Origin of the sequence: Acinetobacter sp. NIPH 284 (assembly GCF_000369425.1) — a bacterium.
Classification (GTDB): Bacteria; Pseudomonadota; Gammaproteobacteria; order Pseudomonadales; family Moraxellaceae; genus Acinetobacter.
Window position 1 is genome coordinate 548,038 of sequence record NZ_KB850011.1, and the last position, 57,671, is coordinate 605,708.

The 57,671-nt window shown below is 38.3% G+C and carries 50 protein-coding genes, 1 tRNA gene, 5 pseudogenes and 1 other annotated feature; of the genes and pseudogenes, 21 read left to right on the top strand and 35 right to left on the bottom strand.

Going from position 1 to position 57,671, the window contains the following annotated elements; translation table 11 throughout:
- A pseudogene (locus tag F908_RS15580) lies at window positions 1–305 on the bottom strand (IS4 family transposase); the annotation flags it as partial.
- Window positions 306–529: 224 nt separating this feature from the next.
- Complete coding sequence (locus tag F908_RS08610; protein WP_005160483.1) at window positions 530–1,513, bottom strand: potassium channel family protein; 984 nt, start codon at window positions 1,511–1,513, stop codon at window positions 530–532.
- A gap of 80 nt (window positions 1,514–1,593) precedes the next feature.
- Between F908_RS08610 and F908_RS15950 the strand changes: the two are divergent.
- Window positions 1,594–1,701, top strand: a pseudogene (locus F908_RS15950) (2-oxoglutarate/malate translocator); the annotation flags it as partial.
- Between the two features lie 47 nt (window positions 1,702–1,748).
- On the opposite strand, the gene F908_RS08615 reads toward F908_RS15950, so the two are convergent.
- The 7 genes from F908_RS08615 to F908_RS08645 all read right to left on the bottom strand — a co-directional run bounded on the left by F908_RS08615 (window position 1,749) and on the right by F908_RS08645 (window position 14,213).
- Window positions 1,749–2,249, bottom strand: coding sequence for a hypothetical protein (locus F908_RS08615; protein ID WP_005160485.1), 501 nt, complete (start codon window positions 2,247–2,249; stop codon window positions 1,749–1,751).
- 10 nt (window positions 2,250–2,259) lie between these two features.
- On the bottom strand, window positions 2,260–2,841 hold the full coding sequence (locus F908_RS08620; protein ID WP_005160487.1) for a hypothetical protein: 582 nt from the start codon (window positions 2,839–2,841) through the stop codon (window positions 2,260–2,262).
- Between the two features lie 116 nt (window positions 2,842–2,957).
- On the bottom strand, window positions 2,958–5,597 hold the full coding sequence (locus F908_RS08625) for a bifunctional aconitate hydratase 2/2-methylisocitrate dehydratase (protein ID WP_005160489.1): 2,640 nt from the start codon (window positions 5,595–5,597) through the stop codon (window positions 2,958–2,960).
- A 258-nt stretch (window positions 5,598–5,855) separates the two neighbouring features.
- Entirely contained in the window at window positions 5,856–6,215 is a 360-nt protein-coding gene (locus F908_RS08630; protein WP_005160491.1) for a hypothetical protein, read from the bottom strand.
- A gap of 103 nt (window positions 6,216–6,318) precedes the next feature.
- On the bottom strand, window positions 6,319–6,801 hold the full coding sequence (locus F908_RS08635) for a DUF4124 domain-containing protein (RefSeq protein ID WP_005160501.1): 483 nt from the start codon (window positions 6,799–6,801) through the stop codon (window positions 6,319–6,321).
- Between the two features lie 131 nt (window positions 6,802–6,932).
- The gene (locus F908_RS08640; protein WP_005160504.1) at window positions 6,933–11,438 is read right to left on the bottom strand and encodes a translocation/assembly module TamB domain-containing protein; all 4,506 of its coding nucleotides are present in this window, start codon (window positions 11,436–11,438) and stop codon (window positions 6,933–6,935) included.
- A 48-nt stretch (window positions 11,439–11,486) separates the two neighbouring features.
- Window positions 11,487–14,213: an autotransporter assembly complex protein TamA gene (locus tag F908_RS08645; protein ID WP_005160507.1), complete on the bottom strand. Its 2,727-nt coding sequence runs from the start codon at window positions 14,211–14,213 to the stop codon at window positions 11,487–11,489.
- Between the two features lie 162 nt (window positions 14,214–14,375).
- Between F908_RS08645 and F908_RS08650 the strand changes: the two genes are divergently transcribed.
- Both F908_RS08650 and coq7 read left to right on the top strand, forming a co-directional pair.
- Entirely contained in the window at window positions 14,376–15,695 is a 1,320-nt protein-coding gene (locus F908_RS08650) for an MFS transporter (protein WP_005160511.1), read from the top strand.
- 3 nt (window positions 15,696–15,698) lie between these two features.
- Entirely contained in the window at window positions 15,699–16,334 is a 636-nt protein-coding gene (gene coq7, locus F908_RS08655) for a 2-polyprenyl-3-methyl-6-methoxy-1,4-benzoquinone monooxygenase (RefSeq protein WP_005160514.1), read from the top strand.
- A gap of 78 nt (window positions 16,335–16,412) precedes the next feature.
- Here coq7 and F908_RS08660 read toward each other — a convergent pair whose 3' ends face one another.
- The 6 genes and pseudogenes from F908_RS08660 to F908_RS15585 all read right to left on the bottom strand — a co-directional run.
- Complete coding sequence (locus F908_RS08660; protein WP_005160517.1) at window positions 16,413–16,964, bottom strand: DUF2799 domain-containing protein; 552 nt, start codon at window positions 16,962–16,964, stop codon at window positions 16,413–16,415.
- A 26-nt stretch (window positions 16,965–16,990) separates the two neighbouring features.
- Window positions 16,991–17,425 carry a 2-amino-4-hydroxy-6-hydroxymethyldihydropteridine diphosphokinase gene (locus tag F908_RS08665; protein WP_005160519.1) on the bottom strand — a complete coding sequence of 145 codons (435 nt, stop codon included), beginning with the start codon at window positions 17,423–17,425 and terminating at the stop codon, window positions 16,991–16,993.
- Window positions 17,382–17,762: a dihydroneopterin aldolase gene (gene folB / locus F908_RS08670; protein WP_005160521.1), complete on the bottom strand. Its 381-nt coding sequence runs from the start codon at window positions 17,760–17,762 to the stop codon at window positions 17,382–17,384. Before folB ends, F908_RS08665 begins: the two co-directional genes overlap by 44 nt.
- A gap of 26 nt (window positions 17,763–17,788) precedes the next feature.
- Entirely contained in the window at window positions 17,789–19,087 is a 1,299-nt protein-coding gene (locus F908_RS08675) for an ABC1 kinase family protein (protein WP_005160523.1), read from the bottom strand.
- Window positions 19,088–19,144: 57 nt separating this feature from the next.
- A complete protein-coding gene (locus F908_RS08680; protein WP_005160524.1) occupies window positions 19,145–19,951 on the bottom strand; it encodes a HesA/MoeB/ThiF family protein in 807 nt (268 codons plus the stop codon).
- A gap of 143 nt (window positions 19,952–20,094) precedes the next feature.
- A pseudogene (locus F908_RS15585) lies at window positions 20,095–20,873 on the bottom strand (IS3 family transposase); the annotation flags it as partial.
- Window positions 20,638–20,751, bottom strand: a sequence feature (AL1L pseudoknot). It overlaps the preceding pseudogene by 114 nt.
- A 62-nt stretch (window positions 20,874–20,935) precedes the next feature.
- Here F908_RS15585 and F908_RS16510 point away from each other — a divergent pair.
- Window positions 20,936–21,120: pseudogene (locus F908_RS16510) on the top strand (IS3 family transposase); the annotation flags it as partial.
- 95 nt (window positions 21,121–21,215) lie between these two features.
- Window positions 21,216–21,647 carry a PPC domain-containing protein gene (locus F908_RS08695; protein WP_005160528.1) on the top strand — a complete coding sequence of 144 codons (432 nt, stop codon included), beginning with the start codon at window positions 21,216–21,218 and terminating at the stop codon, window positions 21,645–21,647.
- Between the two features lie 419 nt (window positions 21,648–22,066).
- On the opposite strand, the gene F908_RS08700 is transcribed toward F908_RS08695, so the two are convergent.
- Window positions 22,067–22,705, bottom strand: coding sequence for a glutathione S-transferase family protein (locus F908_RS08700; protein WP_005160538.1), 639 nt, complete (start codon window positions 22,703–22,705; stop codon window positions 22,067–22,069).
- Window positions 22,706–22,720: 15 nt separating this feature from the next.
- On the bottom strand, window positions 22,721–23,740 hold the full coding sequence (locus F908_RS08705; protein ID WP_005160543.1) for an NADP-dependent oxidoreductase: 1,020 nt from the start codon (window positions 23,738–23,740) through the stop codon (window positions 22,721–22,723).
- 143 nt (window positions 23,741–23,883) lie between these two features.
- Between F908_RS08705 and F908_RS08710 the strand changes: the two genes are divergently transcribed.
- Window positions 23,884–24,492, top strand: coding sequence for a TetR/AcrR family transcriptional regulator (locus tag F908_RS08710; RefSeq protein ID WP_005160552.1), 609 nt, complete (start codon window positions 23,884–23,886; stop codon window positions 24,490–24,492).
- A gap of 225 nt (window positions 24,493–24,717) precedes the next feature.
- Here F908_RS08710 and F908_RS08715 read toward each other — a convergent pair whose 3' ends face one another.
- The 7 genes from F908_RS08715 to F908_RS08745 form a co-directional block, all read right to left on the bottom strand.
- Window positions 24,718–25,395: a type 1 glutamine amidotransferase domain-containing protein gene (locus tag F908_RS08715; protein WP_004761253.1), complete on the bottom strand. Its 678-nt coding sequence runs from the start codon at window positions 25,393–25,395 to the stop codon at window positions 24,718–24,720.
- A gap of 85 nt (window positions 25,396–25,480) precedes the next feature.
- A complete protein-coding gene (locus tag F908_RS08720) occupies window positions 25,481–26,638 on the bottom strand; it encodes an iron-containing alcohol dehydrogenase (protein WP_005160555.1) in 1,158 nt (385 codons plus the stop codon).
- 596 nt (window positions 26,639–27,234) lie between these two features.
- Complete coding sequence (locus F908_RS08725; RefSeq protein ID WP_005160558.1) at window positions 27,235–27,537, bottom strand: putative quinol monooxygenase; 303 nt, start codon at window positions 27,535–27,537, stop codon at window positions 27,235–27,237.
- A 330-nt stretch (window positions 27,538–27,867) separates the two neighbouring features.
- Window positions 27,868–28,698 carry an S-formylglutathione hydrolase gene (gene fghA, locus F908_RS08730; RefSeq protein WP_005160561.1) on the bottom strand — a complete coding sequence of 277 codons (831 nt, stop codon included), beginning with the start codon at window positions 28,696–28,698 and terminating at the stop codon, window positions 27,868–27,870.
- Between the two features lie 228 nt (window positions 28,699–28,926).
- Complete coding sequence (locus F908_RS08735) at window positions 28,927–30,039, bottom strand: S-(hydroxymethyl)glutathione dehydrogenase/class III alcohol dehydrogenase (RefSeq protein ID WP_004682263.1); 1,113 nt, start codon at window positions 30,037–30,039, stop codon at window positions 28,927–28,929.
- A 21-nt stretch (window positions 30,040–30,060) separates the two neighbouring features.
- Entirely contained in the window at window positions 30,061–30,336 is a 276-nt protein-coding gene (locus F908_RS08740; protein ID WP_001133625.1) for a metal/formaldehyde-sensitive transcriptional repressor, read from the bottom strand.
- A 324-nt stretch (window positions 30,337–30,660) separates the two neighbouring features.
- The gene (locus F908_RS08745) at window positions 30,661–31,689 is read right to left on the bottom strand and encodes an IS701 family transposase (protein ID WP_081399852.1); all 1,029 of its coding nucleotides are present in this window, start codon (window positions 31,687–31,689) and stop codon (window positions 30,661–30,663) included.
- A gap of 220 nt (window positions 31,690–31,909) precedes the next feature.
- Between F908_RS08745 and F908_RS08750 the strand changes: the two genes are divergently transcribed.
- On the top strand, window positions 31,910–32,905 hold the full coding sequence (locus tag F908_RS08750) for a zinc-dependent alcohol dehydrogenase family protein (RefSeq protein ID WP_005160565.1): 996 nt from the start codon (window positions 31,910–31,912) through the stop codon (window positions 32,903–32,905).
- Window positions 32,895–33,911 (top strand): zinc-dependent alcohol dehydrogenase family protein, encoded by a 1,017-nt coding sequence (locus F908_RS08755; RefSeq protein WP_005160578.1) that lies wholly within the window; start codon window positions 32,895–32,897, stop codon window positions 33,909–33,911. Before F908_RS08750 ends, F908_RS08755 begins: the two co-directional genes overlap by 11 nt.
- 14 nt (window positions 33,912–33,925) lie before the next feature.
- Here F908_RS08755 and F908_RS08760 read toward each other — a convergent pair.
- Window positions 33,926–34,675: pseudogene (locus F908_RS08760) on the bottom strand (substrate binding domain-containing protein); the annotation flags it as partial.
- A gap of 2 nt (window positions 34,676–34,677) precedes the next feature.
- Here F908_RS08760 and F908_RS08765 point away from each other — a divergent pair.
- The gene (locus F908_RS08765) at window positions 34,678–35,514 is read left to right on the top strand and encodes a competence protein CoiA family protein (protein ID WP_005160595.1); all 837 of its coding nucleotides are present in this window, start codon (window positions 34,678–34,680) and stop codon (window positions 35,512–35,514) included.
- A 122-nt stretch (window positions 35,515–35,636) separates the two neighbouring features.
- On the opposite strand, the gene F908_RS08770 is transcribed toward F908_RS08765, so the two are convergent.
- The 3 genes from F908_RS08770 to F908_RS08780 all read right to left on the bottom strand — a co-directional run bounded on the left by F908_RS08770 (window position 35,637) and on the right by F908_RS08780 (window position 39,931).
- Window positions 35,637–36,914 (bottom strand): McrC family protein, encoded by a 1,278-nt coding sequence (locus tag F908_RS08770; RefSeq protein ID WP_005160597.1) that lies wholly within the window; start codon window positions 36,912–36,914, stop codon window positions 35,637–35,639.
- Between the two features lie 12 nt (window positions 36,915–36,926).
- Window positions 36,927–39,113, bottom strand: coding sequence for an McrB family protein (locus F908_RS16285; RefSeq protein WP_005160599.1), 2,187 nt, complete (start codon window positions 39,111–39,113; stop codon window positions 36,927–36,929).
- 741 nt (window positions 39,114–39,854) lie between these two features.
- Window positions 39,855–39,931 (bottom strand) — tRNA-Ile (locus tag F908_RS08780).
- A gap of 267 nt (window positions 39,932–40,198) precedes the next feature.
- Between F908_RS08780 and F908_RS08785 the strand changes: the two genes are divergently transcribed.
- The gene (locus tag F908_RS08785; protein WP_034602702.1) at window positions 40,199–40,756 is read left to right on the top strand and encodes a 1-acyl-sn-glycerol-3-phosphate acyltransferase; all 558 of its coding nucleotides are present in this window, start codon (window positions 40,199–40,201) and stop codon (window positions 40,754–40,756) included.
- Window positions 40,757–40,898: 142 nt separating this feature from the next.
- Window positions 40,899–41,648 carry a YebC/PmpR family DNA-binding transcriptional regulator gene (locus F908_RS08790; RefSeq protein ID WP_005160602.1) on the top strand — a complete coding sequence of 250 codons (750 nt, stop codon included), beginning with the start codon at window positions 40,899–40,901 and terminating at the stop codon, window positions 41,646–41,648.
- 43 nt (window positions 41,649–41,691) lie between these two features.
- Here F908_RS08790 and F908_RS08795 read toward each other — a convergent pair whose 3' ends face one another.
- Both F908_RS08795 and F908_RS08800 read right to left on the bottom strand, forming a co-directional pair.
- Entirely contained in the window at window positions 41,692–42,162 is a 471-nt protein-coding gene (locus tag F908_RS08795; protein ID WP_004661600.1) for an Lrp/AsnC family transcriptional regulator, read from the bottom strand.
- 456 nt (window positions 42,163–42,618) lie between these two features.
- Complete coding sequence (locus tag F908_RS08800; protein WP_005160604.1) at window positions 42,619–43,389, bottom strand: glutathione S-transferase family protein; 771 nt, start codon at window positions 43,387–43,389, stop codon at window positions 42,619–42,621.
- Window positions 43,390–43,596: 207 nt separating this feature from the next.
- On the opposite strand from F908_RS08800, the gene ychF reads away from it, so the two are divergent.
- Both ychF and F908_RS08810 read left to right on the top strand, forming a co-directional pair.
- Complete coding sequence (ychF, locus tag F908_RS08805; protein ID WP_004661588.1) at window positions 43,597–44,688, top strand: redox-regulated ATPase YchF; 1,092 nt, start codon at window positions 43,597–43,599, stop codon at window positions 44,686–44,688.
- 21 nt (window positions 44,689–44,709) lie between these two features.
- The gene (locus F908_RS08810; RefSeq protein ID WP_005160605.1) at window positions 44,710–45,555 is read left to right on the top strand and encodes a GGDEF domain-containing protein; all 846 of its coding nucleotides are present in this window, start codon (window positions 44,710–44,712) and stop codon (window positions 45,553–45,555) included.
- Here F908_RS08810 and F908_RS08815 read toward each other — a convergent pair.
- Window positions 45,548–46,453 (bottom strand): GlxA family transcriptional regulator, encoded by a 906-nt coding sequence (locus F908_RS08815; protein ID WP_005160606.1) that lies wholly within the window; start codon window positions 46,451–46,453, stop codon window positions 45,548–45,550. The two genes, F908_RS08810 and F908_RS08815, sit on opposite strands and share 8 nt — an antisense overlap.
- Window positions 46,454–46,600: 147 nt before the next feature.
- Here F908_RS08815 and F908_RS08820 point away from each other — a divergent pair, with 147 nt between their 5' ends.
- On the top strand, window positions 46,601–47,389 hold the full coding sequence (locus tag F908_RS08820; protein WP_005160607.1) for an alpha/beta fold hydrolase: 789 nt from the start codon (window positions 46,601–46,603) through the stop codon (window positions 47,387–47,389).
- 28 nt (window positions 47,390–47,417) lie between these two features.
- On the opposite strand, the gene F908_RS08825 is transcribed toward F908_RS08820, so the two are convergent.
- Window positions 47,418–47,993: a hypothetical protein gene (locus tag F908_RS08825; protein WP_005160608.1), complete on the bottom strand. Its 576-nt coding sequence runs from the start codon at window positions 47,991–47,993 to the stop codon at window positions 47,418–47,420.
- 133 nt (window positions 47,994–48,126) lie between these two features.
- On the bottom strand, window positions 48,127–48,660 hold the full coding sequence (locus F908_RS08830) for an Mpo1 family 2-hydroxy fatty acid dioxygenase (protein ID WP_005160609.1): 534 nt from the start codon (window positions 48,658–48,660) through the stop codon (window positions 48,127–48,129).
- A 106-nt stretch (window positions 48,661–48,766) separates the two neighbouring features.
- Here F908_RS08830 and F908_RS08835 point away from each other — a divergent pair, with 106 nt between their 5' ends.
- Window positions 48,767–49,471, top strand: coding sequence for a Crp/Fnr family transcriptional regulator (locus F908_RS08835; RefSeq protein WP_005160610.1), 705 nt, complete (start codon window positions 48,767–48,769; stop codon window positions 49,469–49,471).
- A gap of 211 nt (window positions 49,472–49,682) precedes the next feature.
- Window positions 49,683–49,967: a hypothetical protein gene (locus F908_RS08840; RefSeq protein ID WP_034602703.1), complete on the top strand. Its 285-nt coding sequence runs from the start codon at window positions 49,683–49,685 to the stop codon at window positions 49,965–49,967.
- 55 nt (window positions 49,968–50,022) lie between these two features.
- Here F908_RS08840 and F908_RS08845 read toward each other — a convergent pair whose 3' ends face one another.
- Window positions 50,023–50,487 carry a hypothetical protein gene (locus tag F908_RS08845; protein WP_034602705.1) on the bottom strand — a complete coding sequence of 155 codons (465 nt, stop codon included), beginning with the start codon at window positions 50,485–50,487 and terminating at the stop codon, window positions 50,023–50,025.
- A 194-nt stretch (window positions 50,488–50,681) separates the two neighbouring features.
- Here F908_RS08845 and F908_RS08850 point away from each other — a divergent pair, with 194 nt between their 5' ends.
- The 4 genes from F908_RS08850 to dapC all read left to right on the top strand — a co-directional run bounded on the left by F908_RS08850 (window position 50,682) and on the right by dapC (window position 56,295).
- Window positions 50,682–51,071, top strand: coding sequence for a tautomerase family protein (locus F908_RS08850; protein ID WP_005160613.1), 390 nt, complete (start codon window positions 50,682–50,684; stop codon window positions 51,069–51,071).
- 120 nt (window positions 51,072–51,191) lie between these two features.
- Window positions 51,192–52,409: a formate-dependent phosphoribosylglycinamide formyltransferase gene (gene purT / locus F908_RS08855; RefSeq protein ID WP_171062433.1), complete on the top strand. Its 1,218-nt coding sequence runs from the start codon at window positions 51,192–51,194 to the stop codon at window positions 52,407–52,409.
- 24 nt (window positions 52,410–52,433) lie between these two features.
- On the top strand, window positions 52,434–55,100 hold the full coding sequence (gene glnD, locus F908_RS08860; protein ID WP_005160615.1) for a [protein-PII] uridylyltransferase: 2,667 nt from the start codon (window positions 52,434–52,436) through the stop codon (window positions 55,098–55,100).
- 25 nt (window positions 55,101–55,125) lie between these two features.
- Window positions 55,126–56,295: a succinyldiaminopimelate transaminase gene (gene dapC, locus F908_RS08865; protein WP_005160617.1), complete on the top strand. Its 1,170-nt coding sequence runs from the start codon at window positions 55,126–55,128 to the stop codon at window positions 56,293–56,295.
- Between the two features lie 55 nt (window positions 56,296–56,350).
- On the opposite strand, the gene F908_RS08870 is transcribed toward dapC, so the two are convergent.
- The gene (locus F908_RS08870) at window positions 56,351–56,968 is read right to left on the bottom strand and encodes a LysE family translocator (protein ID WP_005160620.1); all 618 of its coding nucleotides are present in this window, start codon (window positions 56,966–56,968) and stop codon (window positions 56,351–56,353) included.
- A 155-nt stretch (window positions 56,969–57,123) separates the two neighbouring features.
- On the opposite strand from F908_RS08870, the gene F908_RS08875 reads away from it, so the two are divergent.
- Window positions 57,124–57,576, top strand: a complete 453-nt coding sequence (locus tag F908_RS08875; protein ID WP_004962624.1) for an Lrp/AsnC family transcriptional regulator — start codon at window positions 57,124–57,126, stop codon at window positions 57,574–57,576.
- Window positions 57,577–57,671: the final 95 nt, after the last annotated feature.

Sequence of the window (57,671 nt, forward strand, 5' to 3'; positions counted from 1 at the left end):
TCTCGTTTTCCCCATTTCCAGTTGGTTCTATCCAAAGTTAATTGGACTTTATCGAATGAAAATATATTGAAAATTAACTGAGAAATTTGACGATAATCGAAGTACTGATCTGCAAAGAAGCGTTGTATACGTCGATAAAATGATTGTGGTAAGCACTTGATGGGTAAGGCTTTAGATGCAGAAGAAAGATTACATGTCTGTTTTACAATTAATGCAAGCATAATCAGTGTAAAACATTTTACACGTGACTTGTTCCACTTTAGATATTTGTTTAAGATGAGATGTAACTCATTGAAATGTGTCATCATATTCGTCGTCAGAAAACAAGTATTATGCCATTATTTCAATGAGTTGTCTTTTTTTGTCGTGTACAAAGAAAATCAACATAAGAATAAATGCCGCACAACACAACATCAGTTTTTGACTCATATAATCTCCTCTAATTTTATTATTTTGTCTTAACATGACTCGATTCTTAAAATTGATCCTCAACTCTATTTTTCATTAAACTTGACAATAAACTTGAGGTTTATTCGGATAATTTTTCACCACAATGCGGACAGTAATGATATTTCTTTTTTTCCTGTTGTTGATCTTCAAGCAGCTTCTCCCTAACCAACTGGATGATAATTTCATGGGTCTGCTCTTTTGGTAAACCCACTTTTTTCCGAATTCGTTCAATTTCAACTTGGTCATGCAACAAGTCCAGCTCATCGGCTTGCAAGGCTTCACGAAACTCCTGTTCCAGTCTTTGATTGCGCTGGTTTAATTCATTTGCAAGACCTGAAGCCAAAATACCTGCGGGCAAAGCTGCAATACCAACACCCAGAATTGTAATGAATGCACCCAAGATACGACCCAAATTGGTTACAGGTGTTACATCACCATAACCCACTGTTGTCAATGTAACAACCGCCCACCACATTGCTTTTGGAATTGAGCTAAATGCTTCAGGCTGAGCTTTATTTTCCACCACATAAATTGCGGATGCCGTCATCACAATCATGATGACCAAAATGAAAATAACTGCTTGGAAAGAACCTTTTTCTCGTTGAATTACCCTTAATAATATCTGTAATGAAACAAAATATCGGGTCAGTTTGAGTAAGCGGAATAAACGTAGAACTCGTAAAAAACGCAAATCGATATGAACAAAGAAATTCAGATATGCAGGTAAAATCGCCATTAGGTCAATAATCGCCCCGCCACTTTTCATCCAGCGAAATCGTTGTTTCCATGCCGTTTCCTGTGGATTTTTCTCAACAATGCTCCATAGCCTTAATAAATACTCTCCACTAAAAATCAGGATTGAGATATTTTCAAACAAATCAAAATAAGGCTGATATAGCTTATACAAGTCATTTACTGACTCCAGTAGCACCGCTGCAACGTTGGCAATGATCAGGGAAATCAGTACATAGTTGACACAGGTACTTACTTTACTTTTATAGTCATCATCATGCAGATTGTTGTAAACAAACCGTCTTAGGCGTTGCCATGAAAATTGAGCCATACCATATTTATCGTTATATAAATCAGGCTAAAATGTATCATGTTGCCTGAGCGTTTGATAAGTGATTTGTATCATACTAAACCATTCTTAGCGCATGGTGGAAAGAGAACTTTGTCATGAGTGTCGTCAATATCATCATCTTTGTGGTGATTGGCGGACTGTGGTGGAAAGTGTTGGGTTATTGGTGATTAAATATAAGGAACATTACTGTACGAATAGAAATGTTCCTCTAAATTTAAATACCCAAATGTAGAACATACAAACTATTATTAGAATGAATGATCTTCTGCATAAGTTCTGCTAATATTTTAAATTGTCCTATCACGTCACTCTTTTGCATAATGATTTTTTCATAACCTGCTGTTTCTCGTAAAATACGATCAACATTTTCATTTGGGTCAATCACATCATCATATGCATGAACAAAAGTATATGCGCCTGTTAACGTTAAAACTTTTGGTGATAACTTTAAAACATTAACTAGACTAGAAAACAATTGAAATGCTTCTTTAGCCCCATCTCCATCAATCACTGTTACACCATAATAATTTAACCCAGTATGCCAAACTTTTAAACTTGGATTATAGGTAGGTATCCATTTTAAAAAATCATTAAAATAAACAATAAGATCATCATGGATTGAAACATCATAAGAAACCTTACCGACTAGCTCGCAGCAATCATCATAAGAGAATTCATTTTTATTCAATAAAACAAAATCATGTAGTAGTGGCATAAATAGAACCTCAGTTTAAATGGTAGTTTTCTCTATCAGTCAAAGCTTTCCACTCTTCATGGCTATAAAGCTTAAGATTCTTCAGTTGAGTACCTACTAATAAAAAGCGATCGTCCCATGTCAGTACTTCTCTACAGTCTTCTAAATTTTTGTTTGAAAAACAAGGAAATAAAGTCGGATTAAAATATATTAATCCAATTTCAAGTAAATGCTTAATCTCTTTAGGATTTTCAGGAATAGAGTGAAATACGGGTATATTTTCTATTAATTTGCGAGCAATTTCATGAGGTTCAGAATCTAAATCATCCAAATACCATTTTTGGTCATCACACCTCCATAAATAAGCAGTAAAACCATTTTGCTCAATCAGTAATGTCTCTGTAATTGCATTTGGTTCCTCATACCAAACAGAAAATGCTAAAGTTTTTGTCGGAATAATTGAAAATTTTGGCGGTTTTAAATAAGGATAATCCTTTAACATTAAAGAAACTAAATCTTTAATTGCTCTTTCTAGATCCTCAACCTTCTGATTTTTATGGATAATGTTAACTAGTTCAGAAATATTATCTCTTATCGTCAAAATACTTTTCATTTTATAAAAAATAAGGGCTGATTACTCAGCCCTTATTTTAGCTTTTTGCTCAAACAAAGCATAGCTTTGTTCTTGCGCTAGGGAAAAGCCTTTCGGCTTTTCTTGATCCTAGCTCATTAAGTCAATTGAGCAGCCTGAATCTTCTTGGTATCAACTTGATCAGCTTCTTTTGTATATTCACTCATCTTATCGAAGTTCAAGTATTTGTAGATGTCAGCAGAAGCGCTGTCAATTTGTGACGCGTACTGTTGATATTCTTCTGGGCTTGGTAATTTACCAAGAACAGCAGCGACAGATGCAAGCTCAGCAGAAGCCAAGTAAACGTTTGCACCTTGACCTAAACGGTTCGGGAAGTTACGCGTAGAAGTCGATACACAAGTCGTGTTCGGTGCTACGCGTGCTTGGTTACCCATACAGAGTGAACAGCCTGGCATTTCAGTACGTGCGCCTGATTTACCATAGATGTTATAGAAGCCTTCTTCCATCAACTGATGCTCATCCATACGCGTTGGTGGCGCAATCCAAAGACGAGTTGATAAAGAACCACCTGGTACTTGCTCAAGCAATTTACCTGCAGCACGGAAGTGACCGATGTTGGTCATACAAGAACCGATGAATACTTCATCAATTTTGTCGCCTTGAACTTCAGAAAGAAGTTTAGCATCATCTGGATCGTTCGGGCAGCAAAGAATTGGTTCTTTGATGTCAGCAAGATCGATTTCGTAAACTTTTAAGTATTCTGCATCAGCATCAGCTTTTAACAGGCTTGGGTTATCTAACCACTTCTGCATGTTTTCAGCACGGCGCGCTATTGTACGAGCATCGCCATAACCTTCTGCGATCATCCACTTCAACATGGTGATGTTAGAACGTAGGTATTCAGCAACTTTCTCTTCAGAAAGAGTGATTGAACAGCCCGCAGCAGAACGTTCAGCAGATGCATCAGAAAGCTCGAATGCTTGCTCAACAGTCAAGTCATTTTCCATTTCTGTTAAGTCGATCTCAAGGATACGACCAGAGAAGATGTTTTTCTTACCTTTCTTCTCTACAGTTAAGTCACCAGCTTTGATCGCATAGTAAGGAATCGCATGTACAAGGTCACGTAAAGTAATACCAGGCTGCATTTTACCTTTGAACTTAACAAGTACAGACTCAGGCATGTCAAGTGGCATAACACCAGTTGCAGCTGCGAACGCAACCAGACCAGAACCCGCTGGGAATGAAATACCGATTGGGAAACGAGTATGTGAGTCACCACCAGTACCTACTGTATCTGGAAGTAACATACGGTTTAACCAAGAGTGGATAATACCGTCACCTGGACGTAAAGATACACCACCACGGTTCATGATGAAGTCTGGTAATGTATGGTGAGTTGTTACGTCAACTGGTTTTGGATACGCAGCAGTGTGACAGAAAGACTGCATTACCAAGTCAGCTGAGAAGCCCAAGCACGCCAAGTCTTTTAACTCGTCACGAGTCATAGGACCAGTTGTATCTTGAGAACCAACAGTTGTCATCTTAGGTTCACAGTAAGTTCCTGGACGGATACCTTGACCTTCAGGAAGACCACATGCACGGCCAACCATCTTCTGAGCTTGTGTAAAGCCTTTACCAGTGTCAGCAGGTTGTACTGGAGTACGGAATAAAGTAGAAGGTGCAAGACCTAATTCTTCACGTGCTTTCGCAGTTAAACCACGACCAATGATCAAGTTAATACGACCACCAGCACGTACTTCGTCTAAAAGTACAGGCGTTTTAAGCTCAGCTTCTGCAATTTGTGCACCGTCTTTGAACGCAGTAACTTTTGCAGCAGTATGATCAATTTTCAATACAACTTCGTCGCCCATGTTCATGTTAGCAACGTCGATTTCAACAGGTAATGCACCTGCATCTTCCATTGTATTGAAGAAAATTGGAGCGATCTTAGAACCTAAGCACACACCACCATCTTTTTTATTTGGAATGTGTGGAAGTTCGTTACCGAAGAACCAAAGTACAGAGTTAGTTGCAGATTTACGGCTTGAACCCGTACCAACAACGTCACCCACGTAAGCAACTTGATTGCCTTTCGCGATCAATTCTTTGATTTGGCTTAATGGACCAACTTCACCTGGTTTTTCAGGGTTGATACCGTCACGCTCGTTTTTCAACATTGCATTTGCGTGTAATGGGATATCTGGACGGCTCCAAGCGTCTTGAGCTGGAGACAAGTCATCAGTATTCGTCTCACCTGTTACTTTAAACACAGTGATTTTGATTTCTTCTGGAACGTCAGCACGGCTTGTGAACCATTCTGCTTCAGCCCAAGATTGTAAAACAGCTTTAGCCGCAGCATTGCCAGCTTTTGCTTTGTCTGCTACGTCATGGAATGCATCAAATACAAGAAGAGTTTTCTTCAATGCTTCTGCAGCTAATTCAGCAAGCTCAGCATTGTCAAGAAGTTCAACTAAAGGAGCAACGTTATAACCACCAAGCATCGTACCTAGTAAGTAAACTGCACGCTCTTTAGTTACAAGTGGAGAAGTTGCTTCGCCTTTTGCTAGAGCAGCCAAGAAAGCAGCTTTAACATATGCAGCTTGGTCAACACCTGCTGGAACACGGTTTTCAAGCAAATCTACTAAAAATGCTTCTTCGCCTGCTGGTGGATTTTTTAATAAAGTTACAAGTTCAGCAGTTTGAGCATCATCAAGCGGCTTCGGTGGGACTCCGAGTGCGGCACGTTCTTCAACGTGTTGGCGGTAAGCTTCTAGCACAGTGTTATTCCTCTTTTTTAAAAAATTACTTGTAAGTTCCAGCTTGCTACAAGCTTTACAAGTAATATGGACAGCAAAATTTTACTAGACTTCGCGTTAAAAGTTAATGCAACTACCGTATTTCTACGTGATGCCCATTATTTTATAGCGAAATGTTCATCTCTTTTGAATACCGCTTTGGTCTTAGATCAAAGTTTAATAAAACAACAAATTACATGCATAAAAAAAGACAACTGATGTGTCTTTCAAATGAACCTATTAAAATGATTTATACTTTGGTAGCTGGTCATGTGGTGTTGCCAAGCATTGCTCAGTAAATTTCTGTTTCAACTGTTCACGTTCTGCATCAGGATTCGCCTTCAGTTGGTCGATTGGCATTGCATATACCGTTTCAATAATTTCAAAGATAAATTTACGTGTTGTTTCATCTTCAATTTTATCTGCATGTTCTTTTGCTTGCTTTTGTTCAATGCCATTTTGACGGTCCAAAGTAATTGAACGCGCTGCATTGCCCACACTGACACAATAACCATGCCACTGTTCTGCTGGAGTTAATTGCTTTTTATCTGCACAACCAACTAGCACCAAACCTATTGCAATCAAAAAAACTTTTTTCATCATCGTACTGCGATTAATTTGATGCACACATCATACTGAAAGTTGTTCATTTTGCAAAAAAGAAGCGTTTAAATCAGTATAAGCTGCAATAAAATAATACAAATCATTTACTGCATCGCATGCTATTACCCATTTTCTGACATTTACCGCCCGTAGAAGAAAGATAGGTTGTGCCAGCAACTAAATTATAAGGTTTACCTTTCGCATCCCAACATCTTACACCATTGCAATTCTTCACAGGGATCAGTGCTTCGCTAGCAACTGTAATGGTTGCATTTGAGGTTGCAGTAGTTGTACCTGTTGATTTCGCTGTTTGTGTTGTTACCGTTGGAACATTTTTTTGTTCTTTGTTATTGGTCACGGAAACATTTATCGCACTGGGAGTTGTCACTGTTGTATTTATATTTTTTTTAGTTGGATCAAGTTGAGGATCTTGCTTCTGAGTGGGTGGTGGTGTTGCAGAATAAGTCGTTACCCCTTTCGAATCGACCCATTTATAATACTCTTTTGCATGTGCTTGGAATGTAAAGCCGAGTAATATTAAGCCTATAGTTACCAAAAGTTGACTTAAAGTGACAGGTTTCATCCACTCTCTCTAAAAAATGTCATTAATCTATATATTTTTCAATATCTTATTTTTATTTTAGCATATTTTTAAAAATACCCAGCATAAAAAAACCTGCTTTATTTTCATAAAACAGGTTTTCTAAAAAAGTTTTAAAAACGCCAGTTGTAGAATACGTCAATGGCTCTCTCTAAAGATTGACTTGCTTCTAAGTATAAACGGCGATTCATTTGATAACGTAAGGTCAATTTATTTACAGGTGTAAACACGCCTATGCCATAACGAATAAACAGGTCTGGCGTGATATAGCCCGTTAAACTCACTTGAGTGTCATCACCTGTACCCTGTGCATCAAGTGCTAAACCACTGAGACCAAATGTTCGACCAATCTGATTCGTTAACGCCCGTGTTCCTCCTAAGCCCATACTGATGCCTGCGGCTGCAATGGTATTGTTTACATCAGATTTAAAGCCTTCTGTATTACTTAGGCCGCTACTTCCTTCATTGATACGACCTGTGACCAATGCATTCAATGCTTCTTGTTCAGATAAACCTGCATCATTATAAATTTGAACATTTGGAACGGTTGCTGTCCCAGTCACACGTAAACCAACAATACTACCTTGAACTGATTTATTCGCATCAATATCAAGTGTCGGATTCGCAAGTGGACCATTAAAACGTGCGATTGCTCGGTTCAAATCTAAGCTTTGACCATAAGCTTCAATCTTCACTTTCTGACTCACGCCAATTGCACCATTTGCTTGCATTGCAGTTTCTAAACCACGTTGTGATAAATGCAAGCGACCAACCAATGGAATATTACTTTCAAAACCTTGGAAGATCACTTGATTGCCTAATGTCAGTGTCATATCCGCGCGAATATCCCACGGTTTAGCTGCTTTTAATGTCGCAAGTAAATCTTGTCCTTGCTGTACGACTCGTACATCTGGTGAAATATTTACAACTGGTGCAGTAGTCTCTGGCATAGAAATACGAGCACGTGGTACATCAATCGTTCCTCTTAAACTAAATTGTTGTTTAAATGGGTAAACATCCAAATTTAAATCAGGTTGCACGATTGCCGTAATCATCGGCGCTTGGCGAATTAAAAGATTATCACCTTTCAAACTAAGCGCGAGATGAGGATCTTCTTTCCAATTGAAGCTCCCTTTTAATCGCCCAACCCCTTGTCCACTGTTGAACGCACCATCAATACTGGCTGAATCTTGTCGAATAGATGAATAAAGCTGAATGTTGTTTAAATTTACAGGCAGTGAAATCATACTAATTGCGCCATTTTTTAAGCGCATTTCACCTGTAAATTGTGGTTGAGTCAGTGTGCCATTAATTTTTCCAGCCAGTGCAAGCGTGCCCGCCATTGAACGCACATCTTTAATAAATGGCTTGAATACTTTGAGTTGTACATTATCAAAAGCAACTTCACCACGCATTGGCATTCCATTTTGAAATGGATTCACGATCACGTTAGCGTAACCTGTACCAATGTCGGGTGTTTTCATATCCACACGGAATAATAAGCCATCATTGACACTTTTCGCGATTAAACTCAATTCATCATAGGTGACTGTGGTCGCAATATCTTGAGGATCATCAGGTGCAAGGCCCAATGCTCCTTTACGAGTGACTAAACTTGCATCTAGTTTTGGGCGACTACCTTTAGCCCACGAAGCTCGAGCATAACCATTCAGTTGACCAGTAACTGCTAAACCTTCTGGCATAAATACCGCAAAATCATTTAAATCTAGATTTTTAGTAACAACTGAAAAATTACCTTTATTTTGGCTAATACGTGCCGATTGATCTAAACAAACCTGGCTATGCAGACTTTGCCAACAATGCTGTCCGATATAAAGTTCAGATTGGGCTGTAGAATAAATGATGGCTGCACTTTGATTTTGTACTAAATCAATACGGCGTGATTTAAAGTAACCTTTTTGTAATTGCCCTAACCATTCATTGTTCTGATTGAAACCACCTGCAAGCTGTACATAAAAATTAGATTGGCGATTATTACTTTCAACTTTTAATATATGTGCTTTGCGCGTGCCGCCTAAGTTAATCGTTGCATTTTCTATTTCACGATTACCACTTCGTAAATGATCAACTTTGGCAACTAATAATGTAGGTGTTGCTTCAGAAGTCGGCAATTCACCCTGAATACGCAGTGATTTAACGCTTGCCACATCCTTGAATGCGAAATTATCCACGGCAATATTTGCAGTTGCTTTTAAACGTGGTTGTGATTGAACGTTTAAAACGCCGTAGGCACGACCTTGCAAACCTGGATAAATCTCATACAAGGCTGGAGCATTTAGTTTCACTCTTAAACTTTGTGCATTGCCTGTGGCTTGTAACTGGTTCTGAGCATAGGCAAAAAATAAGTTATTGGCTTCAAACTGTTGCGGTAAAAAACCTTTCTGGTTGGAGTCTAACAACAAAGTAAGGTTACCACGACCACGAACAGGTTTATTATTCAGAAAACCTGCCGCGTTTAAATCCCGAATATCGATGCGCTTCAGCTTTTCAGACCAAACACCTTGTGTTTTAACATGCCCTGAGAGTTCACCTTTAAGTGTTGAAACAAAATACTGTGGTTTGAAGCGTACTAAAGATGCATTGATATCCCAACCAAGTTTATTTTTTAGGTTCACAGCACCTGTAGCAAAAATCTTACCTGCCACACCATCATGTTTTAACTCATTAATTTTTATATATTCTGGTGTTCCTGCCACGTTGATTTTCAACAGTCCATTGCCTTGATTTAATGCATTTAATGAACCGTTGTAATCAACTGCAAAACTTTTAAAACCTCCACCAGACTTCTGATCATTAAACATTAAAGCGGCTGTACTTTTGCCTTTTAATGCAACGGTTTCTATACGATCTGACTGAACAATTTGACCTTTTAAATCAATACGATCAAATTGAATGATCTGTTGATTCGGTTTTGCAAAACCAGTTGCTTTAATATCGCCATTTAATAAATTAACAGGTGCAGTAGCAACGACTGTTTGTGGATTAAAATTCTTGGCTTTAAGCTGAGCCTGCCAGGCTAACTGTTGCTTTTCAGTAGGTAGTTTAACTTTTGCTTGCCCAGATAAACTCCCTTTCGCAGCCTGATAACGAAAGTTTTCAACATTCAGTAGATTTGATTTTATATCAAGACGGGCATCATATTTACCCGTTGGTAGTAATGCTTTCTCATGAGGTTTCACTGTTGTAGAAACATAGATATCTTGTTGTCCTTGTTTTAAGGCGATGTCGGTATGACCGTCCTCGCTAGTCAACCAACCAATATAAGGAACTGCCCGATCTATATTTTTCCATGCCACATTTAATAGCATCGGCTGTGGTGTGTGATCTTTCGATGCAGCTTGATTGAGTTTAACCGCCCAAGTTTCATATTGATCAAAAGCAAGCTGTGCACTTAAAGCTAAACCTTTTTCCATAGACCCAGATGAACTTAAATGAGCATCTAAATTAGGCGGTAAAAAATCCTTTGCGATTTGCGGAACAGTTTTATCTTTAGGGTTTAAATGATCCAAACGACCTTGAATATCCCATGAAACATGCTCATGCCAATTGACTAAACCTTTGAGCGCAATAGATCCACCCATTAACTGACCATTAAAGTCTTGAATATTCAATTGATTCTTTAGATCTGTCTCCATTAAAGCATTGTATTTACCTTCGGGGATTTGCTCACCTGTCAAATCGGTATCTAGATTTAAAACCAATTTTCGAATATCGCCGCTAAATCTTGCAACACCATCTTTGGCAAATAATTTCTGTTCTTGCAACAAAGGTAAATGATAATTTTTAAAAAGCAGTTCGCCTTGCATCGGTACGTGATCACGCACTGGGTGTATAACAGCCCAACCTGTTAATAAATCTGGGGTCTGTGTTGCGACACCTGCTTTTAATGTATCTAAAGATCCGGCCGCAACAACTTTAATAGTATGAATATTTAAACTTTTTAACGATGGAATAATTAGATCTGCTTTCGCATGAATTGGATATTTACCACTAAAATCCATTTTCCCTGTGGCGTGTTGGACTGCCAAATATCCCATATCCATTTTAGAATCCTTAAACTCTAATTTGGTTCCAGACCATAGGGCATCTTTCAAGTAAATATCATTAAAACCAACTTTCGATGTTTGAGTTTTAATCTCAAGATGATCAAGAGTTGCTTCATCTACACGCAATACGAATGGAAGTTTGATTGCATCAAAGGCAAATGGCTTACCTGAAGGCGATTTTTTGTTGATCACCTTCAGATTACGTACATCAGCATGACTTAAATGTATTTCTTTATTTAAGATTGCGCGCCAACCAAGAGAAACATCAGCACGATCCAAAGTAACATCTACAGCTTTTAATTGAACTAAAACATTCTTAAGGATGATTCCTCTGAGTAAATTTCCACCCTCATATTCATAACGAATCATTTTTTGGCTTTGCAGTACCCGATCTAATAAAAAACGACTACCTTTGTCGGTAGAAATCATAACGATTAAAGAGCTAACCAATAACAAAAGTATGATCGACAAAATTAAAGCAACACTTCTCACGATGCGTCGTTCTGGTCTTGGTCCAACTGGTGGCGTTAGTTGTGGTTCTACTTCCGTCATAATCAACCTAAAATTGTTTGAGCTTTTCTAAAGGATGTTTTTAAATTATTAAAGCTGTGAGCCGATGAAAAAATGTAATCGGATCGGGTTATTGTCATTGGAAATACCAGATGCCACATCAAGCCGTATTGGTCCTATTGGTGATCTCCAACGGATACCAACACCAATACTATATTCGGTTGGGTTACTAAACTGTTTGTCATATGAATTACCAAAATCAGAGAAAATTGCTGCTCGCCAACCATCTTTAAACTGATAATTGTACTCTAAAGATCCTACGCCTAAAGCTTGTCCACCGATTTTAAAACCGTTCTCCTCTGGCGAAAGACTTTTGTAATCGAAACCGCGTAAGGACTGGTCTCCACCTGTAAAGAAACGGAGGTTATAAGGCACTTTTTTAAAATCATCTGTGAAAATATAACTGGTGTCCGCTCGACCTACAAATTGGTGATTTTCATTTTCACCCAATGAATAAATAAAACGCCATCCACCTGTCAAAATTGCCATATTTGCATTTGATAATAATGACTCTGTCCCTAATTCAAGCTTGTATGTTTGCTTAAAACCTTTGGTTGGATTCAAGAGGGAATTACTATTGGTCTTAGAAAGTTCATATCCAAATAACAAGGATTCTTGTTCCGAATCAATCCCTGATACTTTAAAAGCGTCAGGTAATTGATTGATATCAATATCACCTTTTTTAGTTAGGCGATCTAAACGGTAACGTAAACCAATGATGTGTTGCCAATCACCCAAAGGATTTTTAATAACACGTTCACCACCTAAAACAGCGGACTCAACCAATAAATTAATATCTGGGCCAATGTCATTGCGCTCTTCACGCTCGTAACCACCGACAACATTAAAATAATCATTTAACGGATGTTTATAAGGAATGCTATATCGCCCATCTATAGATTGACGAATTTGTGACACCTCAATGTTGGCATCAAATGCATGACCATACTTATTTACAATTGCTCGTCTGTATTGACTACGCAAACGAGCACCCGTGTCTGTACCGTAACCAATACCAGTTTCTAAACTATTCAAACGGTCGGCATTAAGCGTTACTACGACTGGAATTTTTTTCTCAATTCTCGTTTGCTCTTCTAATTTCTGGCGTTCATCTTCTTCATCATCATGTTCATGTGATAAGGGCATAGAGCGTGCTAGAGCATAGGCTTGAGGGGGTTGACCTCCAGAGAATTGTGTTTCATCAACGACATTTTGCGTCACTTGTTGTGCAGAAGTTACTTTTTGTCTTGCCAATTCTGCTTTCTGTTGACTATTTAGCAATTGAGATTGTTGGATTTTCTGTTGATCGACTAAAGCTTGAAGATCTGGCGCTAACTCTAAAGTAGGCTGAACTGGATCAGGTTTAATCGTATCTACCAATGTGTAATTAAAGTAACGTGTATTCGTTAAGTTATTTGCTAAGGCATTTACACGCCAAAATGCATAGTCATCACCCTCTTTCCAAGGTGCCAAACTATCTAAAACTTTTTGAGTTAAAGGCAATGGCTTAGTTGGATCGCTCATACGATACTCAACTTGTTTAAGTTTATATCGCTCGCCCGTCTCATATTTTAGATTAATTTCAGCTACTTTTTCTGGCTGGGTAATTTTGACATCATGCAAACGCCAATAACTATCAAAAAAACCGTTATCCGATGCAGCATTCACTATCTTTGTTTTTGTTGTTTCATATTTACCGTGATTAAAGATATCCCCTTTTTCTTGTTCTGGGATCAAGCGTAAAACTTGGAAGTGAGGCAGGTTTTCACCCGCACCAGAAAATTCAATATTTTGCTCTTTAATACGGACGGGTTCATTCGGTGTGACGATGACTTTAACTTTATTATCACTTACCCTTTCAAATTTATACGTGGCATTATAGTAGCCTACAGCTTGTGCAGCCTGATTGGTCAACACTCTTAACTGAGGTAAAGCGGTGTTAAAGTCTTCAAAAGATTCTTGAGTAAAACTTGATAGTTTTGCTTTTATATTTGCAGCCAACGCAGGAGGCGCGCCAGCGACATCAGCAGTAATACGCGGAATTTTCTCTGCACCCATCAAACTATCTGGGTGAAAACGATTCCATATTTTTCGGAAGAAACCGACTTTTTCTTTAGGCTGATCACTTTGTGTTTGAAACTCTGGTAGTGTTCTACCCGTTTCATTTGCTTCAACGACAATCTTACTGTCGGTTTGAATATCTTGCATCAGCCGATTAATATCCACTGGAGCCTTAGTAATTTCTATCAGTTCAGGCGGTGAAATGTCTTTAACAACTGTTGGTGGATTTTTTGACGTACTTTCTCGATAAGCTTGGGCCTCATTTTTTGCATTCTCAGCCTCACGAAAAATTTCATTCGCCATTGTTTGGTCAACAGGGATAACTGGCAAATTTTCTAAATTATCATCAAGCTGAATCGGTTTTAATTCATTAATCTGATTATTAGACTGCTCTTGCTGTTTCAATGCCAACAAGCTGTCTTGTTCGGCTTGATTAGCAAGAGACTGATTTGTACTGCTTGATAAAACAGTTGATGTATCCTCAGTACTTTGATCAGATTTAACTTGATTCAAAGACTGTTGGTCTAGGGTTTTATTATTTGATGTATCTGTTAATTGTTCTTGCGCACAAGCAGCTGATATACAAGAAGTAATTAAAAAAGTGCTACAAATAAGTTTAGGAAAGCTCTGCATTTTAAATATTAAATGCATAGAATGAACCAACGTTAACTGTTTAAAATTAGCTTTAGATGACATGTAGAACTCTAAACTTATTTTTAATTTATCATTTGTGACTGGTGAAAATACTTCAAATCTTTGATTTTCATCCAATCAAATATCAAAGTATCATACATGCATTTTGTAGCATTTTTACAGTACGTCACATTTTTTTATAAAACACAATGAAGTGAACACACAATGAAACAAGATGAGCGCTTAATGACATCACGTCGGTTTGCACCGATGTTTTTCACTCAGTTTTTTGGAGCCTTAAATGATAATGTTTTTAAGCAAGCTCTACTTTTAGTGATCACTTATGGTTGGATTCAGCAACAAAGTGCTCCCGTCAGTACACTCAATAATCTAGCTGCCTTATTATTTATCTTGCCTTACTTTTTCTTTTCTGCAACTGCTGGGCAAATTGCTGATAAATATGAAAGATCTCAACTCATTCGCTTTATAAAAATATTAGAAATTATCATTATGTTGATTGGAACCGCGGGGTTCTTGCTTGGAAATTTATGGTTACTACTTTTTGCATTATTTCTGATGGGAACGCACTCAACTTGTTTTGGTCCAATCAAATATGCAATTTTACCAGAAATTCTAAAACAAGAAGAATTGATGTCGGGTAATGCACTTTTCCAATCAGGTACATCGATCGCAATATTATTAGGAATGATTCTTGGAGGTGCAGTCATTGCATCATCGGAAGGAAATTTATTGTGGATTAGTGTCACTGTTGTCATCATAGCTTGCTTAGGCTATTTATGTAGCCGATTTATTTTACCTCAAAAGGTTGCAGCGCCAGATTTACAAATTGACTGGAATTTTTTTCGTACAAGTTTTCAAACTTTAAAATATGCTAGAAGCCTTCCGATCATATTTATTGTTTTGCTCGGTAATTCTTGGTATTGGTTTTATGGCGCAACCTATTTAACTCAAATTCCTCAATTGACCCAACAAAACCTGCATGCTTCTGAAAACGTTGTCAGCCTACTTCTCACCTTTTTCTCTGTTGGCATTGGTGTAGGTTCATTACTGTGCAGACGTATCGGTGGTACAGAGATCAATATTAAAATGGTACCTTACGGTGCGATTGGGTTAACGATCTTTGCTTTGTATTTAGCAGCGAGCCTATCTTTTGTTCCTGAACGAACTGGCGATTTACTGAGTTTAAAAGATATTTTTACCCAAGGTGCCGTGTACTATCATGTCATGCTTGCCGTGACTTTATTAGGTATTAGTGGTGGATTTTATATTGTGCCGCTATATGCAATGATGCAAGCTTACTCACCACGTTCTCACCGTGCACGTGTGGTTGCCGCAAATAATATTCTAAATGCTGTATTTATGGTTTCTTCTGCAGTTTTCTCAATTTTAATCTTAAGCATTTTAAAAATTGATATTAAAATATTATTTACGATTACTGCAGTTTTAAGTGCTATTTTCTCATTTTGGTTATTAAAGCGTTTAAAACCATTGTTGGAAAATGCACCCAATACTTTAGAGGATTAATATATGCGTCATTTTACAGGTATCGATAAACTTATTAATTCTTTTGATCAGGCTTTGCGTAGCTTAGTGCCAGGGGCAACTGCTGCTCAACGATCCAATCCAGCAAATTCAGAACCTTCACAATTATGTGTTAGCGATGCTCGTCATGTAGCAGGTTTAATGCGTGTCAATCATAGTGGCGAAGTCTGTGCGCAAGCGCTTTATCACGGTCAGGCGCTCACTGCAAAGCTGCCTCATGTTCGAGAAGAAATGCAACAAGCTGCGATAGAAGAACAAGATCATCTGGCTTGGTGTGAAGATCGTTTAAAAGAATTAGACAGTCATACGAGCTTACTCAATCCAATTTGGTATGGTCTATCTTATGGTATGGGCGCAATAGCAGGTATTGCAGGTGACAAATATAGCTTAGGTTTTGTCGCTGAAACGGAACGTCAAGTCAGCCAACATCTACAGGAACATATTCAACAACTTCCATCTCATGATGATCGTTCACGTAAAATTTTAGAACAAATGAATGAAGATGAATTACACCACCGCGATACAGCCTTAAAGGCTGGAGGTGTTGATCTACCTGTACCTGTGCGTATTACCATGACAGCTATATCAAAATTAATGACTAAAACCAGTTATTATTTATAAATAAAAAAGGGGAAATTGTAACTTCATCATTCCCCTTTTTTTATTACTTCAATCAATTTAAATAATTCTATTTAAAAATTAGCGCAAACCACGTTCAGCTTTAAAACGTTCCAAATTTCGAACTGCATCTTGATAACGTGATTGAACTCTGCTGCTATTGATGCGCAAATCATATAAACGTTTTCTATAATCATCACGATCCTTAACAGATAAGTCTTTACGCTCTAACTCTTTTAAATAATAGTTAATATCATTTTGTGAGCGATCAAATTCCGCGTTTGCTTGGTAGTAGCCATTTGCAACTTGATAATATATTCGCAAAGACTCACGTTTGTCTAAAGGACAAATACGAAAATCACCACGCCCTTCTAACGCTTCATTAAAAATAGTTTCTGGTCGACAGTAATAGCCCAAACCTTTTTGGTAACCTTGTTCATAAAGCTTTTGATTCGGCACAATATTGGCTTTTTGACAAGAAGAATAATATTTATCTAATCGAGATTCCCGTCCTGCTGCACCATCTTTTTCTCCAACATTAAACCAATTTGCAGTTTTACATTGTTCAACACTCATGGCAGCACAGCCTGAAAGTAAAATTGTAAAACCTACTAACAACGAAATTTTATTCATGGAATATTGTTCCTATTATTATAGTGTTAGATAGAAATAACGGGATAAGAATTTTTCCTATCGTAATCTAAATCTGGAACCTGCCACAAATCATAAAGTGGAATTTTAACATCTAAGGCTAATGGTAACTTTTTTGGATTAAATTGCATATCTTCTAAAGTCTCCCCCCAAGCAATCACATCAATATCCAAGCTAATATTATGTGATGGACGAACTCGACCAGATTGTGCTTCTAAGTTTTTCAGGGTTTCAGTGATCTCATCAACATTCAGTCGACTTTTTAATAAACAAGCTGAATTCCAATAATCGGCACCAACACGATCCCGACATGGGATTCTATAAATTGAAGAAAATTCCACTATACCTAAGCTTAATATCTGTTGATAAGCAAAAGTGAAATTTTGTTTTTGTTTGAGGTTACTCGCCAATGCGAGCGCAAAAATTGTTTCTGTTGCGTTCAAGGCGAATTCCTACTGCATTGGCTTGTGCAATGATGGCGGGTTTGCGAATGGTGATACTAATCGATTCGATCGTGGGGAAAGTCGTAAATAAACATTCAAGTACCAATTGTGCGGCGTGCTCAATCAGTTTCGGTTTAGCCTCTTGTATAACTTGGGCTGCAAGCTCACATATTTGCGCATAGTTGAGCGTATCTTCCAACTCATCCGAGTATGCAGCTTGTGATAGATCATTATGAATGATGAGATCTAGCATCAAAGGTTGAATAATTTGGCGTTCCCAGTTGAAACAGCCAACCACAGTATCCACCTTCAACCCTTCAATTATAATGGCATCCATAATGACCTAATGAACCGATAAATAAATTAATGCTTTAAAAACGAAGCAGGTTCAATATTGTGAACCATTTTTAAACGTTGGTCAGCATAAATATCGGTATACGGTGCGAGAACACGCATGAAACGATCAAAATATAGCATTTGCTTGAATAACAAAGCGAAGTCACGCGGGAATTTGATACCATGACGTTCACCGACAGCCACCATATCCATCATAATGTCATTCAAATCTGCTGGATTGGAACTGAGAATTTCTTGCGGATCTGCCAGTAATACACCGCTAAATAAACGCTCTAAATCATCAGCCAAGACTTGAGTGTCAATTTTATGATGAGTCATGCCCATTTTCAGCATATTCTCAGCCATCGCAACATAATTGGTATGCTGTAATGCATCCATAAATGCCATACATGCTGTCCAAACTTCAGGGTTTAACTGACCAACAATACCAAAATCAATAAAACCAATACGACCATCTTCAAGTAACATCAGATTTCCAGCGTGTAAATCAGCATGGAAACTCTTACATAGCATGAGACTACCAAACCAAGTATTCATTGCAGTAATCAAAACTTGTGTTGGGTCTTTGGCATATTTTTTAACAACATCAAAATCAGTTAATGACACCCCATACAGGCGCTGCATAGTAAGTACACGACGCGTTGAAAATTGATGATAAACTTTTGGTGCAGTGGCAGCCTGATTGCCAGAAACATTCAAATATTGAATAAAGTCATCCAGATTCTGTGCTTCTTCAATAAAATCAACTTCACGTACCATACGTGTTTTGATCTCATCGACGATTTCAGAAAGTGAAGCAAACTTAATTTTAGGAACGGCTTTTTCTAATAGTTTTGTAGCCCAATGTACGACATTTAAATCAGTGTATAAAATGGTTTCAACACCAGGTTTTTGCACCTTTAATACCACATCTTCACCCGTAACCAGTCGAGCGGCATGGACTTGTGCAATTGAAGCTGAAGCTAGTGGCTTTTCATCGATAAAACTAAAAATTTCATTCAGATTACGGCCTTCAAATTCTTCAGCTAATACTTGTTGGATATAGCTAAATGGTAAGGTTGGCGTTTGATCTAAACAGCCTTGGAATTCCTGAACGTATTCACGAGGGAATAAAGACGGCGTACTGGCAATAAATTGACCCAATTTAATATATGTTGAACCAAGCGACTCAAAGGTCTCACGCATAAGCTTTGCATTACTTGGTTTTTCAGTTGCATATTTCACACCTGCTTGTGCCGCAACAATAACTGTTTCACCGATACGTGCAAAAGAACGTAATCCATCGAATAAAATATTTCTTTTCATAATCTTTCATTGCCTTACAGATGGTCTTAGTTTAGCAAATTTTGCTCAATTTACCGATCAAGTTGCCTGACAAACTGGACAATTTACATCTTTTTCAAATTTAAGAATGCGTTGCGATAGATTTAAACCATTCCAAAGCAACAATTTTTGCTTTAATGGTGTGAGACCAAGTCCTAAAAACAACAAAGTGTGATGCGCTTGTAATGACGCTATCATTACAGGAGTGGTAGCTAATACACCTGACTCCGCACAACGTAATCCTTCATTGGCATGATCTTCTTTCGGAAACAGACATTCATAACAAGCTGAATCAGCATCCACCATAAACAGTTGCCCTTCAAAACCAATGGCTGACGCACTGATAAGCGGTACTTGATGTTTTCTACACACCGCATTCACTAGATAACGAGTCGTAAAATTATCGCAACCATCCAAGACTACATCTTGATGCTGTACAAGTTCATCAGCATTCGTTTCATCGAATCGTATATTTTGATAGCTAACTTGTATATGCGGATTAATGTCTTTTAGATGCTTTGCCAGTATTTCGGCTTTGTATCGACCTAAATCTTTTGTCGTAAAGGCAATTTGTCTTTGCAGATTACTCATTTCAATCGTATCAGCATCGACAATGGTAATTTTACCTACACCTGCACGTGCCAACAGCTCAGCACTGGTACAACCGATACCACCTGCGCCGATTATTAGCACATTGGCGAGTTTTAGTTTTTCTTGTGCTTCGATATCCCAACCATCTAATAAAATCTGACGACTATAGAGATGCATTTCCTCATTACTTAGCTCAAATTCGTTTTCCAAATGGTCTGACACGGGACTTACTTCTTGATCATCAAAAGTGTTCATGATTTTAAGTCGATGCAGGTTCTGAGGAAAGTAATAAATTAGAACGAACACTGTTTTCTTTTGACAAAAAGCGATTTTACCCCAATATTTTTCTTACTCTTTAACTGAACCATACCGGGTTTGTCGGAGACTTTTTATTTAAGTTAGGCCACCTGACCTAACGGGTTAATCTTATCATATGACATTGCTTCAAACTCAAAAGGCGATACATAACCGAGTGCACTGTGTACACGCTTTTTGTTGAATCAATCAACCCAACTTAATGTCGCAAGTTGTACATCTGCTAGACCTTGCCAATCTGCTTTTAAATATTCAATCACCTCTGTTTTGTATAAACCATTCACCGTTTCAGCCAGAGCATTATCGTATGAATTACTGTTCGTATTAGCTGCAGTGTAAAAATAACCCTCTATTGGCATTTAAAAATGCCCCCTTTCTTAACACGCTAAACACCTTGTATACCTAGCTTTTGCATCAATCGAGCAACTGTACAGCGCGCAGCAACATAGCCTTGATGTTTCAGTTTTTGCCAAACTTTACGTACACCATATCGACCTGAACTTTCCTTCCAAATTCGTTTAATTTGTTCAGCATGGATGCAAGTCATGTAAATCTCGTTTCGCTTGATGTTCCCTTGCGAAGCAATGCTTCTCATCACAGAGGACTAGAGTTCGGTAATAGGTTGAAGCTGCGATAGGTAAAATTCTACAAATTGCCTCAACACCATATAACGCCTTATTATGGATAAAATCCATCACTATTTGTGTGGGCGGTCGAGCTCCGCCTGGCCGAAAAAAGCGGCTGCTTTACATAGAATGTCATTAGCACGATTCAGTTCTTTATTTTCATTTTCCAGTTGTTTGATACGTTCTTGATCTGAAAATTGTTGTACTTTGATTGGATTTTGTTGATCTAAGTATTTTTAATGCTCTCATATCAGGACAGTTAATTTCCAACAAATCCAGCACAGTTGCTGTTCCTTAAAGTTTCTTTCAGTTGTTAAAACAAGAAAGAATTAAGAAGAAAATATATAGCAAGAACTGAAGCCAAGTCTAATATCTTTGAATATATTGAGGTGTTCTGCAGTTCAAACGCGGCCTAGTTCCAACGGTCAACGTTCTTCATTAGATTATGAGAGGGTCTATCAAAAGATGGTTATGTGTGTCTAGAATTTTGGTGACTATTCACATTTCTGTTCCATGATTTATGGTTACTTATTACTTATGTTACTATGTCAGGAGCGATACAAGAATTAAGGTAACTTATGAAAATAGCGAATACGAAATTACTGGCTGGTGCTTTTATGGCCCTAACTTTAACTATGCTTAGCCCTGTCGTACTTGCAAATGATAACAATGATATACGAAAGACTGTTGTAGTTAAGTTTGCTAAAAAAGCTGACTCTGCAAATTATTACGGAAGGCTAGATGGATACAAGTATGATTCCTACAAATTTTATGCTAAAAAAGGGCAAAAGTTAAAAGTGAAGTTGACTGGAGGAAATGTTGAAACTTACTTATGGGGTAATCAATTAAAAGACTCCATCAATCTTGGAGAATATTCTTCAGAGCTTGATGATAATGGTATTTATATTTTACCTGCTTCAGGTGAGTATGAAATTAGAGTATTACAACCTAGATCACAGGCAAGAAAAAATAAAAAACCTCAATACTGGATGAGTATTAACATTAAATAAAGACTTGCTAGATTCGTTTAAACTTTTATACAAGGGTTCAAAAACTATTGCCAGTTAAGCAGGGCGTGATTTTTACGCATATATGTTTATGTTATTAAAATGATATAGATGACTTGTTTAATACCCTGAGGAATAATTTAATCTGTTTAATCTTGCTGTGCGTTAGTCACGTTTCTTTCGAAATTTGATTATATCTTTCAACATAACCATCATGATATTCAATCTCTTTTGATAAGAATTTACAGTGGAAGAACAGGCGAAAATTGTCTTAAACAATGGTAATTCCTTATCTTTAAAATAAAGAACGCCCGATGGAATTCATTAGGCGTTTACTTAAAATAAGTGTCAGCTTATTTTATAACCAGATGTACTTGTCAATCATGATTCTTTTTCTCAATTGCCTTAAAAAAACAATCTTGCTATTTTTGACTTTTCACACCATTTTGTTCAATTTGTACTGCGGCTTGCCAGCTAGGTAGTTGGCTTAAACCTGCTACATAACGTTGGATATGCGGATAATTTTCACCTTGTCCCATATGATAAACTAAAGCATGTAGTCCAAAGCCCATCATAAAGTCAGCACCGGTTAAACGGTCTGCGACTAGAAATTCTTTATCTTTTAAATATTCATTTAAATAGCTAAATACTTTATCGAACTCAACTTGAGTATAATTTTCTAGAAATACCAACTTCGTACCCTGCTTGGTTTCTATCGCATTAAACGTTTTTAACAAAAATGGCAGCATGGCAGAGCTTTCTGAGAAATGAATCCACTGTAGATAATCGACATAGGTAGGTTCATCCATATCTGGTGCTAAATGCGGCGCAAGTTGCTGAATTAATAACTCAACGATTGCGCCTGACTCTGCAATAACTTTGCCATCCCATTCCAATACTGGAGATTTCCCTAAAGGATGGATGGTTTTTAAAGAGTCAGGGGCCAAATGCGTGCGTGAGTCACGATAATAGCATTTCAGCTCATAGGGCTGCTTGATTTCTTCAAGTAACCACAAGATACGAAAAGAACGTGATTGATCTAAATGATGTAGTGTAATCATGATAATTCCTATTTTTTAAATCTTTACAACGACTTTGCCAAAGTTTTCGCCTTTCAACATACCATTGAAAGCATTGATCGTGTTATCTAAACCTTGCACCATATGCTCTTTATATTTGATTTTTCCGTCTTTCAACCATTCAGACATTTGCTGATAGAATTCCGGATACTGACTGCCATAATCATCAAAAATAATAAAGCCTTGCATGCGAATACGCTTTTTTAAAAGGGTGGAAATAAAGCCCGGTAAACGGTCTAGCCCTTGTGCTTGCTCGGTAGCGTTATACTGGGAAACCACACCACACACCGGTACACGTGCCGCAGAGTTAAGCAATGGCCATACCGCATCAAACACTTTACCCCCTACATTCTCATAATAAATATCAATACCGTTGGGAACTGCTTGTTGTAATTGTTCTGCAAAATTTTCATCATGATGATTGATACAAGCATCGAAGCCGAGTTCTTCTACTGCATAATGGCATTTTTCAGCCCCACCTGCGACGCCAACCACGCGACAACCTTTAAGTTTGCCAATTTGTCCAACCGTAGCACCAACAGGTCCCGTTGCAGCTGCAACGACTAAAGTTTCACCGGCTTTAGGCTGACCAATGTCCAACAACCCCATATAAGCAGTAAAGCCAGGCATCCCCAAAATACCCAATGCCCAAGATGGATGTTCGGGTTGCATACCTAAGCTTTGACAGGCAGTCCCATCAGAAATTGCGTAGCCCTGCCAGCCATTTCCTGAAAGAACCCACTCGCCTTCTTTGAATTTTGGGTTTTTAGAGGCCACCACTTGACTGACTGTTCCACCGACCATCACTTCACCAATTTCAACCGGTGCTGCATATGAAGGAGCATCACTCATACGACCACGCATATAAGGATCGAGTGACAAATAAATGGTTTTTAACAATATCTCGCCTTGTTTAAGTTCATTGAGTTCAACTTGTTCAATACGAAAATCGCTGTGTTTTGGCTCACCCACTGGCCGTTTAGCTAAAACGATGCGTTGATTAATAACTGTTTTCACACATATAACTCCATGTTTTATTTAGAAGTATTTCTCTTCACAATCAAAAATTATGATTAAAATTTCTTTACACCCATTGTAGATGAGTTATAATAAAAAACAATACGACTGGTCTATTTTTTACAATAGAGTAAATAATTAATATGAAGCCTACTCCTATTAAAAAGTCTGAAGCGAAGCGCTTACACATTCTTAACACCAGTTCAGACCTGATTTTGCATAAAGGTTTTACTGGCGTAGGATTACAGGAAATTTTACAGAGCTGTGAGATCCCTAAAGGCTCGTTTTATCATTATTTCCAATCCAAGGAAGCTTTCGGATGTGAATTGGTACAGCATTATGTGGATAATTACCAAGTCCGTTTAAATGATGTATGGCGTAGCGATAAATCCCCTTATCAAAAGCTGATTGAGTATTTTAATTTATGGATAGAAGATCCTGAAACACAGTGTGGTTGGGCGGATAGCTGTTTAATTGTGAAACTTGCCGCAGAAGTTGCCGATCTATCCGAAGATATGCGCTCCATTATGTCCGCTGGCGTTGATGATGTAATCCAACGTATTGCTGGTTTAATTGATTTGGGAAAACAGGATCAGTCTATCCAAGCAGATACTGAGGCCTCGACGTTGGCACAAGTACTTTACCAAATGTGGTTAGGTGCAGCATTACTGAGTAAGTTGCAAAAAGATAAAACACCATTACATCAAGCTCTGAGAGCAACTAAATTTCTATTAAAAAGTGAAGATTCATAAAAATTAAAGGGGCTTAGGAAGTTAAACATATTACAAAGTATGGTAACTTCCTAAGCCCCTAAAAAAATAACCTTCCTTCCTGTATATAGAAAAAGAAAGGAAGGAAGGAAAGCTATTCACTCAGGCCCTACACCATTAAGTGAGGGTTATTTTTCTTATTGCGCCAGTTGCACAGTGTCAGAAGTTTATTCACTGCTAAACACCACAACAGACACTCGCTACTCTTTATTTCAACAATTGAAGTAATGCTGTAGCGGTTGCAGCAGAAGAGGCTGGATTTTGTCCAGTAACCAGCAAGCCATCTACTTGAACATATACTTGCCAATCATCTACTTTAGAATAATGACCGCCGTTTTCTTTAAGCATGTCTTCGACTAAAAATGGTACAATTTCAGTCAAACCTACAGCAGCCTCCTCAGTATTGGTGAAACCCGTCACTAATTTACCGCTCACTAAAGGCGCTCCATTACTCGCTTTCACATGACGAAGAACACCTGGGGCGTGACACACTGCTGCAACAGGTTTGCCAGACTGAATCGCCTGTTCAATCAGAGAAATTGAAATCGGATCTTCTGCTAAATCCCACAATGGGCCATGCCCGCCTGGATAAAACACTGCATCATAATCAGCGACAGAGATTTCGCTAAGTTTATGCGTCTGTGCCAATGCTTGCATTGCAGTTGGATCAGCTTCAAAACGATGAGTGGTTTCAGTTTGCGCATCGGCCAAATTACTTTTCGGATCTAGTGGTGGCTGCCCACCTTGAGGTGACGCCAGCGTAACTTCAGCACCAGAGTCAATAAAGGTGTAATACGGTGCAGCAAGTTCTTCTAGCCAGAAACCTGTTTTCTTACCAGTATTGCCAAGTTGATCATGTGAGGTTAAAACGATTAAAATTTTCATGTTATTTCTCCGATAATTTTCAGGATTGAGGAGCATTGTTGCATGATCACTTGTCGTGTAGCGTGACCATGACAGATACGCTTATTTAGATGCTCGCCTCGAGAATTTGGCGACTGATCTCTAATGAAACATTTTTATGTTCGCCTAGCTGTGTAAGATTGTGTGATTTAAGTTGTGTAATGATGATCTCAATATCTGTCTCCCCCAGTCCATAATCGCTAAGACGGGTCGGCAATCCAAGTTGCTCAAAGAAGGCTCGAGTACGAGCAATAACAGTATCAATACGTTGTTCTTCATCACCTTCGACAATCTGCCAGACACGAGCTGCATACTGTAGTAATTTTTCTCGCTTCTCTTGACGACGCACTTGTAGATTGGCAGGCAACACAATGGCCAAGGTACGAGCATGATCAATACCATGTAAAGCCGTGAGCTCATGGCCAATCAAATGGGTTGACCAATCTTGTGGTACACCAGCTCCAATTAGCCCATTCAGTGCCATGCTAGCAGCCCACATCAAATTCGCACGCGTGTCATAATCTGCTGAATCTTCCAAGATTTTCGGTCCAATCTCAATCAGAGTTTGCAATAGACCTTCGGCAAAACGATCTTGTACTTGTGCATTGACAGGGTAAGTTAAGTACTGTTCCATGACATGAACAAATGCATCGACCACGCCATTTGCTAACTGGCGCTTCGGCAAGCTAAAAGTTTTATTCGGATCCAGTACGGAAAATTGCGGAAAAACATAGGGGCTGCTAAATGAAAATTTGGCTTGGGTCGATTTTCTGGTGACCACCCCACCGCTATTCATTTCTGAACCAGTTGCCGGAAGGGTAAGTACACTCGCAAAAGGCAAAGCTTGAGTAATTTTAGTACCATGGGTTTCTAAAATCTCCCATGCATCCCCTGTATAATTTACTGCTGCTGCAATAAATTTAGTACCATCAATTACCGATCCACCACCGACAGCCATCAAGAAATCAATCTTTTGTTCTCGAATCAGCTCTACAGCTTTCATGAGGGTTTCATAACTCGGATTCGGCTCAATTCCGCCAAATTCATGAATTTCTCTTGCACCTAATGCTTCACGCACCTCAGCTAAAGTACCATTCTTACGTGCACTTTCACCGCCAAACAACATTAATACTTTTGCTTCTGTAGGTACATAGTCATTGATTTTAGCTATTGTATCGCCACCAAAAATAATGCGGGTCGGATTATAAAAGTTAAAATTCAGCATATTTTTATCCTAGGATGATCAGTTAATTGATTTGAAAAACCACCGTTATTCATCAAATAAACTTTAAAAAATTGGACAACACTGCGGCTTTGACTGCACCATGTGCTAACTATACACAAAAATAGACCAGTCGTCTATTTTTTTAAAATTATTTCAGCTTGGCGACTTTAGTGATGGTTAAACACATTCAGGCTTGTTCTATACCACTTTTATTATTGATGTATTTTCACGAGCGATTGTTGGATGGAAGGTATCAACACGTATGACTACTGACATGGTCGTGAACGCACTGGCTAAAACAGTGAATGGCTCATACAAAATAGCGATGATTAAATATTTTAAAAGCAGATTGACACGGTTTAGCAGAGGTACAAATGTGACAGTAAATTAGATAGATTGGTTCAATATAAAGCATGTAAATAGTTATATTCGTTTATTTACCCTGTTTTGGATATTGACCCAAGTAAATGGTGAGATTAAGCCATTAAATAAAGTAGCCCAACTTGAATAAAAAGCCTCTGACAAACCTCACAGGGTTGAAGTGCTGCCTTTCATTCAAAATTTCAGGCAGCACACTCATACATTTAAGCGTCGGTTTAAGCTGGTAGTTTACTCGCCAAAACATCTACTTTTTCAATTGACGGTGGCTCTGAAAATAGCTCTTCGGCCTGAGCCATCAACGCAGCTGCAACCTTGCCAGATAAATGTGCTTGGCGACCTTCCTCATCAGGGAATGCATCAAAAATACCAAATGTTGTAGGTCCAAGACGTAGGCCAAACCAGGCAACTGTCGCAGGTTCTTCCATGACAATTGGTAAACCGCCTTTAAGGAAAGCTTCCACTTCGTCTTCTTTACCTGGTTTAGCTTCAAGACGGACATATAAAGCTGTTTTAAGCATGACTAAAACTCCACAATTGATTAGAATTAAAACGATTCTGATATTGCTAATGTATGCATGTCAGAAAGTTTTGTTGTACAAAGGTTAAAACAATTTTCCATAGCAGAGCCAAAATTTAGATGTGCATTTCGACATAATGCTATGAATTTATTCAAGTTAATATCATTAACATTTGAATCAGTACAATTAAGATATGAGATGATTAAATTCAATCTTAGTTATATAAGGATCAATTGACTCTACCTTATATTTATAAGCTGACCTCTTCATTTGGAAGTTATATTGCTCAAGAAGCATTTAAGAACAACATTGTACATCCTCATATCAAAGTTATTTAGCTAGGAATTTACTGTGAAACTCTATATGTTTCTCTATAAAGCTCGCAATGAAGTAATAGCTATGGTCATACCCTTCTCTTAGGTTAAGTGTAAGAGGATATTGTTGTTCCAAACAAATATTACTAAGAAGCTTAGGTCTTAACTGTTCTTCAAGAAAATCATCAGCTGTTCCCTGATCGACTAAAATAGGTAAATGAACTTCAGCGTTTTTGATTAATTCAATCGCATCATAGCTTTTCCATAAAGTTTCGGTTTCACCTAGGTAGTGTGTGAAAGCCTTTTTCCCCCAAGGTACTTGGCTAGGTGCAACAATCGGTGCAAAAGCAGAAATACTTTTATACAGCTCAGGATTTTTTAACCCAATGACTAATGCACCATGACCACCCATGCTATGCCCCATAATACTTTGGACTTGATTGGTCGGAAAATTTAGGTCAATCAGATTTCTGAGCTCCTCCACAATATAATCATACATTTTGAAATGCTGTGACCAGGGTGCTTGTGTTGCATTCACATAGAATCCTGCGCCTTGGCCTAAATCATAATCTGCATGATCTGGTACATCCTCTCCACGTGGGCTGGTATCTGGTGCAACAATAATGACTTTATGTTCAGCCGCATACTTTTGTGCTCCGGCTTTAGTAATAAAGTTCTGTTCGTTGCAAGTCAGCCCTGATAACCAATATAAAACTGGCAACCGTTCATCTTTGTCATGAGGTGGCAGATATATTGAGAATTTCATTGAACAGTTTAATGCTGTTGACTGATGGCGATACACTTCTTGCGATCCACCAAAAGAAGCATGTTTCTCAATTATTTCCATAATCAATTACCTATGTTGAGCAAGACTTCATGAGAAATCAAGTAAACAAAGAGTCTTACATTCTCCACAGAGAATAGTGATAAAGATTTAAAATGTAGGCAGGTTTATTGAACCTATACACGATGCCTACACAGATAAATCTGTTTTACAGATGATGTACCGTTTTAGAGGATTCCATGCATGTCATTCATGATGCACATGCATGGAAAACTATAAGGTCTGACGGAATTATTCGTAATGAATTACAGTACGAATTGACTTACCTTCATGCATTAGATCAAAGGCTTCATTGATCTGATCCAAGCCCATCGTATGTGTCACAAATGGTTCTAATTGAATTTTACCTTTCATGGCATCTTCAACCATTCCTGGAAGTTGCGTACGACCTTTTACGCCACCAAAGGCAGAACCTAGCCATTTACGACCAGTAACCAGTTGGAATGGACGAGTAGAGATTTCTTGACCTGCGCCAGCTACACCAATAATTACGGATTGTCCCCAGCCACGGTGTGCACTTTCAAGGGCTGCACGCATCACATTCACGTTACCAATACATTCAAATGAATGATCTACACCCCAACCAGTCATTTCGACAATGACTTGCTGGATTGGTTTATCGTAGTCTTTAGGGTTTAAGAAATCCGTTGCACCAAATTCTTTTGCCAGCGCAAATTTATCTGGATTCATGTCAACCACAATAATACGCCCTGCTTTAGCTTGACGTGCGGCTTGTACGACTGCCAGACCAATACCACCTAAACCAAAGACCGCAACACTATCACCTTCTTGTACTTTAGCCGTGTTATGTACTGCACCGATACCCGTTGTTACCCCACAACCCAGTAAGCAGACATGTTCGTGATTGGCTTCAGGATTGATTTTAGCCAATGATACTTCTGCCACTACCGTATATTCACTGAACGTTGAGCAGCCCATATAGTGGTAAATCGGTTGACCATTGTAAGAAAAACGAGTGGTGCCATCTGGCATTACGCCTCTACCTTGAGTTTCGCGAACGGAAATACACAAGTTCGATTTTCCAGATTTACAGAATAGGCACTCGCCACATTCAGCGGTGTAAAGTGGAATTACATGATCACCTGGTTTGACGCTAGTCACGCCTTCACCCACCTCAACGACAACACCAGCACCTTCATGCCCGAGAATAGCCGGAAAAACGCCTTCAGGATCATCGCCAGACAAAGTAAATGCGTCTGTATGACACACACCAGTATGGGAGATCTTGATTAATACTTCACCTTTCTTCGGTGGTGCAACATCAACTTCAACAATTTGAAGAGGTTGACCAGGACCAAACGCAACAGCAGCACGTGACTTCATGGAATAACTCCTTATACAGCTCTATTTTAAATATGATTTTAGAATCTTGGCGATTTCAGCCAGTTCTTCTTTTCGTTGTTGTTCTGTGGTTTCACCTGATACTAAAGTGTCCTTTAAATGAACCTCCAGCATTTCATTCATTAAACCATTAATAGCACCACGCACAGAGCATATTTGTTGCAGAATTGCACCACATTCCACATTGTCTTCTAACGCTTTTTCAATCGCTTGCGTCTGACCTTTGATCCTTCTGACGCGTAGAAGAATCTTTTTTTTGTCTTCAACCTGATTAGGCATCAGACCTCCTTATTTGCTAGCTTTTATACTATAGTACCCCATAGTATAAAAAAAGCAATATTTTTTATAAATCGAAAATCAAAAAGATCTTTAGCGTAAATTTTCTATCCCTGTTTTTAGTTTTTTTAAATTAACATCATAGAGCTTATGCGAAAGTCACAAAAAAAATGGGGCTTTTAGCTCCCATTTTTATTTTGGCTCATGTTCTTTGTAATGCTGGGACCTTTTAGAATTATGTTTCCAACTTTTAGCCACTTTGTAGATATTTTGAACATTTCAAGCCTTGAAAATACTACAGACAGTTTAGATAGGACTTACGCACTATTATTTATAGATTCTCTGTGGTAGGAGATGATTTTTATCGAGAATAAAGTCATCAATGAAGTCTTTGATGATTGGTCTAAATAATTTCTTCTGCCAACGATATACATTTTCAAAGATCCGCTCAAACTGGTTCTTTTGTATCTCGACGTAGGCCATCAAGGCTGCAAAAATATGATTCAAAATCAGTTTAGATCGTCTTACTTGAAACTTTTCAATATGACAAACCTGTTTAATCACTCGGTGATATTGCTCTATTTTCCAATGACTTGAATGTAATTCATGAAAACCCTCAAAGGACAATAAATCATCTTCATCTTGATGCACAATATAAAACCTCTGCTGTTCTTTTAACTGAGTCTTAAATAATTGTACAAAGCCAAAATCTTTGAGCCAGACCACTTGACCCTGATGAAAATCTGGCAATAAACGCAGTTGAAACCATTGTCCTTTTTCTGGGGAAACCTTACGGTTACAGTCGATACCAAACATAAATCGAATACCATATTTTCTTATGGTTTTTAGATTTCCAGTCGATGAATACCAACTATCACCTGTAATAAATTGAATCTTTGCACCCCAACTAAGTACTTCACTTAACATATCCATAAAGTAATCATTCTTGGTTTTACCCTCAGATTTGTCATAAATTCGGAAATTAATTGGAATATTTTGACCATTCTGATCTGTCGCATACAGGGTAATGAGATTAATCCCCTTGACGGATCGGTGGTGTTTGCCTGACCAAAAATAGCTAACCAAGTCCATATGTTGACTATATGGTTTATCTAAAACAGTATCATCAATACTGACTATAAGTTTATTATTATCAATATGTTGAATTGCTTCTTGATATAGGTCGTGAGGTGTGTAGTCTTCACGCTCCAGAAAGCGATTTACACTATCATGCGAGATATTATAAGTCTCGGCAAGTTGTGTGCAGCTAATAGAGTTCGGTTCTGTCATGAGAAAGCCCATATAAATGGGTAATGTACAAGTTGCTGTAGAAGCATGTTTAGTTCGTCTGATCACAGATACTTTATAAACTATTTTAATACTTTTTTGAATCCGTCAATGCGTAAGTCCTATTAGATTAAACTGCCTTTACAGACTGTACTAGAATATTTTTAGTGAGCAGATGATATTTATTATTCATTATTTAGGAATTATAAAATCCTATAAATATCATTTATTGGATTATTTGACTTTGGTACTGTGCATATCATCCCCCAGTTAAGAATAAGGAACAACTATGAATAAGATGATGAATGCTCTTATCCTAGAAAATTTTGGTGATCATGAATTTAAACGTGTAGAACTCCCTATACCTCAACCTGAGGCTGGGCAAGTTCTAGTACGTATTCATGCGAGTGGTGTAAACCCTATTGATTATAAAATTCGTCTTGGTGAAGCACCATATGCTATGCCAGAGCTTCCTGCCGTGTTGGGAACAGATATGGCTGGGGTTGTCACTGCTGTTGGTGAAGGTGTCACCGACTTCAACGTCGGAGATGAAGTTTACGGTCTGATTGGTGGCGTTCGTGGTCTTCAAGGATCTTTAGCAGAATATGTTGTAGCAGATGCTGATCTGATCGCATTAAAGCCACGCAATATCTCTATGCGCGAGGCAGCAGTACTACCATTGACGTTCCTCACCGCTTGGGAAGGTTTAGTGGATAATGCGAAAGTCCAACCAGGGCAAACTGTACTGGTTCAAGGTGGTGCTGGTGGCGTTGGTTATATGGTGGTTCAGCTTGCAAAAGCACTTGATGCAAATGTTTGGGCGACTGGTCGTACAGCTGATCAATCACTGATTTCAGAACTCGGTGCAACACCTCTCGATTACACAACAGCATCTTCCGATGACATTATTGCTGCAAGCCCTGAGGGTCAAGGTTTTAACATTGTTTACGACACTGTGGGTGGTCCAGTACTCGATGCTTCACTTTCCATGACAACTCACTATGGCCACATTACCAGCTGTGCTGCATTTGGTAATCATAATTTAGCGAGTTCATCTCTACGGTGTGCCACACTGTCTGGCGTATTCGTCCTAATGCCGATGTTAACAGGCAATCGTCGTGCTCATCATGGTGATATCCTTAAGATCGCGACTCGTCTCGTTGAGGAAGGTAAACTGCGTCCTATTGTTGATCCTCGTCATTTTACTCTAGACCAAGCGATTGAGGCTCATGATGCTGTTCAAGATCGCTCTGCCAATATTAAGGTCGTGATTGATGTCATTTAACGCACTTCAGGCCAAGACTTGGCGCTTCAATAGTATTGGAGATACAGATGTTCTGACATTAGAAACACTTCCTGTTGCTTTACCAGCAGCAGGAGAAGTTCTAATCCAGATGAAAACGATCGGACTCAACCGGGCTGATGTAATGTTTCGGCGTGGTACTTATATTCAAAAGGCAGTATTCCCTTCTCGTCTGGGATATGAGGGAGCAGGCATAGTTCTTGCGATAGGTGAAGGTGTACGCCAATTTTCTCCAGGAGATGCAGTATCAATTCTTCCGACTGACAATCTAGCCAAATATGGGACATATGCGGACAAGCTTCTGATTCCAGAAAATTTTTTAGTTCACAAACCCGATAGTTTAAGCTGGCAAGAAGCTTCTTCAATCTGGATGCAGTATTTGACGGCTTGGGGTGGTGTAATCCATGCTGGTGGACTTTCGAAAGGAAAAACGATCTTGATCACAGCAGCTTCAAGTAGCGTAGGACTAGCTGCGATACAGATAGCTGAAGCAGCGGGTGCTAAGGTCATTGCAAGTACACAGACGATAGAGAAAAAGCAACGTTTACTGGATCTCGGTGTTAAAAATGTTATAGCCACTGAAGATGAACCAGATTTGTATGAGGCGCTTGTTTTACGTTTAGGTGGAGAACATCTTGATGTCGCCTTCGATGCTGTAGGAGGGCCACATATTGAACAGATTGCAAAAGCGATGTCTGTAGGAGGAACTATGGTTATGCATGGTGCACTTAGCCCTGAGATCACACCATTTCCCCTTAAAGTTGCATTACGCAAGAGCTTAACCATGCGAGGTTTTTTGTTCCTTGAGGTTCTCCATGACCCTGTTTTAAGGGAGCAAGCCAGACGATTTATTCTTAGCAGTATAGGTGCAGGATATCTTCGTCCAGTGATCGACTGTTGCTTTAACTTTGAGGACATGCATGACGCTCAGCGCTATCTTGAATCAAATCAGCAAATAGGAAAAATTGTAGTTACTCTAGATACATGATGGTCTTATCTGATTCAGGTTTCTATATGGCCCAGCACTTCCACTAAGTAATCAAACAATGCTCGGATTCGCAAAGGTGTCGGGCCCCGCTGTGGACGATATAAATACAGGCGCCAAACAGGAGAGGTTTCCTCATGAAGTATCTGAATGAGCTTACCACTCCTAAGCCACGGCAAAACTAGAAATCCAGGCATGTGTCCGAATCCAACGCCAGCGAGAATAGCTTGAAATTCAGCTTCTAGATCATCTGTAATAAAACGGGGCTTTGATGGCGTGAAGCTTCGACTTTCGGTGAATGTCCATGGCCAGTAACGCCCTGTTTTATGATCGACTAGTGCTGTTAGAGGGTATTTATCTAGGTCAATAATTTTTTTAGGCATTCCTACCTTATCAATTAACTCTGGCGTACCCACAGAATAAAAGTTCACTTTCGCTAATTCCCTTGCCACATATCGATTGTCCGGCAAAAATCCAAATCTGATCCCGATATCTATCCGCTCATCGATCACATCCGAGTGTGAATCTGTGAGCACACAATCCACGACAATATCTGGATAACGTGTGGCAAATTCTGCTAGTGCAGGTATTACCAATTTACGCCCTAAGACAGACGACACAGTAAGACGGACAGTCCCACGCATTTCATCTCGTTTTTCCTTGGTGTCTTTTACAAGCAAAGCATCGATCGATTCCACCGCAAGACGTGCTTGCTTTGCCAGACGCTCACCATCAGCGGTAATTTTAATTTGTCGCGTACTTCTGTAAATTGGTTAATATTGAGCAGGTTGAACGTGGACTCGCATGCCAATGCACTTGCTTTGAATGTGGTGAAGCTGTGATCGCTCGTAAAGGGGAAATTAAAGAACATCATTTTGCCCACGCAAGCAATAAAGAAAGCTGTACGATTAACCCTGAATCTGTACTCCATAAATATGCCAAAGAAGTTATTCTTGAATCTATGGGACTTATGCTTCCTGCCCTACCTGATTCAGATAGTGAAGCTGCATGGTGGACCTTCGAAAAATTATTACCTGAATTTTCTCTCGGTTTAATTCGCCCTGACCTTATTGGTTATTTTGATGGCGAACCTATTTTAATTGAGATCGCAGTCACTCATTTTATTGATGCTGAAAAACTAAAACGCATTGAGGCATTTAAATCAAAATGTATTGAAATCGATTTATCACCACTTCTTAACAGTGATATTGCAATTCCAAGTACAGAAGCCACACAGCAAATCCTCGAGAACCTGGACAATAGAAAATGGATTTACCCATTTCCTCAAAAACAATCCACTGGGCAACAAATAACATCTACTTCCTACAAAGTCACAACCACTCTACCCGTAACGTCTGAACTACAGAACACCAGTCCGAATTGGCAGGACTATAAATTTAAAGTGAAAGGGATGCATCTTAATGTTCGCCATTTTGCGAGTGGTATGGTTTCAGTGAATAGCGCATATAACCCTGAAATCATTGCAATGCTCAAAGAATGGAAACGTGAAGGGATTGGCTCCTATAATCCTAAATATAAATCTTGGAACTATTGGCTACCATTTTCGGAACAGGTTTTACAAAGACTAAAAGAACTTAATGAATAAAACTACATTACCCATAAATACTTGCCTATTTCTGCCAAACGAAAAATACCTAAACTGGGACTGATCTAGCTAAAAAGTAGATTTTAGTCACAAATATGTGACTGACCTCACAAGATAAAAGACTAAATAATTTTGAAGTTTTTTGGATCATCTACATTGAAAGGTACTACACGTAGTTTTGCACTAGAGGGAAGCCTAAACTTAAAGTCATCCAATGGCTGCGTGAACTTGTCCTTCCGATATGGATAGACAAGTACAACATCACTGTCATGCTTGAGGTAATAGTGGCTATAAGCAAACATTTGCTGAATATCACTATCTTTCAAACCATAACGCCCAGCTCGATCACTTTGATCAATCAACTTCCACTTGGTATCCATCACAATCGGTTTTGCATTCAGACATTCAATGAAAATATCAGGCTTAAGCTTAAAAATACGACGTTCTTGATGCTGACAAATATGCTCCGTCGCATACTGTGTCTTCACAGTATATTCAGGTAAGTTACGGCGTAGATGATAAGCAACATAGTGCTCAAATAGCTTCTCCATTGGGAAGAGTAAACTCATGCCACGCCACTCCCCCTGAGTAGATACAGGCATATATTCACCTAAGATTAACTCCGTCCAAGGTTTAATCTCAGCATACAAAGCGAGTAAACGTCCTGACTGCCATTGTCTAAAATCCTGCTTAATCTTTTGGCTTCGAGGGATCTCATTGGTCATGAGTCTCAGCTCTTGCGCCAATTTCCAATTACTTGCGTCTTTGCTCTTTTTACACACCACTTCTAAGGCTGTACGTATCAATCTATTTTCAGGTCGATTCACCTCATAAACATCATGCTCAATCGGAAAGATATGTTTCTTTGTAAGTGGCTGACGCATATATTTCACATGCTGTAATTGTCCACGTAAAAAATTTTGTTCCTCTTGCACACGGTTATAATCAAAACGTAAACCACGTTGTACCAAACGCTCAAACGACGCAAGGAACTGCGTCATAATCCATTCATGCAAAGGTTGTTTAAAGCGGTTTAAATTGGCACTTCCTGCTTCTCTATATGGTAAATGTAGTGAAACACTCAGCATTTTCTGAAGCAGTTTACGTTCTTGCTGAATAATATCTTGATCATCAGTGCCATTAAGCTCCACATGTTTAGGGAGGATTTCAATCCGTGTACCACATGGGGTTTCTATCACTCCCACATATTGATCAAGCTTAAGCTTTTTTCGCCCTGCCAACTCAAATACTTTCGCACCGTGCTTTGAAAATGATGCTGAGAGCCCACATAGATGCTCAAATGCTTTCCCAGATATATAAGCATGGTCTAAAGTTGGATCAGGACAGCCTTCATAAGCAATGCTAATGAAGGCATATTCTCGGACGGTAAAATCAGGCATCACGATCCCCAATTAGTGCTTAATAATCTTAGTAAAGCTCTCTATTGAATTAAATACATCATCGACGACTTCCCATGTTTTCTGCTCCTCAAAATAGCTCTCCGATTCATGTGCTACATTTGGGAATAATACTGATTTATCTATACCATTCGATCGCAGCATGCCATTTGCATTGAGCACCATATTGATCTTAGACCAATCATCAAAGAAATACTCTTGAAGCTGAGGAATGATTTTTTGCTTAAATATTTGCGCTAAGTTAGTAAGAGATGGATCTTTCTGCAAAGTCATAAAGTTGGCATGCCCAATACAGTGATCTCGGTCTAATAACACCTCAATACGCTGATTGATGACTTCTAATAACTTTCTAATATCCAAACCCATAACCTCAACGCCAGTTAGAAACTCAGGCTTTGGTGGCATTTCGATAAAAGTAAAGCGACGGCGCAAGGCAATATCTAAACCTGTTAAAGATCTGTCAGACGAATTCATGGTACCAATAATGTAAACATTATCAGGTACAGAGAAGTCATCTTTAGAATATGGAAGTGTCACCGACAATGCATCGTCTGCGCCTTGGCGTTTTGAATCTTCAATTAGCGTAATCAATTCACCAAAGATACGGGAAATGTTACCTCGGTTAATTTCATCAATGATGAGTACATAAGGTTTTACCTTTTCAATAGACTTTGCATATTCAACTTCTGAACGTAATGAATTAGCGATAGCCCATTCATAACTTTTTTGATCAACAATAATGTCACTTTGTGTCTTCAAATAGTTACGAATATGCCTAATAGATAAAGTGATATTACTTCCTGTAGATGTAAGAGCGAATAACGTGCCTGCTGAATTACTTGATACTTTAATTTCCGCACCACGTTTAGTATGAAAAATCATTTCCTCTGTTTTAGCCTGAGTAATGAGTTGATCAATCGCACTATTGATGCTTGCTTCAATCGGTGCTGATACATTATTTTGCTTAGCATCAATTTCTATTTGGGCATCTTCACAAATCTCTTTAAATACGCCTGCTTTTACATCATAGCTTAACTGCCCATTATCATCCGTTTCAGCACGAATCCCTTCCACAAAATCTTCATAACTAAAACTTTGATGGAAAGTGACAAACTTAATTTGACCTTGTTCTTTGTACTGATCAAAACGTAATTTTTGCGCCGTGCGATCTTCTTGTTCTAAAATTTCGAGAGGTTTGTTTTCAATAATGGATAAGGCATGGTTAATCGTATGGTAAGTTTTACCTGTACCCGCTGCACCAAATAAAATACGGTTTAGGGGCTGTTTTATCTGTTCTGATGGATTCATGTTAGTCTCTATTATATCAATAATGTTATAGTTTTCCGGCCAATAACCCACAAAAGGATCTCGATCAGTTTCCATTTTGTTCAAGGACATGCTTTTGAGTTCTTCTAATTTGGAGGCCGTTAATCGAATTGTTCCTAACTCATCTATTGAAAACTCTGATTCATTTTCATTTGGAATATAGAATGTGCCATCTTGATCGAAACCAACAGCAGCCACATAGCTCACTGTACTATTTCGCCCATTGAATTTATTGTTTGTACCGAATCTAACCGGAGGCCGCTCTGAAGGTGCAACCCACCAATCCATAGGTGTTTCATGGATATATCTTGCCAACTCTAGAAAAAGCTTTCGATGCTCAGTATTTTGTTCAATGTGATTAAAATTCGGAACATTTTTAAACTGCTTTAGAATAAATTCATCCGTTAGCTTTTCTTTTCTACTCTCTGATCGTTTTTTATAGAGGTTTTCAAGTTCAGTTAAATCCTGAGTATGGCCTGAAAAGATACAGTCTTGGACATCTTTTCTTTTTATACGGGTGATTGTTTGACGATAAGTATAAAAGTAAATTATTTTTTCAGGTTCAAATTGTTGCTCCCATTCGACTTCTAAGGTGCGTCCATCATTTAAGTTTTTCTTTACGGTACCAATGGCTTTGACTTTCATGCAGCTTACAAGACAACCGTAATTATTAAACGGCATATTATATTTTTGGCCATAAATTGCTTTTATTGCAATTCGATCCCCTGCTTGAATAGCATTTACGCGATCCAGATATTTATCTGTATAGCCATTCTGCCAAATGCCTTTTTCAATAAACTCAGGTGTTTTATCTTCACCATCCCAATCAGCACCAGCAACCCAAAAATTCATCATTTCCCCCATACTCAAAATCTATTTCTTTACGCTTTAATAAATGATTTCACTCGGTTTTAACTTCCGCCCAGTCTTAGCAAGGCTACCCAAGCTTTACTTTCTTTTAATCAAGAATGCTCTCTCATTTTTTTGTATATACGACATAAATACACTTACAACTTCCCTATATTTCAATTTCACACCATCCACATCTACTCAAACTGACAAATAAGTATCTGCATTAAATTATCCGCTATTTTAGCGGTATTAATCATTAAAATTATTCTCTACATATACATAAAAATCATTTCCCACACGATCATATTTAAAGGCCATGGTGTTACGACTCATCCATCGCCTTAAAAGTTTTTCGTAGACATTGGCTTTTTAGTTGAGGTCGTACGAAAGGACCAGAGGTGGTCCCACTTGTTTGAACAACGGCTTTGTTGCACAAATATGTAAGCATCTGATTTAAATAAATTTAATTTTGGATCAAAAAATAATCAAAACTCTTAAAATCATATAGTTATGAAATCTTTGTGCAACAAAGCCAAGAGATATCTACAAAAGCTGAAGCAGATTTCCGTGTTCACTCCAAACTTCAAGACTTCAAGACTTCATTCCAAGCACAGATCAAAACCTAGTAGAACTATACAAAGAAACTGTTTGTTTAAGTTGATTTTATCTGCTTACCATTTGCTTACCAGAATCTAAAAACAAAAAAACCACTTACGATTAGTACACGTAAGTGGTTGATTTATATGGTGGGCCCAGACAGACTTGAACTGTCGACCAACGGATTATGAGTCCGCTGCTCTAACCAACTGAGCTATAGGCCCTAAACTTTAATCATATATTTGATATGAAAAATGCGACTTGATGTTAGTTAAATTTAACTTAAATTACAAGCAGATGATTTTATCAAATTACTAAAATAGTGTTAAAAATCATAAACTGAGCTGATTCTATATGATCTTTACAGCTTGAGTAAAGATGATATTGCACTATTTTGATCATTAATAAGACATCTAAATTTATTTTGATCTGGTCTTGTCGGATATGTGCTTTCCTAAAAAGTCGTATTACACTGCTGCGACTCAAAGCCTATGATGATAAACATGAAAAAATTTTTAGGAAAATCAATCTTTAAGGCAGCAGGCTGGACATATCAAGTTGATCCCGCAATTTTGGAACAGAAACAAGTAATTATTGGATTTAAACATACATCAAATCTAGACACTATTCTTTCACTCGCTTTGTTTGAAATCTTAGAACTTAAAGTTCATACATTGATTAAAAAGGAACTCTTCAAAGGTCCTCTTAAACCTATTTTAGAAAAGCTAGGTGGCATTCCTGTTGATCGTAAAGCAAATAAAGACATAGTGACGCAAATGGTCGACTTATTTAAGCGTAATGAGCGCTTTAATTTAGTCATAGCTCCAGAGGCAACACGCGCAAAAAATGGTGAAGATCGCAAACCAATTCGTACAGGATTTTGGCATATTGCTAAAGCAGCCAACGTACCTATTATTTTGATGTATGCCAATGCACGTACAAAACAAGGTGGGATTTTAGGAAAAATTTATCCTACAGATTTACAAAAAGATTTGGAACAAATCAAAGCTCTTTATGCTGAATACGATATTGACGTAAAGATTAACTAATTTTTGCATTCTTTCTGATCAATCTTTAATACATGATCAGGAATTTAAATTTTGAATGCTTAATGCGGTGGTTTTCAAGAAAACTATCGCTATGCTAATATTCACGCACTTTTTTGAGTTTTAATTTTTTGGAGTTACTTCCATGGCGGGTCATTCTAAATGGGCCAATATTAAGCATCGTAAAGCTAAACAAGATGCAAGTCGCGGTAAAGTTTTTACCAAATATATCCGTGAAATCGTAACCGCTTCCAGATTGGGCGGCCCAGATGCAGCGAGTAACCCTCGTTTACGTGCAGTTGTTGAAAAAGCACTTTCTGTGAATATGACACGTGACACCATCAACCGTGCGATCCAACGTGGTGCTGGTGGCGAAGATAATGATGATTTAAAAGAAGTAACCTATGAAGGTTATGGTGTTGGTGGTGTTGCAGTTATCGTTGAAACCATGACTGATAACTTAAACCGTACTGTCCCAGATGTTCGCCATTGTTTTTCTAAAACCAATGGTAACTTGGGAACCAACGGTTCGGTGGCTTACCTGTTCACAAAACGTGGCGAAATTTCTTTTGAAGATGTTTCTTTAGAAGACAAAATCATGGAAGTCGCTTTAGAAGCGGGTGCTGATGATATCGAGATCGATGAAGATAGTATCTTGGTAATCACCAGTCCAGAGAGCTTTGGTGATGTTCAGGATGCACTTACAGCAGCAGGTCTAAAATCTGATAATGCTGAAGTTGTGATGAGCCCATCAACTAAAGCTGAAATCAATGATATTGATCAAGCCAAACAAATCATGAAAATGATTGATATGCTTGAAGATCTTGATGATGTTCAAAACGTTTATACCAATGTTGAATTCTCTGAAGATGTATTAGCGCAACTTGATGCTTAATTCATTCAGATCAGTAAAAAATGCATCTTTTTAGATGCATTTTTTATAACTTATTTAACAGTTTATAGCAGTTAAATACGTTGTATTCTTTGATCACGAAACTAGAATGTAGCGCAACGACGCTGTCAATTTTACCAATACGGCGTAATAGAATTTCACTATAGTCATCCATATTACGAGCCACCAATTCCAAAATAAAATCGGCGCTCTGCCCTGTCACTAAAAAGGCATTGGTGACTTCAGGAATATCTTCAATTTCTTGTAGAAATTTATCAAAGGTTTCACTGTCATGTTTGCTCAAAGAAACCTGTAAAAGTATATGTAAACTAAAACCGAGCTTATTAAAATTAATTTCTCGTTTGAGCTGTCCCATCACTTGGGATTCAATCAGGTTTTTAATGCGTCGATGCACCGAACTCACCGAAAGATTAATACGCTCTGAAAGCTCATTTAGATTGACATCTTCATGGGTCAAAATTTCAAGAATTTGTTTATCAAAACGATCCAATTCCATTCTACAGTTCTCACTCTGAATTTATGCTTCTATCGGAACTGCTCACTCAGTAATTTTTAAGGGTCAAGGGAAAACATTCGTTTAACTTTTGACGATGCTGCATGGATAACGCAAACATGATTCCGATAAACTTTTGGTTTATCTTTGTCTCAAAGCCGAAACAAGACCTTTTGAGCAACTGTTCAACTCATCTCCCAATAGTGAACAACTCGTTTCGATCCCCATCACACCCTGAAACATAAGATAGCAAAGACTTTTTATAATTATTTCCCTCTTTTTAGTTTTTTTAAAGTAAATTTGGCAATAATTTCTAATATTTTCTATTTATAACGAATTTTCTTTTAATAATTAATTTTATTCACCGATAATTTTTTACTTTATTGACTATTTTGCTCTTTTCTTTCGCATAAAAAAGCCCCGATTATTTTCAATCAGGGCTTTATTCATCAACAAATCTTATAAACCGCGCCAATCAACCCGTGCATTACGTTCAGTCGCATAAATACGCTGTGCATATTGTCCAAGCGGTAAATCTAATAAATAGTCATGATATTCCTTCAATTCACCCGTGAATTGTTCAATATCATCATTTTCCAATTCCCACGGCGTACCCTTAATCACGAGTAACGGCGCAAGAATTGAACAAACTGCTATATCTGCTAAACCTAGACGATCGCCAACCAAATAACGCCCTTGATTATCAATCAAGCGTTGATTGAGGTCGGTAATCAGCTCAGTCATTCTCACTTTAGATTTTGCGACTTTCTGAGGATTTAACTTATAGTTTGAAGAAACTAAACTCTTTAAAATTGGTTTAGAAATTTTTTCAAACTGGCGTAAATAGCCTTGCTCACCCATCATAATTTCGAGTGGATGATCGCCAACAGATAACGCTTGCGCCAATGACCAACGTCGGACATGCACACCCAGCTCACCCGATAATTTATCAATTTCTAAAGCTTGCTCACGTAACTGTTCATCACGTCTCAATAATGCATGTTCAGGATAACTACTATCAAGATATAAAGCGATTTGTGTTGAATCAGCAACCCAGCGTTTATCATCTTTCAACATCGGCAATAGATATTGCCCAGATTTAAGATAGGTAAATGCTCGGTGAAAACCAGGAATTAAATTATGTGCCACATAGTCCAATTCCTTATGATCTAACAACCAGCGAGCTTTTTCACAATAATGAGACAAAGGAAATTGGTATAAAACCCGCATAAACTCTCCAAATTTATTTTTCTACTCGATCAAACCTAAGGTTTGCTCTACTTTAGAAGTAAAAATGAATGATTACAATGTCGTTTTTTTCCTATCTCCTGTAATTTGGGCAAGATCAAGTTTTCATTACAACCATGACCTGACTTTGTCATGGCTTTCATGTAAAATCATCAGCAATTTTTAAATAACACATTTGTGAGTGGTTTCATGGGTTTTAATTGCGGTATTGTTGGTCTGCCAAACGTAGGTAAATCTACATTGTTCAATGCATTAACAAAGGCAGCGATTGCAGCTGAAAACTTTCCGTTTTGTACCATTGAACCGAATACAGGCATTGTCCCTGTTCCAGATCCACGCCTAGATAAACTTACAGCGATTGTTAAACCTCAACGCGTTATTCCAACTACGATGGAATTTGTTGATATCGCAGGTTTAGTTGCTGGTGCATCTAAAGGTGAAGGCTTGGGTAACCAATTCCTTGCCAATATCCGTGAAACAGATGCCATTGCTCATGTAGTTCGTTGTTTTGAAGATGAAAACGTGATTCACGTAAATGGTAAAATTGACCCATTAGATGACATCGCAACCATCAATACTGAACTTGCGCTTGCTGACCTTGATACTGTTGCAAAAGCTTTGTTACGTTTAACTAAAGCGGCAAAAGGTGGCGATAAAGATGCGATTGCCACTAAAGCAGCATTAGAAAAAATTCAACCTTTACTCGATGAAGGCAAACCAGCACGTGCGGCTGACCTTTCGGATGATGAACGTAAAGCGGTACGCGGTTTCGGTTTAATGACGCTTAAACCAACTATGTACATTGCCAACGTGGCAGAAGACGGTTTTGAAAATAACCCACATCTTGATGCAGTAAAAAAACTGGCTGCTGAAGAAAATGCGATTGTTGTTCCCCTTTGCAACCAAATCGAAGCTGAAATTTCATTATTAGAAGATGAAGATCGCGCTGAATTCTTGGAAGCGATGGGTATGGAAGAACCAGGCTTAAACGTGGTGATTCGTGCAGGTTATAGCTTACTTGGCTTACAGACTTACTTCACTGCGGGCGTACAAGAAGTTCGCGCTTGGACGGTTAAAGTCGGTGCGACTGCGCCACAAGCAGCGGGTGTGATTCATACCGACTTCGAAAAAGGCTTTATCCGTGCTGAATGTGTTGCTTATGATGACTTCATTCAATACAACGGTGAAAGCGGTGCCAAAGAAGCAGGTAAATGGCGTTTAGAAGGTAAAACTTATGTCGTACAAGACGGCGATGTATTACACTTCCGTTTTAACGTGTAATTATTTCAACATAAAGACACTATGGAAAGAACATTAGAACGATTATTCGCACATAATCCAATGATACGGCGGTTGTTGATTCTGCTCATCACTGCTGTGCTTGGTATGATTGACTTGGCAACAGGTTATGAGTATTCGTTCTCGGTGTTCTATCTACTGCCTGTTTCAATTGCAGCATGGTACGACCAATATAAGATCACTGTGCTGACCATTATGCTGTCAGGCATGACTTGGTTGATTGCAGACATTCATGCTGGTCATCATTATTCCAATACATTTATCCCTCTTTGGAATGCTTTCGTTCGTTTAGGTTTCTTTTCAATTGTTGCATTTTTGCTGATCAATGTGCGTAAAAACTGGCAGGAAATGAAAAATCTGGCAATGAAAGATCAGCTCACCTCTCTCGATAATAGCCGCGCCTTTGATATTGAATACCGTATTCTGCGAAAGTTGAATTTCCGCAAACAAACGTGTTTTGCAGTTGGCATCATTGACCTTGATGGCTTCAAGGCAGTCAATGACACTCATGGACATCATGGTGGTGATGAGGTTCTGCTCCAGTTTTCACAGGTTCTCAAAAAATCATGTCGTTCTTCAGACATTGTTGCCCGTTTAGGTGGTGATGAATTCGCAATTATTTTATTAGATATTGATGAAACCCAAGCCTATCTTTGTGATCACCACTTGCGAACATTATTTGCAGAAAGTGGCTTAAATCAAAAATATGGCGTTGATTTTAGTATGGGTTTAGCCATTTTATCCGAATTACCAGAAAACCTTGAAGATGCAACCAAGACTGCAGATCAGCTCATGTATCAATCAAAATCTTTAGGTAAATCACAAACCACGATTCAATCATTTATTTGACCCATTGCGTCGGTGTACAAGCTGTGACCTTTTTAAATATTCGAATAAAAAAACTTACATTTTCATAGCCCACTTCATAAGCTATTTGCTGAATCTTCATATCTGTGGTTAATAATAACTTCTTGGCTTTATCAACTCTCACCTGTTGCAAATATTGATTGGGAGAAATCTGCGTCGCCAATTGAAAACGCCGTTTCAAATTCCGCTCACTAAAATTAAATTGCTGGGCCAGATCGGCAATCTTGTTTTCCTCAGCACAATGTTCATCTAGCCAATCTTGTACTTGCAATACGGCTTCATCACAATGATTACGATACATCGGTAATACAGGATTTAGTAATTGCGGTGAGGTCATCAATAAATGGCTTGCACACAATTGTGCAAAATAATCCCCTTTATGCTGTGCAACAATGCCCAGTAAAGCATCAAATGTACCCATTAATGTCCCTGTACTATAGATCGATCCTGCGTATAGATAATTTCGATTTTTAGTAAATGAACAGCTAGGAAATAAACCATTTAGCTCACGAATAAAAGCCCAATGGGTTGCTAACAGGATGTGATCAGCAAGTTTAGTTGCTGCAATAAAATAAACACCCGTTGTAACTGCTAAAATAGCAATCTGCTGTTGTATTAAACGTCTAATCCACAGCACTAAATCATGGCTTTGTAATGTTAATGTTGCTAACTGCTTCCCCTCAAAACTAGGAATAATCACCAAATCATAAATACGATCTAGCATGATATGCCCATTGACATCGATCTGTGTTCCACTTGCACTCTGTTTCGCTAATCCATCGATACTTAGAATTTCAACTTGGTATGTTGCAACCTGCCCCTGTCGCGCTTCCAACAAAGCCACGACATGAAAAAAATCCTTAACCATCATCAGGCTCATTGCCCAACATCCGTCATAAGCAACAATTGCAACTCTTTTCATTTCAATATGGCACGATCAGACTATTTATCGTCATGATTATATCTATATTACACAATGGTTTTTAACTATTCTGATATTCAATTTATACATTTGGATTATCTTGCCATGCGACACTGTGAAACCGTTGAAAAAAACATCTCATCACTTGAAGGCAATCTCTTTGTAAAGATATGGCAGCCACAACAGACTGAGCCAAGTAAACAAATTCCGATTCTATTATTCCATGACTCTTTAGGCTGCGTGCAACTATGGCGAGATTTTCCTGAACAACTTTGCATCGAAACCAATCGCATGATTATTGCCTATGATCGTCACGGCTTTGGACAATCTGATGCAAGCGACACACAACTCTCTACCGATTTTATCCAACAAGAAGCTCTTGTTGCTGCTGAACTTTTAGATCAGCTTGAAATCTCACAAGTGATTGCGCTAGGTCATAGTGTTGGTGGTGGCATGGCGGTCAGCTTTGCAGCACAATATCCATTCAAATGTGTTGCAGTGATTACGGAAGCGGCTCAGGCATATATTGAACAAAAGACCTTAGATGGCGTTTCTGATGCAAAACAGATGTTCCAACAGCCTGAACAATTGCAAAAACTCAAAAAATATCATGCAGAAAAAGCACAATGGGTTTTGGATGCTTGGACCGAAACATGGCTTTCACCTGCATTTCGCAATTGGACTCTGGACAATAACCTCAAAGCATTACAAACAAAATTGCTCGCCATTCATGGTCACAATGATGAATATGGCAGCTTAGCGCAACCTGAACGATTAGCTAAATATACGGATGCAGAATTACATTTGATTGAAGCGTGTGGGCATGTTCCCCATCGAGAAAAACCTCAACTGATTGTTCAAATCATCAAGGAATTTGTTGCACTCTACGCCTAAAATGACATTAAAAATCGGTCATCCCATCTTACTGATTCTTTAATAATTTCTGTAATTGTTTGGTCACATGCACTCTAGCCTTCTTCTGTTTAAAAATCGTCGGGATATGCAACAAAAAGAAAGAGTGGCGATATTTTTTATGATCGCGTAAATCTTCTTTTAAATAGTCATAGAGATCAATCGCCGCTTCACGATGAAATGCCCATAGCACTTGTTGTCTATACATCACCACATAATAAGCATCATTCGGCCAATTCAGTTCATGTTTTTGACGACAATCACAAGATTCACACACCACTCCGCCTTTATTCATTGAAGAGTAAGGCACAGACCATTTTTGTACATCATAAGTCTCAGGTAAATCGCGGATCTGCTGCAAATCAACCGATAAATTAGGATAGTAAAAAGCAGCATTCCAATAACCACCACAACTATCCTGAAAACGCTGATATTCAAAATCTGGATGCTGCTGAAAATAATCGATGTCTTTTTTGAGTTGAATCTTGGCAAATCGAGCAAATTCAAAATTCGCTTTGTGCTGACATGAGGGGCATTTAATGCTTAACTTGTGTGGTAATGACCAATATTCGTAAAGTCCTGTCATTTGCTTTTAAATATAGATCTTGAGTTAAAGACCAATCAGCATAACAAGCAGATGGCACATTTTAAATGATCTATTTATTGCAATAAATAAACCGAAATCTAAATGATCTCGGCTCTTTTAAAATTATCTGGGCTTAAGATGCAGTTTGGACTTTCATATCCATCGCGGCACGTTTGCTTTCAGCTTCTTTCAAAATACGTTGATGTAATGGTTTACGGAAACCTAGTAAGAATACAAACTCAGCTAAAACGAATAATGGACCAATTGCCAGACCAATCAGATCATCAACAAATGCAGGTTTTTTCTTTTCAAAATAATGTCCTACAAACTGAAAGACCCAGCCTACAACAAAAATACCAACACTCGCACCTAACCAACTCCACATGGATAAAGCCGCAACTTTTAAAGCTAAAGGATAAGCCAACACCAATAAGATCAGCATCAAGGCACCAAACAACTTATCAAGTGTAAGATAATAAATACTACTTAAAACAATGAGCAGCATTGCCAATGTCATAGGATAACCTGATATTTCGATCCCTGCTCGTGCGGTTAAACATAAGATAGAGAAAACGATTAAAGGAATGCCTACAAAATGAGTCATAATATTATTTCGATCTAAATGGTAAGCAGCATACTGACTGAGTTGTCGTTCCAAATTTGTCATTGCTCATTCCTCATATTATTTCTGTATGTTATTAATCTATTACAAATCAGCAAATAAAATTGTCATGTAGCTGACAAATGGATTTATATTTTTAAAAGGAAATAGAGTGTTAGATCCCATTCATATACACCATTTACAGCAAAATTCGTGGTTTAGTCATCTTGCAGAGCCTTTCAAGCAGTTCATTTTGGATCATGGTAAGAAACTTATAATTGAAAAAAATGCCGCTGTGTTTAATGCTCAAGATCAATTTGATGGTGTGTATGGTGTTCTCGATGGCTCAATTAGTTTGGGTTACATAGACGTTAACGGTAATGAAGCAATTGCTGCTATCGCTGAACCAATCATGTGGTTTGGCGAGATTTCTCTCATAGACAAACAACCACGCTCTCATGATGCTATTGCATTGAAAAAAAGTGTTGTGCTTCAAATCCCAGCTCAACCTCTGAACGAGTTTTTATCTAAAAATCCCTATTATTGGTATTTCTTTGCCCTACTGACCAGTCAAAAACTTCGCTATGTCTTTTTAGAGCAAATTGCAATTCAAACTCAAACGATCAGTCAGCGTCTTGCTCAACGCTTGTTATTTATATTAGAAGGTTACGGTAACCGCTCATCCATTCAAGATTTAAATATTCAAATCTCACAAGATCAACTTGCTAATATGCTAACAATCTCAAGACAAACCGTTAATCAAGAATTAAATCTATTTGAAAAACAAGGAATCATCCAACTTGGTTTTAAAAAAATTGAGGTGATTGATATTGAAAAGTTAAAGAAAGTCGCTGCTGTCGGTTATCTAAAGCAATAAAGTGTTACGGCGATCGTATGATCTTATTTAGAAAATTAGATCATATATTATGCAATATCCACTTAATCTTAAACATAAATTAAAAGATAAACTCTCGCTATAAAACACTACGCTTCAATTTAAATTATTCACAAAATCATTCTGCTTTGTTGTTAAAAACTCGTCTAAATTAATCATAAGCACTATCGCTTACCTGATTCAGATGACAATTATGAAAAAAGTCGCAACAATTCTAACAGCAGGCTTATTCACCGTATTAAGCGCAAGTGCATTTGCCTGCCCGAAAGGAACTCAATTACAGGGTGGCACAGGACCAAATCATAAAGGTGGCAAATGTGTAGCAACAAATGTTGTAAAAACCAAAAAAGAAACCACGAAAGCAAAAGAGACAATGAAACATGACACCATGAAAATGTCATCGGATACTAAAAAAGCAGCAACAACATCAACCACACAAATCAAGCAGGAAGCCACAAAAACAGGAAAAACGTCATAAACCCAAACGCATGATAGCTTTAACCAGCTGAAGCGAGATTCATCATCTCGCTTTTTTATTTAGGTGAGGTATTGCCTAAAGCTGGATTATCAATTGCATCTTTACACTGTGCCTTGTCTCGTTCGTAGTCAGCTTGCTTTTGTGTTGACGAACTCACATTCTCTTTAACATCTCTTGCCCAAGTATCCAGACTAGTCAATGCTTTACGGCATAGCGCATATTTTCCTTCAGTCACAGAATCCGTCATTTTGACATTAATTCGCCAATCGGTACTGAGTTGTCGTAATGGTTTTCTGACTTTATCCTCAATCTCAGTAGATTGTTTATTGTAGACAATTGGATCAATTTCATTAATGAGCTTCCAAGCAGCTTGTGCGTAACTTGTTGCATCATTATTAAGTTTGGGTGCTGCTTTAATTTCCACTTTTTTTTCTGGCTGATTGCTTGAATGATCACATGCAGTCAATAAAAGGCTGCTAAACAACATTATTGTCGCTACATGAGTTTTTGTATTAAACATATCAAATCGCCAATGGAACATTTGCGCATTATGCTAGTCAATTCAGCAACAATACTCAATCGTTGTTACTTATTTATCCCATAGAACAATCTACGTTCTAAAGAATTGATTTAATGCCAATATCATTTAAAGTGGTGAAATAAAAATATCATGTGAATCAAAATTTCTAATCTTAATTTTGGAATAACCTATTTATGTCTCAAATCAAAATTTATGCACTACATCAAACAATTCAACAATTTAGAAGTCAATTGTCAGGTGCTATTCACCAAGCACTGGTCACAAGCCTCGATTATCCTGTAGAAAAAAAATTTCAGCGCTTTATTGCTTTAGCCCCAGAAGATTTTATATATCCAAATGATCGCAGTGAACAATATTTGATTATTGAAATTTCAATGTTTGAAGGGCGAACAACTTCGGCAAAAAAACAATTTATTCAATCAATTTTTTCTAATATTCAGCAGCAATGCGGTATTTCCCCACAAGATATTGAAATTACAATTTTTGAAACCCCAAAATCAAATTGGGGAATCCGTGGTCAAAATGCAGATGAATTACGACTTAACTATCAAGTCAATGTCTAAACAGATCAACACGATGATAAGTCATATTTTTTGTCTAACAAAACCTTGTTTTTTTGTATCAGGCAAGCTTAATTCATCAAAAAGTTCTGCTATGCTTAACCACAAATTACTCAGGATAGGATTACACGCATGAGCGTCACTCTTGGAACTCCACTTCAATCTTCTGCATTTAAGGTTTTACTGTTAGGTTCTGGGGAGCTAGGTAAAGAGGTTGTGATTTCTTTACAACGCTTAGGTGTCGAAGTTCATGCCGCAGATCGTTATGATCATGCACCAGCCATGCAAGTTGCACATTTTTCTTATACATTGAATATGGCTGATCCAACCGAATTAAAACAACTAATTGAAAAAATTCAACCCAATTTGATTGTTCCTGAAATTGAGGCGATTGCGACTGAAGTGCTTGTAGAAATTGAACAAAGCCAAACAGCAACCGTTATTCCTTCAGCTAAAGCAGTCAATCTCACAATGAACCGCGAAGGAATTCGTCGTTTAGCTGCTGAAGAACTCGGTCTACCAACATCCGCTTATCGCTTTGCCAGTACTTTAGAAAGTTTCCGGGCAGCATGTGATGACATCGGTTATCCAAACTTTGTAAAGCCAGTGATGTCATCATCGGGTAAAGGTCAGTCTCGCGTTAAAAGCTTTGATGAAGTTGATGCCGCTTGGGAATATGCGATGCAAGGCGGTCGTGTGAATCAAGGTACCGTGATTATCGAATCACAAATTGATTTTGATTTTGAAATCACCTTATTAACAGTTCGTGCAAAAAATCCTAAGACTGGCGAAATCGAAACCCATTTCTGTGATCCGATTGGACACCGCCAAGATGCGGGTGACTATGTCGAAAGCTGGCAACCTCAACCAATGACTGCTGCTGCCTTACAAGAAGCTAAACGTATCGCACACAAAGCAACAACTGCATTAGGTGGCTGTGGTATCTTTGGTGTAGAGCTATTTATCAAAGGCGATAAAGTTTGGTTCAGCGAAGTTTCCCCTCGCCCACATGATACGGGTCTCGTAACTTTAGCTTCTCAATACCAAAGCGAATTTGAATTGCATGCGCGTGCTATTTTAGGTTTACCTGTTAATACAGCTCGCCATAGTACTGCGGCAAGTGCGGTGATTTATGCAGGTGTAGATGCGAATAACCTCAGCTTTGATGGCTTGAATCTTGCTTTAGCCAATCCGAATACTGACTTACGTTTATTTGGTAAACCTGAAGGTTTTAAACGTCGCCGTATGGGAGTTGCAACAGCACGCGCTGAAACAACAGACCAAGCACGTGAATTAGCGCAACAAGCTGCTGACCAAGTGAGCGTACACACAAACTCTTAACTTAAATTGAGTAGACCCATTTTCATGATCAATACATCTCCTTTGCTGAACTATGTCACCAGTCATCATGATATTAAAGCCATTAATCAATGGCGAACAGATGTAGAAAAGCAATTACAAGAGAGTTATGAAAATGGGCAAGCTATTCGTGAAGTGATTAAGGCTCGTTCCAACTCAATTGATGAGGCCTTAGTCTTTTTATGGAATCATGCTGAATTAAATAAAACTGAATTAGGTTTATTTGCGGTCGGAGGATATGGTCGTCGCGAAATGCTGCCATATTCCGATACTGACATCATGATTTTATCTGAAGATGAAATCAACGAAGAGCAAGAAAAACTGATCTCAACTTTTATTTCATCCTTATGGGATGTTGGTAATTTTAAACCTGGAATTAGCGTTCGTACGATTCAAAACTGTGTTGAACAAGCAGCAAATGATTTAACTGTTGCTTCAACTTTAATCGAGGCACGTTTAATTACAGGCAATGAACAACTGGCTAAATGGCCACGTCGTATTGTCGCCCAGACATGGACAGATAAAACCTTCTATGATGCCAAAATGGCGGAACAGACCAAGCGCTACGCTCAACACAATAATACTGAAAGCAATTTAGAACCAGATATCAAAAATGCACCTGGCGGTATTCGTGATATTAATCAAATTGGTTGGATTGCCAAACGTCACTTCCGTGTCAATCGTATTTATGATTTAGTTCACTTAGGCTTTATTACTGAATTTGAATTAGGCGTACTGGAAGAAGCTGAAAGTTTCTTATGGGAGATTAGAACCCATTTGCATCGTATCGCTAAACGAGATGAAAACCGCTTATTATTTGAATATCAAAGAGATATAGCAGCAAAATTTGGTTATGTTCGTGAAGAAGGTCAACCTGTGAACTTTGCAGTTGAACAATTCATGAAGCGTTATTATCGAACAGCGCAACAAGTTTCAACGCTGAATGAGATGTTACTTGCTTACTTCAATGAATCAGTCATTACCCCTCGTCTGCCTGATTATGAACGCCAAATTATCGACATTAATGAACGCTTTAAAATTGTAGACGGTAAACTCGCTGTTCAGCATCACAAAGTATTTTCTGAAGAACCGAGTGCAATTTTAGAACTATTCTATCTGTTAGCCAATCGACCAGAAATTACAGGCATTCGTGCTCGTACCTTGCGTCTTCTTGTGCTCGCAGCCAAACGAATTGATCAACGTTTCCGTGACAACCCAGAACATCAAGCATTATTCATGTCAATTATTCGCTCACCGCACTTATATGACACGATGGTGGCGATGAAACGTTATGGCGTATTAGGGAACTACATTCCTTCGTTTGGACAGATCACAGGATTAATGCAGTACGATCTGTTCCATATCTACACGGTAGATGCACACACCTTATTATTACTCAGAAACTTAAGTCGCTTTAAAGAACCTGAATTCGCTAAAGAATTCCCTGTGGTGAGTTCAGTATTCCAACGTATTGCGCGTCACGATATTGTCTATATGGCAGCAATTTTCCATGATATTGCGAAAGGTCGTGGCGGCGATCATAGTGAATTAGGGGCATTAGATGCCATCGAGTTCTGTCGCACGCATGGTTTTACTGAACGTGAATGTAAACTTGTAGCATGGTTGATTAACAATCATCTACTCATGTCTCTTACTGCACAGAAGAAAGATATTTCTGATCCAGATGAAGTGAAAGAGTTTGCCGAAAAAGTCGGTGATATGGAACATTTAGACTATCTATACACTTTAACGGTCGCTGATATTAATGCCACGAATCCTAAACTTTGGAATACATGGCGTGCTTCCCTTATGCGCCAGTTGTATACCTATGCGCGAGATGTGATTCGTTCAGGCTTAGGTCGTCCTGTTGACTATCAAATGTTGATTGAAGACACCAAATTTGCTGCCAGTGAATTATTGGTCAATAACTTCTCTCTCGCCGAAGTCGAAAAAGTTTGGCAAGAACTTGGTGATGAATACTTTGTAAAAGAATCTGCAAATGAAATCGCTTGGCATACTCAAGCCATATTACAGCACGGCGATAACCCTGCTCCGTTGGTATTGTTACGTGCTCACCGCAATGCTGCACAAGATGCAGTACAAATTTTTATTTATACCCGTGATCAACCAAACCTATTTGCCACAACCGTAGCCGTACTAGATCGTATGAACCTTGATGTTCAAGATGCCCGAATTATTACGGCAAGTACTGCTTTTAGTTTAGACACATATTTAGTCTTAGATCGTTTTGGTACCTTACTGACTGACCCAGAACGGGAACGAAAAGTGAAATTGGCATTGGTTGAAGCACTCAGCCATCCTGACCAATACCCTGGTATCATGCAACGTCGTATACCAAGACATTTGCGTCATTTCGATGTTCAGAACACTGTCGATATCGCTCTAAACCCTGCTTTACAACAACATATGGTTGAAATATCGACACTTGACCAACCTGGTTTACTTGCACGTATTGGCGCTCTCTTCATGCTACAAGGTTTGGATATCCACTCAGCGAGGATTGCTACCCTAGGTGAACGTGCTGAAGATATTTTCTTTGTAACCAAAAAAAATGGTGTGTTGTTAACTGATGAAGAGGTCAAACTCTTTGCTGAGACACTGAAAGCGGCTCTTGATGAAGCATCAAACCAAATTTGTAATCCACCCTCTTAATTTTTATTGTTCGGTAACTGTTTAAATGAACTCTAGCTTGTCTTTATTGCATCCGTATCCTTTTGAAAAGTTAAATCAACTTTTTAAAAATGTGCAACCAGCCAATTTACCTTTGATTCCATTGTCTATTGGTGAACCGAAACATCCTGCACCTGAGTTCGTTAAACAAGCAATTATTGATAACTTTGCACATTTATCAACCTATCCAAACAGTAAGGGCTTACCTGAGCTGCGCCAAAGTATTGCAAAATGGCTTACAAATCGCTTTTCACTGAATCAAATCAGTGCAGAAGAACATATTTTGCCTGTTTCTGGCACACGTGAAGGAATCTTTTCTTTTGTACAAGCTTTGATTAAAAGAGAAGATGCGCCTTATATTGTAATGCCAAACCCTTTTTATCAGATTTATGAAGGTGCTGCGTTACTTGCTGGTGCAAAACCATATTTCATTAACTGTACAGAAGAAAATGGTTATTTAGGCGATTTTGATGCTGTACCTGCAGAAGTTTGGGAAAAAACAGCTTTATTGTTTGTATGTACACCAGGAAATCCAACGGGAACCGTACTCTCAAAAGAACAATTTAAGAAGCTAATCGCACTGTCTGATCAATATGGTTTTGTTATTGCTTCTGATGAATGTTATTCAGAACTTTGGTTTGACCAAGCACCAATTGGCCTTTTAGAAGTCTGTGCTGCAATTGGACGTGATGACTATAAGAATTGCATCGTATTTCATTCACTTTCAAAACGTTCAAACCTTCCGGGTATGCGTTCTGGTTTCGTTGCAGGCGACGCAGCATTATTAAAACCTTATTTACAGTATCGTACCTATCATGGCGCAGCAATGCCTGTTCAACATCAGCTTGCATCTATTTCAGCGTGGAATGATGAAGCACATGTGGAAGAAAACCGCCAACAATATCGTGCGAAATTTGAATTATTCCAAAGCGAACTTGGTCATTTATTACCACTACAAAAGCCAGATGCTGGATTCTACTATTGGTTAAAAGTTGACAATGATGAAACTTTTGCTCAAATGCTTATGGAAAAAGCACATATCAAAGTTCTTCCAGGTCGCTATTTATCTCGTGATACTGAACAAGGCAATCCAGGCGAAGGTCACGTGCGCATGGCTCTAGTTGCTGATCTTGCTCAATGTGAAGAAGTTGTTAAACGCTTAAAAGCAATTCTTTAAATACAATGAGTTCGGAATCTGTAAGTGATTTCTATTACAGATTCCGAAATAAAACTTAAACCTGACCAATAATTAGAATTGTGGCTATCAAAACCATCAAGGTACCTGAAATTCGACTGACCACCCTTACCGCATGGGGTCTGGTACTTAATAGTTTCTTTGCTGCCAATCCAACCAATACATAAACAATTGCGCAGCTAATTAGATGAATAATACCTAAAGAAAGGATCTGAGCTGTAGCTGAAAACTGCAAGTTTGGGTGAATAAATGGCGGCAATAGTGCAAAAAAGAGCAATAAAACTTTCGGATTTAAACCACTAATTCCCACACCTTTAACGAACCAAGACTTTGCTGAATCAAACGCAGATGTCTGTTGTTCAGTACTTGAGATGATGGCTGGTCGAATCAACAAGCTTATACCCATCCACAGTAAATAACATGCGCCAACAATCGTTAAAGATGTCAATAAAATTGGATAATGACTAACTAAAGTGCCCACGCCAGCTGCAACACACAAAATCGCTAAAAAATGCCCCAGTACAAGCCCTGAAACTGCTGTAACAATAAACTTCCCTTTTATTCCCGCCAATATTGCATACGCCCAGTCAGCGCCAGGTGTTAAAACAAACAAGATTGAAACACACCAAAAGGCAATAATTACATTTAAATCCATATCCATAACTCTATTTATTTCAATATACTACGATTGAAATTATTTTTTATTTCAACCATGTGTTGAAAAATCTATTGGAGAGAATATGCTTAAATGGTTAAAATGTTTTCCTAATTAATTTCTTTTATTTCTATTTATTCAGGAGATTCTTCTAAATGGATCGCACAGATAAGAAAATTCTTGCTGAATTACAAAAAAATGGGCGACTATCTATCACAGAACTCGCTGAAAAAGTAGGTCTAAGCTTGTCTCCCTGCCACCGTAGAGTGAAAGCTTTGGAAGAATCTGGTGTGATTAAAGGCTATCATGCGGATTTGGAAGCATCTCAAATTGGATTTAATTTCTCAGCTATCATTTTTGTGACACTTAAAGATGGAGATAAAAGCGCACTATCTCAATTTGAAGAAAAAGTCAGTGAAATAGCTAACGTTATTCAAGCACAGCGTCTGTTTGGTAATCCTGATTATCTTCTCCATGTGGTTGCCAAAGATCTAGCTAGTTTTCAGAAACTCTATGATGATAGTTTATCGGCATTACCAAATGTGCAACGACTCACCTCAACGATTGTGATGAAAAATGTGGTGATCAACCGCTTATTACCTCTTTAAATATTCATAATATGTAGCCGCTTTCCATTCATTTGTCTCCCGACATATAGTGCATTTAAAAGCTATTCATCTGTCTATTAACTATTGACCATCTG

Bases quoted from the DNA above. Each gene is read 5' to 3' on its own strand.
- F908_RS08850 (WP_005160613.1), top strand. From the start codon at position 50,682: ATGTCTCAAATCAAAATTTATGCACTACATCAAACAATTCAACAATTT.
- ychF (WP_004661588.1), top strand. From the start codon at position 43,597: ATGGGTTTTAATTGCGGTATTGTTGGTCTGCCAAACGTAGGTAAATCT.
- F908_RS08825 (WP_005160608.1), bottom strand. From the start codon at position 47,993: ATGACAGGACTTTACGAATATTGGTCATTACCACACAAGTTAAGCATT.
- F908_RS08790 (WP_005160602.1), top strand. From the start codon at position 40,899: ATGGCGGGTCATTCTAAATGGGCCAATATTAAGCATCGTAAAGCTAAA.
- F908_RS08800 (WP_005160604.1), bottom strand. From the start codon at position 43,389: ATGCGGGTTTTATACCAATTTCCTTTGTCTCATTATTGTGAAAAAGCT.
- F908_RS08735 (WP_004682263.1), bottom strand. From the start codon at position 30,039: ATGAAGTCACGTGCTGCTGTTGCGTTTGGTCCTGGTCAACCTCTTCAA.
- F908_RS08715 (WP_004761253.1), bottom strand. From the start codon at position 25,395: ATGAAAATTTTAATCGTTTTAACCTCACATGATCAACTTGGCAATACT.
- F908_RS16285 (WP_005160599.1), bottom strand. From the start codon at position 39,113: ATGATGAATTTTTGGGTTGCTGGTGCTGATTGGGATGGTGAAGATAAA.
- F908_RS08675 (WP_005160523.1), bottom strand. From the start codon at position 19,087: ATGAAAAGAAATATTTTATTCGATGGATTACGTTCTTTTGCACGTATC.
- F908_RS08620 (WP_005160487.1), bottom strand. From the start codon at position 2,841: ATGAAAAGTATTTTGACGATAAGAGATAATATTTCTGAACTAGTTAAC.
- F908_RS08710 (WP_005160552.1), top strand. From the start codon at position 23,884: ATGAAGCCTACTCCTATTAAAAAGTCTGAAGCGAAGCGCTTACACATT.
- coq7 (WP_005160514.1), top strand. From the start codon at position 15,699: ATGCGTCATTTTACAGGTATCGATAAACTTATTAATTCTTTTGATCAG.
- F908_RS08755 (WP_005160578.1), top strand. From the start codon at position 32,895: ATGTCATTTAACGCACTTCAGGCCAAGACTTGGCGCTTCAATAGTATT.
- F908_RS08875 (WP_004962624.1), top strand. From the start codon at position 57,124: ATGGATCGCACAGATAAGAAAATTCTTGCTGAATTACAAAAAAATGGG.
- glnD (WP_005160615.1), top strand. From the start codon at position 52,434: ATGATCAATACATCTCCTTTGCTGAACTATGTCACCAGTCATCATGAT.
- F908_RS08645 (WP_005160507.1), bottom strand. From the start codon at position 14,213: ATGTCATCTAAAGCTAATTTTAAACAGTTAACGTTGGTTCATTCTATG.
- F908_RS08770 (WP_005160597.1), bottom strand. From the start codon at position 36,914: ATGCCTGATTTTACCGTCCGAGAATATGCCTTCATTAGCATTGCTTAT.
- F908_RS08840 (WP_034602703.1), top strand. From the start codon at position 49,683: ATGAAAAAAGTCGCAACAATTCTAACAGCAGGCTTATTCACCGTATTA.
- F908_RS08845 (WP_034602705.1), bottom strand. From the start codon at position 50,487: ATGTTTAATACAAAAACTCATGTAGCGACAATAATGTTGTTTAGCAGC.
- F908_RS08650 (WP_005160511.1), top strand. From the start codon at position 14,376: ATGAAACAAGATGAGCGCTTAATGACATCACGTCGGTTTGCACCGATG.
- F908_RS08630 (WP_005160491.1), bottom strand. From the start codon at position 6,215: ATGAAAAAAGTTTTTTTGATTGCAATAGGTTTGGTGCTAGTTGGTTGT.
- F908_RS08640 (WP_005160504.1), bottom strand. From the start codon at position 11,438: ATGACGGAAGTAGAACCACAACTAACGCCACCAGTTGGACCAAGACCA.
- F908_RS08740 (WP_001133625.1), bottom strand. From the start codon at position 30,336: ATGCCTAATCAGGTTGAAGACAAAAAAAAGATTCTTCTACGCGTCAGA.
- F908_RS08750 (WP_005160565.1), top strand. From the start codon at position 31,910: ATGAATAAGATGATGAATGCTCTTATCCTAGAAAATTTTGGTGATCAT.
- F908_RS08820 (WP_005160607.1), top strand. From the start codon at position 46,601: ATGCGACACTGTGAAACCGTTGAAAAAAACATCTCATCACTTGAAGGC.
- fghA (WP_005160561.1), bottom strand. From the start codon at position 28,698: ATGGAAATAATTGAGAAACATGCTTCTTTTGGTGGATCGCAAGAAGTG.
- F908_RS08610 (WP_005160483.1), bottom strand. From the start codon at position 1,513: ATGGCTCAATTTTCATGGCAACGCCTAAGACGGTTTGTTTACAACAAT.
- F908_RS08725 (WP_005160558.1), bottom strand. From the start codon at position 27,537: ATGCTTAAAACAGCTTTATATGTCCGTCTTGAAGCTAAACCAGGTAAA.
- F908_RS08660 (WP_005160517.1), bottom strand. From the start codon at position 16,964: ATGAATAAAATTTCGTTGTTAGTAGGTTTTACAATTTTACTTTCAGGC.
- dapC (WP_005160617.1), top strand. From the start codon at position 55,126: ATGAACTCTAGCTTGTCTTTATTGCATCCGTATCCTTTTGAAAAGTTA.
- F908_RS08785 (WP_034602702.1), top strand. From the start codon at position 40,199: ATGATGATAAACATGAAAAAATTTTTAGGAAAATCAATCTTTAAGGCA.
- F908_RS08815 (WP_005160606.1), bottom strand. From the start codon at position 46,453: ATGAGCCTGATGATGGTTAAGGATTTTTTTCATGTCGTGGCTTTGTTG.
- F908_RS08870 (WP_005160620.1), bottom strand. From the start codon at position 56,968: ATGGATTTAAATGTAATTATTGCCTTTTGGTGTGTTTCAATCTTGTTT.
- F908_RS08720 (WP_005160555.1), bottom strand. From the start codon at position 26,638: ATGCTGAATTTTAACTTTTATAATCCGACCCGCATTATTTTTGGTGGC.
- F908_RS08795 (WP_004661600.1), bottom strand. From the start codon at position 42,162: ATGGAATTGGATCGTTTTGATAAACAAATTCTTGAAATTTTGACCCAT.
- F908_RS08635 (WP_005160501.1), bottom strand. From the start codon at position 6,801: ATGAAACCTGTCACTTTAAGTCAACTTTTGGTAACTATAGGCTTAATA.
- F908_RS08700 (WP_005160538.1), bottom strand. From the start codon at position 22,705: ATGATTACACTACATCATTTAGATCAATCACGTTCTTTTCGTATCTTG.
- F908_RS08680 (WP_005160524.1), bottom strand. From the start codon at position 19,951: ATGAACACTTTTGATGATCAAGAAGTAAGTCCCGTGTCAGACCATTTG.
- F908_RS08810 (WP_005160605.1), top strand. From the start codon at position 44,710: ATGGAAAGAACATTAGAACGATTATTCGCACATAATCCAATGATACGG.
- F908_RS08695 (WP_005160528.1), top strand. From the start codon at position 21,216: ATGAAAATAGCGAATACGAAATTACTGGCTGGTGCTTTTATGGCCCTA.
- F908_RS08830 (WP_005160609.1), bottom strand. From the start codon at position 48,660: ATGACAAATTTGGAACGACAACTCAGTCAGTATGCTGCTTACCATTTA.
- folB (WP_005160521.1), bottom strand. From the start codon at position 17,762: ATGGATGCCATTATAATTGAAGGGTTGAAGGTGGATACTGTGGTTGGC.
- F908_RS08615 (WP_005160485.1), bottom strand. From the start codon at position 2,249: ATGCCACTACTACATGATTTTGTTTTATTGAATAAAAATGAATTCTCT.